The organism is Actinoplanes sp. NPDC026619, from assembly GCF_040638295.1.
Taxonomy (GTDB): Bacteria; Actinomycetota; Actinomycetes; order Mycobacteriales; family Micromonosporaceae; genus Actinoplanes.
In genome coordinates this window covers 114791-170114 of the sequence record NZ_JBEZYA010000020.1, presented here as the reverse complement: position 1 = coordinate 170114, position 55324 = coordinate 114791, and the positions used below count along the sequence as shown (strand labels likewise).

General features: G+C 71.8%; 56 protein-coding genes and 2 pseudogenes (2 of these 58 cut by a window edge). 23 read left to right on the top strand and 35 right to left on the bottom strand.

Features of this window, described 5'->3' with window-relative positions; all coding sequences use genetic code 11:
* Window positions 1–291, bottom strand: the 5' portion of a protein-coding gene (locus tag AB0E90_RS35675) for a MarR family transcriptional regulator (protein ID WP_360415797.1). It extends 162 nt beyond the left edge of the window; only the first 291 of its 453 coding nucleotides appear in the window; its start codon is at window positions 289–291; its stop codon lies off the left edge, out of view.
* A 103-nt stretch (window positions 292–394) separates the two neighbouring features.
* Between AB0E90_RS35675 and AB0E90_RS35670 the strand changes: the two genes are divergently transcribed.
* On the top strand, window positions 395–964 hold the full coding sequence (locus tag AB0E90_RS35670; protein WP_360415795.1) for a dihydrofolate reductase family protein: 570 nt from the start codon (window positions 395–397) through the stop codon (window positions 962–964).
* Window positions 965–1010: 46 nt separating this feature from the next.
* Here AB0E90_RS35670 and AB0E90_RS35665 read toward each other — a convergent pair whose 3' ends face one another.
* Genes AB0E90_RS35665 through AB0E90_RS35650 form a run of 4 tightly spaced genes read right to left on the bottom strand, consistent with a single transcriptional unit; the run spans window position 1011 to window position 4214 of the window.
* Window positions 1011–1757 (bottom strand): ABC transporter permease subunit, encoded by a 747-nt coding sequence (locus AB0E90_RS35665; protein ID WP_360415793.1) that lies wholly within the window; start codon window positions 1755–1757, stop codon window positions 1011–1013.
* Window positions 1754–2716 carry an ABC transporter substrate-binding protein gene (locus tag AB0E90_RS35660; protein WP_360415791.1) on the bottom strand — a complete coding sequence of 321 codons (963 nt, stop codon included), beginning with the start codon at window positions 2714–2716 and terminating at the stop codon, window positions 1754–1756. The genes AB0E90_RS35665 and AB0E90_RS35660 overlap by 4 nt, the downstream gene beginning before the upstream one ends.
* Window positions 2713–3456, bottom strand: a complete 744-nt coding sequence (locus AB0E90_RS35655) for an ABC transporter permease subunit (protein ID WP_360415789.1) — start codon at window positions 3454–3456, stop codon at window positions 2713–2715. The genes AB0E90_RS35660 and AB0E90_RS35655 overlap by 4 nt, the downstream gene beginning before the upstream one ends.
* 2 nt (window positions 3457–3458) lie before the next feature.
* The gene (locus AB0E90_RS35650; RefSeq protein ID WP_360415787.1) at window positions 3459–4214 is read right to left on the bottom strand and encodes an ABC transporter ATP-binding protein; all 756 of its coding nucleotides are present in this window, start codon (window positions 4212–4214) and stop codon (window positions 3459–3461) included.
* Between the two features lie 98 nt (window positions 4215–4312).
* Between AB0E90_RS35650 and AB0E90_RS35645 the strand changes: the two genes are divergently transcribed.
* Window positions 4313–4774 carry a VOC family protein gene (locus AB0E90_RS35645; protein WP_360415785.1) on the top strand — a complete coding sequence of 154 codons (462 nt, stop codon included), beginning with the start codon at window positions 4313–4315 and terminating at the stop codon, window positions 4772–4774.
* 42 nt (window positions 4775–4816) lie between these two features.
* Here AB0E90_RS35645 and AB0E90_RS35640 read toward each other — a convergent pair whose 3' ends face one another.
* The 4 genes from AB0E90_RS35640 to AB0E90_RS35625 form a co-directional block, all read right to left on the bottom strand.
* Complete coding sequence (locus tag AB0E90_RS35640; protein WP_360415783.1) at window positions 4817–4957, bottom strand: hypothetical protein; 141 nt, start codon at window positions 4955–4957, stop codon at window positions 4817–4819.
* A 317-nt stretch (window positions 4958–5274) separates the two neighbouring features.
* Window positions 5275–6162, bottom strand: coding sequence for an RNA polymerase sigma factor SigJ (sigJ, locus tag AB0E90_RS35635; RefSeq protein WP_360415781.1), 888 nt, complete (start codon window positions 6160–6162; stop codon window positions 5275–5277).
* Window positions 6111–6557, bottom strand: coding sequence for a carboxymuconolactone decarboxylase family protein (locus AB0E90_RS35630; protein ID WP_360415779.1), 447 nt, complete (start codon window positions 6555–6557; stop codon window positions 6111–6113). Before AB0E90_RS35630 ends, sigJ begins: the two co-directional genes overlap by 52 nt.
* Window positions 6558–6612: 55 nt before the next feature.
* The gene (locus AB0E90_RS35625) at window positions 6613–7188 is read right to left on the bottom strand and encodes a redoxin domain-containing protein (RefSeq protein ID WP_360415777.1); all 576 of its coding nucleotides are present in this window, start codon (window positions 7186–7188) and stop codon (window positions 6613–6615) included.
* Window positions 7189–7274: 86 nt separating this feature from the next.
* On the opposite strand from AB0E90_RS35625, the gene AB0E90_RS35620 reads away from it, so the two are divergent.
* Window positions 7275–8090 carry a nuclear transport factor 2 family protein gene (locus AB0E90_RS35620; protein WP_360415775.1) on the top strand — a complete coding sequence of 272 codons (816 nt, stop codon included), beginning with the start codon at window positions 7275–7277 and terminating at the stop codon, window positions 8088–8090.
* Here the strand turns inward: AB0E90_RS35620 and AB0E90_RS35615 are convergent.
* From AB0E90_RS35615 to AB0E90_RS35605, 3 genes are all read right to left on the bottom strand, one after another.
* A complete protein-coding gene (locus AB0E90_RS35615; RefSeq protein ID WP_360415773.1) occupies window positions 8079–8795 on the bottom strand; it encodes an SDR family oxidoreductase in 717 nt (238 codons plus the stop codon). The two genes, AB0E90_RS35620 and AB0E90_RS35615, sit on opposite strands and share 12 nt — an antisense overlap.
* Window positions 8792–10144 (bottom strand): NAD(P)/FAD-dependent oxidoreductase, encoded by a 1353-nt coding sequence (locus tag AB0E90_RS35610; protein ID WP_360415771.1) that lies wholly within the window; start codon window positions 10142–10144, stop codon window positions 8792–8794. Before AB0E90_RS35610 ends, AB0E90_RS35615 begins: the two co-directional genes overlap by 4 nt.
* A 78-nt stretch (window positions 10145–10222) precedes the next feature.
* On the bottom strand, window positions 10223–11629 hold the full coding sequence (locus AB0E90_RS35605) for a diguanylate cyclase (RefSeq protein ID WP_360415769.1): 1407 nt from the start codon (window positions 11627–11629) through the stop codon (window positions 10223–10225).
* A gap of 93 nt (window positions 11630–11722) precedes the next feature.
* On the opposite strand from AB0E90_RS35605, the gene AB0E90_RS35600 reads away from it, so the two are divergent.
* Entirely contained in the window at window positions 11723–13945 is a 2223-nt protein-coding gene (locus AB0E90_RS35600; protein WP_360415767.1) for a bifunctional diguanylate cyclase/phosphodiesterase, read from the top strand.
* A 22-nt stretch (window positions 13946–13967) separates the two neighbouring features.
* Here the strand turns inward: AB0E90_RS35600 and AB0E90_RS35595 are convergent, their stop codons facing one another.
* Window positions 13968–15509 (bottom strand): M4 family metallopeptidase, encoded by a 1542-nt coding sequence (locus AB0E90_RS35595; RefSeq protein ID WP_360415765.1) that lies wholly within the window; start codon window positions 15507–15509, stop codon window positions 13968–13970.
* A gap of 140 nt (window positions 15510–15649) precedes the next feature.
* Between AB0E90_RS35595 and AB0E90_RS35590 the strand changes: the two genes are divergently transcribed.
* From AB0E90_RS35590 to AB0E90_RS35560, 7 genes and pseudogenes are all read left to right on the top strand, one after another.
* Window positions 15650–16870: a DUF3500 domain-containing protein gene (locus AB0E90_RS35590; RefSeq protein ID WP_360415763.1), complete on the top strand. Its 1221-nt coding sequence runs from the start codon at window positions 15650–15652 to the stop codon at window positions 16868–16870.
* Window positions 16867–18150: a HupE/UreJ family protein gene (locus AB0E90_RS35585; RefSeq protein ID WP_360415761.1), complete on the top strand. Its 1284-nt coding sequence runs from the start codon at window positions 16867–16869 to the stop codon at window positions 18148–18150. Before AB0E90_RS35590 ends, AB0E90_RS35585 begins: the two co-directional genes overlap by 4 nt.
* A gap of 253 nt (window positions 18151–18403) precedes the next feature.
* Complete coding sequence (locus AB0E90_RS35580; RefSeq protein WP_360415759.1) at window positions 18404–19189, top strand: SDR family NAD(P)-dependent oxidoreductase; 786 nt, start codon at window positions 18404–18406, stop codon at window positions 19187–19189.
* Window positions 19186–20178 (top strand): aldo/keto reductase, encoded by a 993-nt coding sequence (locus tag AB0E90_RS35575; RefSeq protein ID WP_360415757.1) that lies wholly within the window; start codon window positions 19186–19188, stop codon window positions 20176–20178. Before AB0E90_RS35580 ends, AB0E90_RS35575 begins: the two co-directional genes overlap by 4 nt.
* Window positions 20175–21176: pseudogene (locus AB0E90_RS35570) on the top strand (rhodanese-like domain-containing protein); the annotation flags it as partial. The gene AB0E90_RS35575 and the pseudogene AB0E90_RS35570, both read left to right, overlap by 4 nt.
* 422 nt (window positions 21177–21598) lie before the next feature.
* A complete protein-coding gene (locus AB0E90_RS35565) occupies window positions 21599–21817 on the top strand; it encodes a pentapeptide repeat-containing protein (protein WP_360415883.1) in 219 nt (72 codons plus the stop codon).
* Window positions 21814–23016 carry an acyl-CoA dehydrogenase family protein gene (locus AB0E90_RS35560; RefSeq protein ID WP_360415755.1) on the top strand — a complete coding sequence of 401 codons (1203 nt, stop codon included), beginning with the start codon at window positions 21814–21816 and terminating at the stop codon, window positions 23014–23016. The genes AB0E90_RS35565 and AB0E90_RS35560 overlap by 4 nt, the downstream gene beginning before the upstream one ends.
* A 128-nt stretch (window positions 23017–23144) precedes the next feature.
* On the opposite strand, the gene AB0E90_RS35555 is transcribed toward AB0E90_RS35560, so the two are convergent.
* Complete coding sequence (locus AB0E90_RS35555) at window positions 23145–25358, bottom strand: DUF6055 domain-containing protein (protein ID WP_360415753.1); 2214 nt, start codon at window positions 25356–25358, stop codon at window positions 23145–23147.
* Between the two features lie 188 nt (window positions 25359–25546).
* Window positions 25547–25858, bottom strand: a complete 312-nt coding sequence (locus AB0E90_RS35550; protein WP_360415751.1) for an STAS domain-containing protein — start codon at window positions 25856–25858, stop codon at window positions 25547–25549.
* A 150-nt stretch (window positions 25859–26008) separates the two neighbouring features.
* Here AB0E90_RS35550 and AB0E90_RS35545 point away from each other — a divergent pair, with 150 nt between their 5' ends.
* From AB0E90_RS35545 to AB0E90_RS35535, 3 genes are read left to right on the top strand one after another with little or no spacing between them, the layout of a single operon-like run.
* A complete protein-coding gene (locus AB0E90_RS35545) occupies window positions 26009–26686 on the top strand; it encodes a response regulator transcription factor (RefSeq protein WP_360415749.1) in 678 nt (225 codons plus the stop codon).
* Window positions 26683–28035, top strand: coding sequence for a HAMP domain-containing sensor histidine kinase (locus tag AB0E90_RS35540; RefSeq protein ID WP_360415747.1), 1353 nt, complete (start codon window positions 26683–26685; stop codon window positions 28033–28035). Before AB0E90_RS35545 ends, AB0E90_RS35540 begins: the two co-directional genes overlap by 4 nt.
* The gene (locus AB0E90_RS35535) at window positions 28032–28586 is read left to right on the top strand and encodes a GerMN domain-containing protein (protein WP_360415745.1); all 555 of its coding nucleotides are present in this window, start codon (window positions 28032–28034) and stop codon (window positions 28584–28586) included. The genes AB0E90_RS35540 and AB0E90_RS35535 overlap by 4 nt, the downstream gene beginning before the upstream one ends.
* Here AB0E90_RS35535 and AB0E90_RS35530 read toward each other — a convergent pair.
* From AB0E90_RS35530 to AB0E90_RS35495, 8 genes are all read right to left on the bottom strand, one after another.
* Complete coding sequence (locus AB0E90_RS35530) at window positions 28562–28960, bottom strand: STAS domain-containing protein (protein WP_360415743.1); 399 nt, start codon at window positions 28958–28960, stop codon at window positions 28562–28564. The two genes, AB0E90_RS35535 and AB0E90_RS35530, sit on opposite strands and share 25 nt — an antisense overlap.
* Before the next feature lie 101 nt (window positions 28961–29061).
* Entirely contained in the window at window positions 29062–29568 is a 507-nt protein-coding gene (locus AB0E90_RS35525; RefSeq protein ID WP_360415741.1) for a BON domain-containing protein, read from the bottom strand.
* A 102-nt stretch (window positions 29569–29670) separates the two neighbouring features.
* Window positions 29671–31005, bottom strand: a complete 1335-nt coding sequence (locus AB0E90_RS35520; protein WP_360415739.1) for a hypothetical protein — start codon at window positions 31003–31005, stop codon at window positions 29671–29673.
* Window positions 31002–31937: a branched-chain amino acid ABC transporter permease gene (locus AB0E90_RS35515; protein ID WP_360415737.1), complete on the bottom strand. Its 936-nt coding sequence runs from the start codon at window positions 31935–31937 to the stop codon at window positions 31002–31004. The genes AB0E90_RS35520 and AB0E90_RS35515 overlap by 4 nt, the downstream gene beginning before the upstream one ends.
* A complete protein-coding gene (locus AB0E90_RS35510) occupies window positions 31934–32776 on the bottom strand; it encodes a branched-chain amino acid ABC transporter permease (protein ID WP_360415735.1) in 843 nt (280 codons plus the stop codon). The genes AB0E90_RS35515 and AB0E90_RS35510 overlap by 4 nt, the downstream gene beginning before the upstream one ends.
* Window positions 32776–33432, bottom strand: coding sequence for an ABC transporter ATP-binding protein (locus tag AB0E90_RS35505; protein WP_360415733.1), 657 nt, complete (start codon window positions 33430–33432; stop codon window positions 32776–32778). The genes AB0E90_RS35510 and AB0E90_RS35505 overlap by 1 nt, the downstream gene beginning before the upstream one ends.
* Window positions 33429–34193 (bottom strand): ABC transporter ATP-binding protein, encoded by a 765-nt coding sequence (locus AB0E90_RS35500; protein WP_360415731.1) that lies wholly within the window; start codon window positions 34191–34193, stop codon window positions 33429–33431. Before AB0E90_RS35500 ends, AB0E90_RS35505 begins: the two co-directional genes overlap by 4 nt.
* A 4-nt stretch (window positions 34194–34197) precedes the next feature.
* A complete protein-coding gene (locus tag AB0E90_RS35495) occupies window positions 34198–35373 on the bottom strand; it encodes an ABC transporter substrate-binding protein (RefSeq protein WP_360415729.1) in 1176 nt (391 codons plus the stop codon).
* A gap of 117 nt (window positions 35374–35490) precedes the next feature.
* Between AB0E90_RS35495 and AB0E90_RS35490 the strand changes: the two genes are divergently transcribed.
* A complete protein-coding gene (locus tag AB0E90_RS35490) occupies window positions 35491–36321 on the top strand; it encodes a PaaX family transcriptional regulator C-terminal domain-containing protein (protein ID WP_360415727.1) in 831 nt (276 codons plus the stop codon).
* Here AB0E90_RS35490 and AB0E90_RS35485 read toward each other — a convergent pair.
* On the bottom strand, window positions 36268–36702 hold the full coding sequence (locus AB0E90_RS35485; RefSeq protein WP_360415725.1) for a universal stress protein: 435 nt from the start codon (window positions 36700–36702) through the stop codon (window positions 36268–36270). The genes AB0E90_RS35490 and AB0E90_RS35485 overlap by 54 nt on opposite strands.
* A gap of 323 nt (window positions 36703–37025) precedes the next feature.
* Between AB0E90_RS35485 and AB0E90_RS35480 the strand changes: the two genes are divergently transcribed.
* Together AB0E90_RS35480 and AB0E90_RS35475 are read left to right on the top strand one after the other, a co-directional pair.
* Entirely contained in the window at window positions 37026–37685 is a 660-nt protein-coding gene (locus AB0E90_RS35480) for a response regulator transcription factor (protein ID WP_360415723.1), read from the top strand.
* On the top strand, window positions 37678–38814 hold the full coding sequence (locus AB0E90_RS35475) for a histidine kinase (RefSeq protein WP_360415721.1): 1137 nt from the start codon (window positions 37678–37680) through the stop codon (window positions 38812–38814). Before AB0E90_RS35480 ends, AB0E90_RS35475 begins: the two co-directional genes overlap by 8 nt.
* Before the next feature lie 214 nt (window positions 38815–39028).
* Here AB0E90_RS35475 and AB0E90_RS35470 read toward each other — a convergent pair whose 3' ends face one another.
* From AB0E90_RS35470 to AB0E90_RS35440, 7 genes and pseudogenes are all read right to left on the bottom strand, one after another.
* Window positions 39029–39847: an SDR family oxidoreductase gene (locus AB0E90_RS35470; RefSeq protein WP_360415719.1), complete on the bottom strand. Its 819-nt coding sequence runs from the start codon at window positions 39845–39847 to the stop codon at window positions 39029–39031.
* Window positions 39844–41100 (bottom strand): FAD-dependent oxidoreductase, encoded by a 1257-nt coding sequence (locus AB0E90_RS35465; protein ID WP_360415717.1) that lies wholly within the window; start codon window positions 41098–41100, stop codon window positions 39844–39846. Before AB0E90_RS35465 ends, AB0E90_RS35470 begins: the two co-directional genes overlap by 4 nt.
* Window positions 41097–41294, bottom strand: coding sequence for a ferredoxin (locus tag AB0E90_RS35460; RefSeq protein WP_360415715.1), 198 nt, complete (start codon window positions 41292–41294; stop codon window positions 41097–41099). The genes AB0E90_RS35465 and AB0E90_RS35460 overlap by 4 nt, the downstream gene beginning before the upstream one ends.
* A gap of 5 nt (window positions 41295–41299) precedes the next feature.
* The gene (locus tag AB0E90_RS35455; protein WP_360415713.1) at window positions 41300–42502 is read right to left on the bottom strand and encodes a cytochrome P450; all 1203 of its coding nucleotides are present in this window, start codon (window positions 42500–42502) and stop codon (window positions 41300–41302) included.
* A 56-nt stretch (window positions 42503–42558) separates the two neighbouring features.
* A complete protein-coding gene (locus tag AB0E90_RS35450; protein WP_360415711.1) occupies window positions 42559–43194 on the bottom strand; it encodes a response regulator transcription factor in 636 nt (211 codons plus the stop codon).
* Between the two features lie 4 nt (window positions 43195–43198).
* Window positions 43199–44761 (bottom strand): annotated as a pseudogene (locus tag AB0E90_RS35445) (MMPL family transporter); the annotation flags it as partial.
* Between the two features lie 27 nt (window positions 44762–44788).
* The gene (locus tag AB0E90_RS35440) at window positions 44789–45202 is read right to left on the bottom strand and encodes a hypothetical protein (protein WP_360415709.1); all 414 of its coding nucleotides are present in this window, start codon (window positions 45200–45202) and stop codon (window positions 44789–44791) included.
* A 183-nt stretch (window positions 45203–45385) separates the two neighbouring features.
* Between AB0E90_RS35440 and AB0E90_RS35435 the strand changes: the two genes are divergently transcribed.
* Window positions 45386–46474 (top strand): FAD-dependent oxidoreductase, encoded by a 1089-nt coding sequence (locus AB0E90_RS35435; protein ID WP_360415707.1) that lies wholly within the window; start codon window positions 45386–45388, stop codon window positions 46472–46474.
* Here AB0E90_RS35435 and AB0E90_RS35430 read toward each other — a convergent pair.
* On the bottom strand, window positions 46461–47396 hold the full coding sequence (locus AB0E90_RS35430; RefSeq protein WP_360415705.1) for a redoxin family protein: 936 nt from the start codon (window positions 47394–47396) through the stop codon (window positions 46461–46463). The two genes, AB0E90_RS35435 and AB0E90_RS35430, sit on opposite strands and share 14 nt — an antisense overlap.
* A 224-nt stretch (window positions 47397–47620) precedes the next feature.
* On the opposite strand from AB0E90_RS35430, the gene AB0E90_RS35425 reads away from it, so the two are divergent.
* Window positions 47621–48208, top strand: coding sequence for a hypothetical protein (locus AB0E90_RS35425; protein ID WP_360415703.1), 588 nt, complete (start codon window positions 47621–47623; stop codon window positions 48206–48208).
* Here AB0E90_RS35425 and AB0E90_RS35420 read toward each other — a convergent pair.
* The gene (locus AB0E90_RS35420) at window positions 48205–49023 is read right to left on the bottom strand and encodes a MurR/RpiR family transcriptional regulator (protein ID WP_360415701.1); all 819 of its coding nucleotides are present in this window, start codon (window positions 49021–49023) and stop codon (window positions 48205–48207) included. The two genes, AB0E90_RS35425 and AB0E90_RS35420, sit on opposite strands and share 4 nt — an antisense overlap.
* 58 nt (window positions 49024–49081) lie before the next feature.
* On the opposite strand from AB0E90_RS35420, the gene AB0E90_RS35415 reads away from it, so the two are divergent.
* On the top strand, window positions 49082–50086 hold the full coding sequence (locus AB0E90_RS35415) for an ornithine cyclodeaminase family protein (protein WP_360415699.1): 1005 nt from the start codon (window positions 49082–49084) through the stop codon (window positions 50084–50086).
* Window positions 50083–51660, top strand: coding sequence for an aromatic amino acid lyase (locus AB0E90_RS35410; protein ID WP_360415697.1), 1578 nt, complete (start codon window positions 50083–50085; stop codon window positions 51658–51660). Before AB0E90_RS35415 ends, AB0E90_RS35410 begins: the two co-directional genes overlap by 4 nt.
* Here AB0E90_RS35410 and AB0E90_RS35405 read toward each other — a convergent pair.
* Window positions 51657–52649 carry a LacI family DNA-binding transcriptional regulator gene (locus tag AB0E90_RS35405; RefSeq protein ID WP_360415695.1) on the bottom strand — a complete coding sequence of 331 codons (993 nt, stop codon included), beginning with the start codon at window positions 52647–52649 and terminating at the stop codon, window positions 51657–51659. The genes AB0E90_RS35410 and AB0E90_RS35405 overlap by 4 nt on opposite strands.
* A 103-nt stretch (window positions 52650–52752) precedes the next feature.
* On the opposite strand from AB0E90_RS35405, the gene AB0E90_RS35400 reads away from it, so the two are divergent.
* The gene (locus tag AB0E90_RS35400) at window positions 52753–53637 is read left to right on the top strand and encodes an amidohydrolase (protein WP_360415693.1); all 885 of its coding nucleotides are present in this window, start codon (window positions 52753–52755) and stop codon (window positions 53635–53637) included.
* Window positions 53634–54137: a cysteine dioxygenase family protein gene (locus AB0E90_RS35395; protein WP_360415691.1), complete on the top strand. Its 504-nt coding sequence runs from the start codon at window positions 53634–53636 to the stop codon at window positions 54135–54137. Before AB0E90_RS35400 ends, AB0E90_RS35395 begins: the two co-directional genes overlap by 4 nt.
* A 4-nt stretch (window positions 54138–54141) precedes the next feature.
* Here AB0E90_RS35395 and AB0E90_RS35390 read toward each other — a convergent pair whose 3' ends face one another.
* Window positions 54142–55324 carry the 3' portion of an aromatic amino acid ammonia-lyase gene (locus AB0E90_RS35390; RefSeq protein ID WP_360415690.1) on the bottom strand. 218 nt of this gene lie beyond the right edge of the window, so the window shows 1183 of its 1401 coding nt (coding positions 219–1401); its start codon lies off the right edge, out of view — the gene reads right to left on this strand; the stop codon is at window positions 54142–54144.

The following is a 55324-nucleotide window of genomic DNA, read 5'->3' as shown; positions in this document are numbered from 1 at the left end:
CCGGCCGTCGTCGAGGGTCAGCCGGCCTTGTTCCAGCAGCGCCTCCGCCTCGGCGCCCAGGTCGTCCTCGGGCCGTAGGTAGGAGCTCATCGCCGCTTTGAGCTCGGGGATGGTCATCGCGCTGCCGTCCGGGTTGAGGTCGTTCGGCGAGAGGTTGCGCAGCAGCCAGAACTGGGGCTGGGTGAGACCCAGCTCGGCCTGCCGGGCGCGGGTGAACGCGATGAGCGACTCGTAGGCGACTCCGGTCCAGTAGGCGGCCGGCTGCGTGGCAAGGTCAGCGTCGGAGTTCATGGCGGCAAGCTAGAACTTCAAGTTCGGTCTAGGTCAAGACCGATGAGTTCGCGGTCGGCGCCGGGTCTACACGATCGGGCCGGTTGGACGGAGGGGTTGTTTCATGCGGAAGCTCATCTACTGGGTGCACACGTCGGTCGACGGGTTCGTCGACGGGCCGAACGGGGAGTTCGACTGGCCGGTCATGGGGCCGGAGCTGTCGGCCTACTCCGACGGGCTCAACCGGCGGGTCGACACGCTGCTCTACGGGCGGCCGGTGTGGGAGATGATGGTCGGGTTCTGGCCGGACGCCGACGCCGACGCGGGCGCCGAAGATTCGCACGTCAGCACGTTCGCGCCGTTCTGGCGGGCCACTCCGAAGATCGTGTTCTCGCGCAGCTACCCGGGTGACGAGTGGGCGAGCCGGGTCGTCCGGGACGATCTGGCGGCCGAGGTCAGCGCGCTCAAGGAGCAGCCCGGCGCGGACCTGCTGCTGACCGGCGGTGCGGGCCTGGCGGCGGCGCTGACCGAGCTGGGCCTGATCGACGAGCACCACATCGCCGTACACCCGGTGGTCCTCGGGGGTGGCCGGAAGGTCTTCGCCGAGCCCAAGCAGCGCCTCAACCTGGGCGTCACCGATTCTCGCCTGCTCGACGGCCGGATCGTCGTGACCAGCTACCACCTGGTGAAGTGAGCCGGCATCGGCGTCCGGCACGGGGGCGGACGCCGATGCCGGCCGGTCAGGCTGCTGTTCCGGCCCGCCCGCGGGACAGGTGGCGCTCGGTCAGCTGGAGGGCGGCGTTGACCGCGACGGCGCCGAGGCAGACGGCCAGGATCACCGCGTCCAGTTCGGGGCCTCGCAGGTTGGCGATCAGGGCGGCGATCAGGTGGCCGGCGCCGTCGACCGAGACCATCAGTTCGGCCAGCAGGACGCCCAGCAGGGACAGGGCGGCGCCGATGCGCAGGGCGCCGACCACATCCGGAATGGTCGCGGGCAGGACCACCATGGTCAGGACGCGGGTTCGGCCGGCGCCCATCGCGCGCGTCGCGGTTATCAGGGTTTCGTCGACGCGGGACGACGCGGCCATCGTGCCGAGCACCACCGGGACCATTCCGTGAATGGCGCCGAATGCCACCTCTGAGCGGAAACCGAGGCCGAACCACAGGACGAACAATGGGTAGAACGGGACCAGGGGCAGCGTGTAGAGAACCGAGAAGATGTCGCGGGCCGGCGGCATCAGGCGGCCGGTGCGGCCCAGCGCCAGCCCGAGCACGACGCCCAGCAGCGCGGTGATCGCGAACGCGCCGAGGAAGCGGATCGTCGTCACGCCCAGGCCGGCGAGGGTGTCGGCCCGGGTCAGGTAGGCGGCGCCGGAGGTCAGGACGCGCGACGGCGGCGCCAGGTAGTCGCCGGAGCGGACCAGCGTCCGGCACAGCAATTCCCAGGCCGCCAGCAGCAGCGCGATGGTGATCCAGCGCAGTTTCACTTCGCGGCGAAACCCGGGTCGTAGTAATCGGCCTCGGCGGGCACCTTCTTCGCGAGATTCAAGGTCGGCAGGCTTTCGGCGTACGACTTGAGGCCGTTGACATTGATTTTGCCGTTTGCGGTGAAGTCCTTGGCCAGCTCGTCGAAGGTCTGCACGGCGACCTCCTGCTTCATGGCCAGTTTGGCGACCGAGAGTTGCACGGCGCTGTCCTTGTTGGCCTGCAGGTAGGTGATGGCTTCGGCGTACGCCTGGGTCAGCTTGGTCGCCAGGTCCCTGTTGGCGCTCAGGTATTTGCCGGAGGCGGCGAGGGTGCCGAATTGGCTGTCGGTGGTCAGGTCGGCGATCCGGATCGCGGTGACCGGAGTGCCGGCGGCCTGCAGGGTGTAGGCGAATTCGACCGGCAGGATGATCGCGTCCACATCGCCTTTGCCGAGCGCCGCGGTGTTGGCCGACGGCGCGCCGAGCGGAACCGGGGTAATGCCCTTGGCGCCGGTCTGCTTTGCAATAAGTTTGACCGTGAAATCGGTCAGTGAACCGAACTTCGAGATGCCGACCTTCTTGCCACCCAGATCGGTGATGGCGCGGATCGGCGAGCGGTCCTTGACGATCACCGCCATCGGGGTGGTGGCCGCCGTGCCGTAGAAGGCTTTCAGGTCGACGCCGTTCGCGGACGCGGCGACCACGTCGAGGCCGGTGGCCTCGCCCACGTCGATGGTGCCGCCGGCGATCGCCTTGACCAGGTCGGAGCCGGCCGAGAAGTCGACGATCTGCACCTTGAGACCGTGTTTGGTGAACAGGTCCTGCGCCTCGGCGATGCGGGCCGGCAGGGCGTGGGTGAAGTCCTGGCCCTGCACGATCCCGAGGCGGATGGTCCCGCTCTCCTCCTTGGGAGAGGAAGGTGAGCCGCAGGCGGTCAGCAGGAGGGCGGCGAGCAGGAGCGGTGCGATCTTCCGGTTCATCGGCGGAGCGTCCTTTCCAGCGTCGTGGCGAAGAGGGTGAAGACGGTGTTGACGACGATCGTCAGGGCCACGGCCAGGACGACCCAGGCGAACAGGTCGGCGCTGCGGTAGCCCTGGCTGCTGGCGGCCAGTTGGTAACCGACCCCGTCGGCGCCGGCGATGAACTCGGCCGCGATCACCGTGACCAGGGCCAGGCCGAGGCCGATGCGCAGGCCGGAGAGGATGCCGGGCAGCGCCGACGGGACGACCACCGCGCGGATCACGCGCGCGCCGGTGGCGCCCATCGATTGCATCGCCGCGACGAGTGCCGGGTCGATCTGCTGCACGGCCCGGATGGTGGCGATGGCGATCGGGAAGAAGGCGTAGAGGCCGCCGAGCACGACCTTCGACGAGGTGCCGAGGCCGAGGGTGGCGGCCAGGACCGGGTAGAGGATCACCAGCGGGACGGCGGCGGTCGTGGCCAGCAGCGGCTCGTAGGCTTCGCGCAGCTTCCGCCGGCGGCCGAGCAGGACACCGAGCGGGACGGCCGCCAGGGCCGCGAGGGCAAATCCGGCGAAGGCCCGCGCGGTCGTGACGGCCATCGCCGCGGCCCAGGTCCCCGGGTCCACGGCGGACAGCGCCGAACCGACCTCGCCGATCGGCGGTAAAATCAGCGGCGCCACCGCCTGCCGCGCGGTCAGGAGCCACCAGGCGAGCAGCGTCCCGGCCACGACGACGAGGTAGGACGTGGCCCGGCGCATCGCTATTGCCGAGCCGGCCCGGAAGTGAACAGCAATTCGCTCAGGCGGGCGTGCAGCCGGTGGAAGTCGTCCGAGGTCACGGCCGGTCGTGGCCGGTCCACTGTGATGATCTCTTTGACCACGGCCGGGCGCGGGCTGAGCACCACGATGCGGTCGGAGAGGGCGGCCGCCTCCTGAAGGCTGTGCGTCACGAAGACCACCGTCTTGCCCTCCTCCTCGAGCAGGCGCAGCAGCTCGGCGCCCAACTGGAGGCGGGTCTGCTCGTCGAGGGCGGCGAACGGCTCGTCCAGCAGCAGGATGCCGGCGTCGCAGGCGAGCGCGCGGGCGATCGCGACCCGCTGGCGCATGCCGCCGGACAGTTCGGCGGGGACGCGGTCGGCCATGTCGGCCAGGCCGACCTTGGCCAGCAGCGCGAGGGCCTGTTCGCGGCGCCGGGCACGCGGGACGCCCCGCAACTCCAGGGGCACCTCGACGTTGCGGCGGGCCGATCGCCAGGGAAAGAGGGCGAGGTCCTGGAAGACGTACGCAATCTTGGCCGGCAGCGGACCACGCACCTGTTCGCCGTCGATCCGGATCTCGCCGCCCGCCGGGCGCTGGAGGCCGCCGAGCGCTCGCAGCACGCTGCTCTTGCCGCATCCGGACGGCCCGATGAGGCTGACGAACTCGCCCGGCCGGACGTCGAAGGTGACCTTCTCGGCGGCGAGCAGATCGCCGTAGCGCAGTTCCAGATCGGCGACAGAGATCCCCGTGGTTCTCACCTCGCAAGAGTCGTTTTCAACCTACGACTCATGAACGTCGATGTAAAGAATCGAGATTGCGGACGGAAAGTGACCGCAAGGCATGCCAGGGTGGCGGGATGAGCCGACACATTCAGGTCACTTTCGATGCCCACGACCCGGCTGCGCTGTCGACGTTCTGGCGCGACGCGCTCGGCTACGTCCATCCCGGCCCGCCCGGCGTGACGCTGGCGCCCGGCGACGACCCGCTCGCGGCGTGGGACGAGTTCCTCGATCGGATGAACGTGCCCAAGGAACAGCGCAACAACCAGTCCGCCGTCGAGGATCCCGACGGCACCGGCCCGCGAGTCTTCTTCCAGCGGGTGCCCGAGGACAAGGTCGCAAAGAACCGAGTTCATCTTGACGTACGGGCGGCGCCGGGCCTGCAGGGCGACGAGCGGATGGATGCCCTCGAAGCCGAGTGCGAGCGCCTCGTGGCGGTGGGCGCGAAGCGGCTGAGTCGCAGCGAGCCCGCGCCCCCGCTCAGCCTCGGCTTCATCGTGATGGCCGACCCCGAGGGCAACGAGTTCTGCCTGGACTGAATTGCCGAGGGCCGGCGCTGAGACGCCGGCCCTCGCACCACCTCAGGAACAGGTGGGCTCGCCGGACTGGGCCGGCACGCTCACCGCGGTCCACGCGGCCTTGACCGTGCTGAACTCGGTGCAGCTGCCCGGGTACAGCGTCTTGGCCGTCTCCCGGTTGGTGCCGGTGCCGTTGCCCCACACGCTGGTCGGTGCCCGAGTAGGTCGCGTTGCCGGTCGCGTTCTGGCACTTGAGCGAGGTCTGCGTGGACGACTGCATCAGGTAGCTCGAACCCGACTTGGTCGTGTCGATCGAGACCGCACCGTAGACCCAGCCGGTGCCGGTGCCGGAGCCGGTCACGCCGGTGACGTGCTCCTGCGTGCTCAGCACCTGGCCGGTGAGCGCGTCCACGTTGACCGTCAGCCGGCTGACGCCGTCCGCGCCGGTGCCGTTGACGGTGGTGCTCCAGGCCAGGCGGGCGGCACGTGTCCATGCTCTTCGAAATAGGGGAAACCCTTGCCTACTCGCGAGTAGCAGAATCGGTCCGTTCCGGAAACAAACGTGTTACCAAGATTTTGTCCGGATTTGCCATGACATAGAGGCTGTTGATGACCCCGTCGGCGGCATCGAGCAGCAGCACGTGACGGGATCGCTCGGACTCCATGAGCAGCGCGGGAGCGCCGTTGAGCTGCAGTTCCTCGATGTGGAGGAACTCCGCCCGGGAGTAGATGCCGCCGAAGAAACGGGCCACCTTGGCGGGCGTGCGGAGCGGGCGGATCGCGGCGCGCACCCGGCCGCCACCGTCCGACCAGGAGACGACGTCGGCGTGCAACAGGCTGCGCAGGGTGGCCAGGTCACCCTCGCGGGCCGCGGCCAGGAAGCTCTTCAGCAGTCGCTCGTGCTCCTGGGGTGCGGGCTTGAACCGTACCCGGCCGGTCTGCAGTGCCTCCTGCGCGCGATGGTGCAGCTGGCGGCAGTCCGCCGGGGTTCGCTCGATGATCTCCGCGATCTCCTCGAAGGGGAGGTCGAAGGCGGCGCGAAGGACGTAGACCGCCCGCTGCGGCGGGGTGAGCTGCTCCATCAGATGGAGCACGGCGTAGGAGACGTCGACCGTCTCGGTCGGGGCCGGCTCCGGCAGCCACTCCCCCACGTAGCTCTCCCGGCGGGCCTGCCGGGCGCGCAGCTGATCGACGGCGAGCCGCGCCACCACCCGGGTCAGGTAGCGGCGCGGCTGCTCGATCCGCTCGCGATCCACGGCCGCCCACCGCAGATAGGCCTCCTGCAGCACGTCGTCCGCGTCGTGCAGGCTGCCCGTCATCCGATAGGCGAGGCCGAGCAGCATCGGCCGATGCTTGATCAGCTCAGCGGCGGCGGCTGCGTCCGGGTGGAGATCACGATCCGGTTCCACACGTTGATCGTGCCAATAACCAGGATGAGATTGGCGACCTCCTCCTCCGACCACTGCTCGACCGCCTCGTTCCACACGTCATCGGGCACGCCGCCGTCACCGATCCGGGTGACGGCGTCGGTGAGCGCGAGCGCGGCGCGCTCCTTCGGGGTGAAGAAGTCCTCCGCCTCCCGCCAGGCCGCGACGGCGAACAGGCGCCGCTGGTTCTCGCCGTCGGCGAGGGCCTCGGTCGTGTGCATGTCGATGCAGAACGCGCAGCCGTTGAGCACCGACGCCCGGATCTTGATCAGGTGCAGGACGATCGGGTCGACCGTGGACCGGCCGTACTTCTCCAGCTGGGCGACGGCCGCGTAACCGGCGGGCACCAGCTCCGCCAGCGAGATTCGTTGTGTCATGCGAGCACGACGGATTTCGGCCGCCGCCCCGTGACAACGGTGGCGGTGACGGTGGTCACCGGGGGCGGCGGTCCCAGCCGTGGAAGGGGGCGCGGTCGCCGGACTCCCAGGCCTCGCGCAGGCCCGGGGTGCTCAGGTCCCAGTCGGGGCGGCTCTCGCGCATCGCGTCGCGCAGGTCGCGCCACAGGTCGTAGACTGAGGGCCGGCCCCAGAACCAGTAACCGTTGTAGATGCTGTGCACGACCAGGCCCGGCCGGAGCACCAGGGTGTGCGGGATCATCGGGTTGTTGTCCGGGTCGGTGTACTCCTGGATGTCCAGGTCCTGCTGGACGGTGCGGCCGGGGTCGGAGAGGAACGGCCACGAGGCGCCGACCGACGCGCGGAACTCCTGCAACGTGTGGTGCTCGTCGGTCGCGATCGTCACGATCCGGGTGTAGGCCACCGCGATCTTCGGCTGGAGCGCGGCCAGCTCCAGATGCTGCTGGTGCTCCTTGGGGCAGTAGTGCCCGCGGGCCAGCGTCAGGATCAGCGGGTCGCCGCCCTGCAACTCACTGAGGCTGCGGACCGTGCCGGTGTGGTCGGGAAGCGCGTAGTCCGGGAAGACGGCGCCGGGGACGATGTCGGAACGCATGCCCGACAGCCAAGCACCCGCCCGTGGTGAAGGCCAGGGTGTCTCCCTGGTGCGATCGATCCACTGCGGGCGGCATGGTGGGCGGCATGCCGTGGTTCCCGGATTTTGCCGCCGCGGCGGAGCTGATGCGCCGGGAGACCCGCGCGGCCGAGCAGGCCGACCCGGTCGGGCAATACCTGACCGCGCTCAACGACGGCGACGCGCACGCCCTCGAGGATGTGTGGCCGGGCCAGGTGGTGATCTTCGATCCCAAGGCCGGTGAGGTCCGTGGCCACCGGGAGCTGCGGAAGTTCCTGCGGACCAGCCGGGACCTGCTGGCCCGGCGCCGGGCCAGCACCGAGATCGTGGCCGCCACGACGGCCGGCGGCCGGGCCGTGGTGGAGCTGATGGCGCAGCTCGACGACGGGGTGCGGTGGCCGGTGGCGGTGGTGGCCGAGTCGCCCGACGACCGGACCGTGGTGTTCCGCACCTACTTCAGCCGGCACCCGCTCGACGGCCGGTCCCACCTGCGGCCGGCCATCCTCGAACCGGCGCCGCTCGTCCCGGGTGACGTGGCCGGCCGGTTCCAGGAGGCGGTGGCGGCGGGGGACGTCGCCGGCACGGTCCGGCTGTTCGCGCCGGACGGCTACCTGCGGGACCCGCTCGACGGCACCTATCGGGGCGCCGCCGACCTGGACGCGTACTTCTGCCGGATCTTCGCGGCCGGCGGGCCCGGCATCGAGACGTGCGTGGTGACCGACGACGGGGTGCGGTGCGCGCTCGAGCAGACCTTCGTCCGCTGGGGCGGCCGGGAGCTGCCGCCGCAGGCCGGGCTGGTCGTGCACGAGCGCGACACGACCGGGCTGCTCGCGGCGGTCCGGGTCTACGACGACTTCCAACTACCGGCCGAGCTAACCCGGTAGGAACTGCTGACCCCCGTCGATGTCGTAGACGGCGCCGGTCAGCGCGGTGTTGCTCATCAGGTGCAGGGCGAGCGCGGCCACGTCGGCCGGGCCGACCACCCGGCCGATCGGCAGGGTGGCGCGCAGCTGTTCGCGGCGTTGTTCCAGGCCGTCGCCGAGCAGGGCGGCCGACAGCGGGGTGTCGACGAAACCGGCGGCGATCAGGTTGATCCGGATCGGCGCGATCTCCAGGGACAGGTTGGCGACCAGGGCGGGCAGCGCCGCCGTCATCGCGGCGGTCACGGCCAGGCCGGGCGAGGGGCGGCGGGCGCCGGTCCCGCCGATGAAGATCAGCGTGCCGCCCGGCCGGACCCTGCCGACGGCCGCGCGGGCGACGCGCAGCACCAGCGCGACGTGGTCGCTCAGATGGTGCGCCGCCTCGGCGATGTCCATGTCGGCGAGCAGGCCGTAATAGGGCCGGCCGGCGGTGACCAGCACGTGGTCGACCGGGCCGGGCAACTCGGCGAAGTACGCCTCGAGCCGCTCGGCGTCGTGGGCGTCGAACGCCGCGGTGGCGCTCGCGTGCACCTCGGCGGCGGCCCGCTCCAGGCGCCCGGAATCGCGCCCGACCAGCAGCACGGCCGCGCCTTCGGACGCCGTGAGACGAGCGGTCTCGAGGCCGATGCCGGCGCTGCCGCCAATCACCACGACGGTCTGATCCTTCATTTCGCGCCTTTCGAGATCTGCGCGTCGAGATCGCGCAACGCCTGGAAGATGGCCTCGGAGAAGGTCGGGAACGGCTGGATCACGTCGATCAGCACCGACAGCGGGATGCGGGCCCGCACCGCCGCGGTCACCTGCTGCAGCCATTCGCCCGCCTCCGGCCCGAGCGCGTAACCGCCGATCAGCCGTTCCCCGTCGGAGACCAAGGTCAAAAATCCAGGACGAGAGTCATAACTACGGGTGTACGTCGAGGTCCGCGGCACACCAGCAAGCGCGATCGTCGAGGTGTACGGCCCATCCGCCTCGCCGACCGCGGCGGCCTGCGGATCGCTGAAGATCACCCGCGGGACCGCCTCGTAGTGCGCCTCGCGCGGCCGGCCGAGCAGGTTGGACGCCACGATCCGGCCCTGATATTCGCCGACGTGGGTCAGCAGCCACAGGCCGGTGACGTCGCCGATCGCCGAGAGACCGGAGCCGGCCGACATCCGGGCGTCGACCGCGATCCCGCGCGGGTTGGCCTCGATGCCGACCGTCTCCAGGCCGATGTCGGCGACCCGCGGGCGGCGGCCGGTCGCGACGAGAAGACGGTCGCCGGTGACCGTGGTGCCGTCGGCGAGCTCCAGCGCGTACACCTCATCGGAGAAGGTGGCCTGGACCGGCGCCTGGCCGAGCCGAAGCTCGATGCCATCGGCCCGCAGGGCCTCGGCGACGCCCTCGGAGAGGGCCGGCGCCTCGCGGGAGAGCAACCGCTCGCCCCGTTCGACCAGCGTGACCCGCGCGCCCAGCCGGGTCAGCGCCTGCGCCATCTCGACGCCGATCGGGCCGCCGCCGAGCACCAGCAACCGCTCCGGGATCTCCTTGACCCCGGTGACCTCGCGGTCGGTCCAGAGGCCGGGCAGCTCCCGCAGGCCGGGGATGGGCGGGATGGCCGGGTCGGAGCCGGTGGCGATGACAAGGTGCCCGGCGCTGTACCTCTTGTCGTCGACGACGACCGTTCCGGGACCGGCCAGCCGGCCGTGGCCGCGGATCACCTCGATGCCCACGCTCTCGGCCCACTTGACCGCGCCGGAGTCGTCGTAACCGGAGACCTCGAAATCGCGCCAGGCGAGGACCTCCTGGACGTCGAGCGGGCCGGTGACCGCCTCGCGTGCGCCCGGCACCTGCTTGGCGGCGGACAGCGCCTCGCCCGGTCGCAGCAGGGTCTTCGAGGGGATGCAGCCGAAGTAGGAGCACTCGCCGCCCAGCAGATAGCGCTCGACGATGGCAACCCGCAGGCCACCGGCGGCAATGGCCGCGGCACAGTGCTCCCCGGGCGCGCCGCCGCCCAGGACGATCACATCGAAGTTGTCCATGCCGTTCAACTTGCCGCTTTTCCGGCGGCTTCGCCCCAGGGAGTCCCACTGGCCTTTGCTCCTGGTCGCCCGCGGGAGTTACACGCCGGCCGGCACCGCGTCGCTGGTGAGGCGGGCCCGGCCGGCGCCCTTGCTCGCGTAGAGCAGCAGGTCGGCGCGGTGCAGCAACTCCTCGGGACTCTCCTGGCCGTCCCACTGGGCCAGCCCGGCGGAGAACGACTGCCCGTGCGGGGTGGCCGCCATCAGCCGCTCGACGACACCGGCCGCCTCGGCCGGCGTGTGCGCGGTGAGCAGCAGGCCGAACTCCTCGCCGCCGTAACGGGCCAGCAGGTCGCCCTCGCGGAGGTTCATCAGCCAGGCGATCGCCGACCGGCTGAGCAGCTCGTCGCCGGCCTGGTGACCGTGGGTGTCGTTGTACCGCTTGAAGTGGTCGAGGTCGATCAGGCCGACGGTCAGCGTGTCGCCGGTGGCCGCGCACTCGGCCATCGCCGCGTGCAGCCGCTCGTCCCACCGCCGGCGATTGGCCAGCCCGGTCAGGGCGTCGTGGTTCGCCAGCCGCTCCAGCCGGCGCGCCTGCTTCTCGACCCGGCTGACCAGACCGGCCATCCGCACCGTGACGAGCAGGAACAGCACGACACAGCCGATCGAGGGCGCCGCCCATTCCTGGGCGATCCGGCCGGTCACGCCGAGATAGATGCTCACGGCCGGCGCCAGCAGGATGGCGACGGTGAGCAGGGCGAGCCGCGGCCGGACGAACGACGGCGGGTTGGCCGGCGGGACGGTGAGCCGGCGCATCGAGGGGTGCACCGCCGCCGTCGCGCCCAGCACGTTGGCGAGCATGTAGGCGACGCCGGCCGCGCCGCCCTGATAGGGCCCCGACGAGGTGTCGGCGATGAGCAGGAAGTCACCCAGCGCGGTGGTGAGGAGCCCGGCGATCAGCAGCCGGAAACTGCCGGTCCGGGCGCCCGGCGTGGTGATCAGCAACGAGGCCAGCACGAACAGGGCGATGTCGCCGACCGCCATCAGCAGCCCCACGACCAGGTGGAGCGGATCCTCGATCGACAGGTCGCCGCCGAGGAACAGCCAGCCGAGCAGGCCGAGACTCGCCGCGACGATGCCGCCGTCGACCAGTGCGGTCCGGTCGTCGGTGCGGGCGCGCCCGCGGATGAGACCGGCCAGCGCCACGCACATCAGCGGATAGCCGGCCACCGACAGCGACCCGCTGATCGCCGACCAGGGTTCCGCGGTGGTCAGCTGGTCGATGACCGAGTTGGCCGCCCAGACCGCGAGGCCCGCGACGAACGTGTACCAGGTCCAGACCTGCTGCGGGCGGTAGCGGCGGACGGCATGCAGCACCACCGCGACGCACGCCACGCCGACCAGGCCGAAGCCGGCGGCATGCCACCAGCCCACGGCCGGCAGCAGGGAATAGGCGATCGTCGCGGCGGTACCGACACCCAGACAGGTCCGCCAACTGATTGACACGAGGGGCCATCGGCGGCGCCGGCAACGGGCTGAGCGTTTGAGGAACACATCCCACTGCCTCAAGTACGGGCCGGCGTGCGCGATAGGCAGGCGGTGAAACGCACACACCTGGCCGATCGAATCGTCCTGACCGCGGCCGGCGGACTGCTGCTGGCCGCGCTGCTCGGCGTGCTCGGCCTGGTGCTCCCGATCCCGGTGTGGTCGCTGTGGCCGGTGGCGGCCTTCGCGCTGGCCGCCGGGGTGGCCGGCTGTGCCGTGGCCGCCGCTACCGCCAGCGGGCCGGGGCGGGCGTTCTGGCAGCGCATCGCCTTCGCCACCGTCCTGCTCGACGTGGCCGTGATCGTCCATGCGGTCGACGCCGTGCGGCAGCCCGGCCGGGTGCTGGCGATGACCACCCGCGGCGAGGTGTTGTACATGGCCGCGATCGGCCTCGCCGTGGTGGCCCTGCTTCTCCTGCCGGGCCGGCGCCGCGGCCGGCGGACCGCCGCCGCGCTGTGGCTCGACGTCGCCGTCGTGGTCGTCGCCGCCGTCGTGGTTCTGAAGGAAATGCTGGCGGTCCTGCCGTTCCAGCTCACCGGCGGCCGGCCGGCGACGGCGTTCCAGCTGATGACCGCGGCCACCGCCCTCGCGGCCGTCCTGGCCGTGATCAAGGTGGGGATGAGCGGCTCCGGCCCGGTGGCCGGCCGCGCCCTGTGGATCCTCAGCCCGGTCGGGTTGCTGGGCCCGCTGGCCACGGTGCTCGCGCCGGCCCTGCGGCCGTGGCCGCACCTGAGCCCGATCGCCTTCAACATGCTCATCTTCGCGATGATCCTCACGCTCGCCACCCGGGCGCAGACCCGCGCGAACCTTGCCGCGCCCACCCCGCCACCATCGGACGACACCGTGCGCCGCCGGCCCATCAGCCTGGTGCCGTATGCCGCCGTCGCGGTCACCGCGGTGATGCTCGTCGGCGTGACCGTGCGCGACGGATATCTGCCGGCCGGGCTCGCGACCGGCGCCATCGTGCTGATCCTGCTGGTCGTCGTGCGCCAGCACGCGGCCCTGCTGGACAACGGGGTGCTCCTCGACCGGCTCGTCGACCAGGTCCGGCACGACGATCTGACCGGCCTGTCCAACCGGCGTGGCTTCACCGGCACACTCGCCGACCGCCGCGCGCCGGCCGTCGTCGCGGTCTGCGACCTGGACAACTTCGCCGCGATCAACGACCGGCTCGGCGACGCCACCGGTGATGCCGTCCTGCGCGAGGCCGCGCACCGGATCACCCTGACCGTGGGCGGTTCGGCGACCGTCGCCCGGCTGCTCGGCGACGAGTTCGGCGTGCTGCTGTCGGTCGAGGACGGCGCTCAGCTCGCCGAGGCCCTGCGCGACGCGTTCCACGCCCCGCTCTCCGTCGACGGGCACGACCTGCTGGTCACCGTCTCGGTCGGGTTCGCCACCGGCGCCGGCGACGCCATCCCCGATCTGCTGCGCCGGGCCGAACTGGCGTTGCAGGCCGCCAAGCGGGTCGGCGCCGGCCGCTGCCTGGAGCACACGGCCGGCCTCGACGCCACCGTCCAGCACGACGCCCAGCTCGCCGCCGACCTGCGCCGTGGCCTCGAAGACGGCGAGTTCCGGCTCGCCTACCAGCCGATCGTCGAGCTGCCGACGGGCGCGATGCGCGCGGTGGAGGCCCTGGTGCGGTGGCGGATGTCGCCGGCCGAGTTCATCCCGGTGGCCGAGCAGACCGGCCTGATCATCGACCTGGGCGCGTGGATCCTCGACACCGCCTGCGCCGACGCGGCCGCCTGGTATCACCGCTACGGCGCCGACGCACCCGCCGTCAGCGTCAACGTCTCCGCGCGGCAGCTGCTCGACCCCGACCTGCCGGCACTGGTCGCCGCGACGATGCACCGGCACGGCCTCCCGGCCGACCGGCTGATTTTGGAGATCACCGAGACCGCGGTCTTCGCCGGCGGGCCGGCCCTGGCCACCGTCGGGGCGCTGCGGGATCTCGGGGTCGGCATCGCTCTCGATGACTTCGGCACCGGCCACTCGTCGCTCACCCTGCTGCGGACCTGCCCGGTCACGACGCTCAAGGTCGACAAGTCGTTCATCGACGACCTCAACGGCAGCCCGCAGCAGGAGGCCATCGCAGTGTCGCTGCGCGGCATCGCCGACACGCTCGGCCTGCGCGCCGTCGCCGAGGGCGTCGAGACGCAGGCCCAGGCCGAGCGGCTGCACGCCCTCGGCTACCGCTACGCCCAGGGCTTCTTCTTCGCCCGGCCGGCGCCGGCTTCCGATATCGAAAAAGCCCTCACCTCAGTTTCAACGAGATGAGGGCCTTCTCGATCGACTTACGTCATGAGCAGGTGGGCTCGCCGGACTGGGCCGGCACGCTCACCGCGGTCCACGCGGCCTTGACCGTGTTGAACTGCGTGCAGCTGCCCGGGAAGAGGGTCTTCGCGGCCTGCAGCGTCCACACCCGGTACTTCAGGTAGGACGACGACGAGGTCTTCAGCAGCATCGCGTTGTACATGATCTTGATGGCGTTCTGGATGCCCAGACCGGTGATCGTCGTGCTGTTGCACGTCGAGCTGGCCGGCTGCCCGTTGCCGCTGGTGCCCTGCGCGAGCAGGTAGAACCAGTGGTTGCCGGGACCGGCAGCCGCGTGCACCTCGCCGTTCGGGGTGCTGCTGGAGTAGCAGTTCGAGTCGCCCAGCGCCGACGGGTTGTACATGTTGCGGATCGGGCCGGAGCCGACCAGGTTGACCTCTTCACCCACCAGGTAGTCGGGGGCGTCGGCCGGCGAGTTGATGTACCACTCGGTCGCCGCGCCGAACGTGTCGGCCACGAACTCCTGAGTGCCCTTGGCCGAGATGCCGCCCGGGGTGTTGTCGTCGATGCCGTGACCCAGCTCGTGACCGACCACATCGGCCGAACCGATCCAGTTGCCGGCGGTGTTCTTGCCGATCTGCACCTGGGTGCCGTCGTAGTACGCGTTCTGCTGGTTCAGCCCGACCCGGATCGGCCACGCGCCGCCGGAGCCGTTCTGGCCGTTGCGGCCCAGCCACGACGACAGCATCGCGAACTGCTTCTCGGCCACGTAGAGCACGTCGACGCCGCCGGTCTCCCGGTTGGTGCCGACGCCGTTGCCCCACGCGTTGTCGGTGCCGGAGAACGTCGCGTTGCCGGTCGCGTTCTGCGCCTTGATCGTCGTGTGCGACGGGTCCTGCAGCAGGTAGGTCGAGCCGGACTGGGTGGTGCTGAGCGAGACCGAGCCGTAGACCCAGCCGTTGCCGGTGCCGGTCGCGTTCATGACGTGCTCAGACGTGCTGAGCACCGCGCCGGTGAGCGCGTCCACGTTGACCGTCAGCCGGCTGACGCCGTCCGCGCCGGTGCCGTTGACGGTGGAGCTCCAGGCCAGGCGGGCGGCCTTGCCCTCCTCGGCGACGACGACGAGCTTGGTGCCCTCCACGCCGGTCACCGACTTGAGCTGCGCCTTGGCGGTGGTCAGCGCCGCGGCGTCGGAGATCTTCGGGGTGACCGACAGCTCGCCGATCGCGCTGGTCTGGGCGACCGACGTGTACGTCGCCTTACCGGCGGCGTCGGTGACGACGACGAAGTCGCCACCCTTGACCGGCAGACCCTTGTAGGTCCGCTCGAACGGGACGTAGTTGACGCCGGCCGACGAGACGACGGTCTTGCGCTGGAACGTGTCCATGCTGCTCACGTGGAGGTACGAGGGCTTCGCGGCGACCAGGGCGTCGGCCCCGGCGGCGGCAGCGACCAGCGGCGACACGGCGGATTGCGCCGGCGGCTGAGCTGCGGCCGGCCCGGCGGTCAGCGCCGCGGTGACCGCGGTCGCGGTCCCGACAGCGATGGCCAGAGGGGTTCGGAACATCACGCGTACTCCTTAGGGGGTTCCCGGGTGGGACAGCGCAGACGTTATCGACAAGCTTCGATCTAAGTAATGGGGGAAACCCTCGTCGGACATCCCAATCAGGTCATCTACTCGCCAATAGGCCGATAGCGTGAGCAGTCGTGACCAGTCGACGTCCCATCATTGCCATCTCTGCGGTCCTGGCCCTCGGGCTCACAGCCTGCGGCTCGAGCGGCTCCGAGGACACCGCGTCGACCACGGCGGCCACCGTCAAGTCGTACGACAAGAGCGTGGCCGGCGTCGTCGAGGCGGCCGAGGCGTTTCTCGCCACTCTCGACGACACCGACAAGGCCTCGGCGCAGCTCGACCTCACCCAGGACAACGCGACCGCCTGGTCCAACCTGCCGTGCGGGTCGACCTGCCGGGTCGGGGTCGAGTTCAGCAACCTCGACGACGACGAGGTGGCCGCGGCCAAGAGCGTGCTGCTGACCGCGCTGGGCACCGGATCCGGCAGCGGCTACCAGCGGGTCACCGAGCTGTTGCTGGCTGACGACTATCTCGGCAGCGTGCAGGCGAGCAGCGGCACCAGCGGCGGCCCGGGCGGCGGCGGGATGCCGTCCGGCGGGGCGATGCCCTCAGGTGGCGGAATGCCTTCCGGCGGCGGGATGCCCTCGGGCGGCGGGATGCCCTCCGGCGGCGGCTCCGACGGTGGCGGCGGCCTCGGCGGCTACGGCTCCGGCAACTACTACCTGGCCTTCCTCGGCACGCCCAGCAGCACCGGCACCTGGCAGCTGCACTTCGGCGGACATCACCTGGCCGTCAACATGACCTACAAGGCCGGCGCGGTCGAGGGCGTCTCGCCGTTCTTCGTCGGCGTGGAGCCGACCAGCTGGACCGACTCCCTCAGCACCGCGCATGCGCCGCTGAAGGACATGCGGGCCGCCATGCTGGCCATGACCAGCAGCCTGTCGACCGCCGAGCAGACCAAGGCGAAGCTGTCCCAGTCGTTCACCGACGTGCTCCTCGGGCCGGACCAGGACGGCAAGTTCCCGGCGAAGAAGCAGGGCCTCGCGGTCAGCTCGCTGACCGCCGCACAGAAGAAGCTGGTGCTGGCCGCGGTCAAACCGTGGGTGGCCAATGCCGACGACGCCACCGCGACCGCCCTGCTGAGCACCTACGAGTCGGAGCTGGACAAGACCTACATCGGCTGGTCCGGCACGCTCGGGTTGACCAAGCACGCCGATTACGTCCGCATCGACGGGCCGAGCGTGTGGGTGGAGTTCGTCTGCCAGAACGGCGTCGTCCTGCAGAACCAGATCCACTACCACACCATTTACCGCGACCACACCCGCGACTACGGCGGCGAGTTCACGTTCTCATGATCCGCCGGCTGGCCCTCGCGGCCGCCGCACTGGTGGCGGCGTTCCTGCCCGGAGCGCCCGCCGCCGCCCATCCGATGCCGCATTCGACGGTCACGCTGGACGTGCACGACCGCTCCGTCTCGGCCGAGCTGCGGTTGCCCGCCGAGGATTTGGCACTGGCCGCCGGCTCTCCCCCCACCGCTGCATCGTCGCCGGCCGGCGGCGACGTGCGCCGTTATCTGCTTGCCCACTTCCGGCCGCGGACGATGGCCGGCGCGCCGTGGCGGGTCGCGATCGACCGGATCGAGGCGGCCGACGGCGAACAGACCGCCACCGGCCCGTACCGCGAGTGGGTGATCGGCGCTTCGCTCTCGCCGCCGCCCGGCGGGGACGTGCGGCACTTCCGGCTCGGCTACGACGCGATCGTGCACCAGGTCGTCACCCACACCGTGCTGGTCTCGGTCCGCCAGGACTGGGCGGCCGGCCGGGTCGAGGGCGACACCCAGGTCGGCGTGCTCACGGTCGACCGCCGCACGATGACGGTGCCCGGCCTGACCGTCGACCTCGGACCGGGCAGCGCCGGGCGCGGCTTCCTGGCGATGCTGCGGCTGGGTGGCACGCACATCGTGGAGGGCACCGACCACCTGCTGTTCCTGCTGGTCCTGTTGCTGCCGGCGGCCCTGCTCGCCACCGGCCGGCGTTGGCACGGGAGCGCCGGTGGCCGCCGGGCCGTCCGCCGCATCGGGGCGGTCACGCTCGCCTTCACCGCCGGGCATTCCGCCGCCCTGGCCGCCTCCGCGCTCGGCCACATCGAGCTGCCCGCGCGGCCGGTGGAGGCGTTCATCGCGGCCAGCATCCTGATCGGCGCGACGCACGCGATCCGGCCGCTGTTCCCCGGCCGGGAGGCCCTGGTCGCCGGCTTGTTCGGCCTCGGGCACGGCATGGCGTTCTCGTTCACCCTCGCCGAGCTGCACCTGTCCACCGGGCAACTGGCGCTGAGCCTGCTCGGTTTCAACCTCGGCATCGAACTGGTCCAGCTCCTGCTGGTGGCGATGGCGCTGCCCGCGATCGTGCTCGCGGCCCGGCTGCCGGCCCAGCCGGTGCTGCGTATCGGCGGCGCCACGGTGGCGGCCGTCGCCGCGGCCGGCTGGCTGGCCGATCGCCTGGGCCGGCCCAATCCGGTGGCACGTCTGGCCGACACGGCCGGTTCGCACACCGCCGTCGTGATGATCGCCCTGTTCGCCGCCGGCCTCGCCGGCACGATCGGGCGGCGGATGCGGAGTGCGGTCCCCACGGCGTAACAGAGGGGAAACCTTTGTAACGGCGTCGAGCATGGACAACCCGCAATTCCTATAGGCAAGATAGGTGGCATGCCGCGCAGCCGCCCGTTGATCACCCGCCGTGAGGTCGACCTCATGCGCGTGATCGCCGCTGCCTGTCGACCCTGACGCACCCCCTCTCCTGCCACCACCCGTCCGCATGGCCGCGGACCGCTGGTGCGCGCCCGCATGCCTTCCGGACACATGCCTTCCGGACCAAAGAAACGGACTCCACATGGGACACGAACTCGACGGAAAGCGCGCCATCGTCACCGGCGGCGGCACCGGCATCGGTTACGCCGTCGCTCTCGAACTAGCCCGGCAGGGCGCGCAGGTGGCGATCGCCGGCCGCCGCACCGAGGTGCTGGCCGCGGCGGCCACGAAGATCAAGGACGAGATCGGGGCCGACGTGCTGCCGGTCACCGCCGACACCGGCGACGACGAGTCGGTCAAGGCGCTTGCCGAGACCGTCAAGGCCGCGTTCGGCGGGGTGGACATCCTGGTCAACAACGCGGCGGAACAGCCGGCCCAGCACGGATCCAGCTACCTCGACGCCACCGACGACTGGTTCCAGCGCCAGATCAACGTCAAGGTCATCGGCTATCTGCGCACCATCCGCGCGGTCGCGCCGCTGCTCATCGAGAACGGCTGGGGCCGCATCATCAACATCAGCGGGACCGGCTCCCGGCAGACCGTCTCGGTCATCGGCTCGGTCCGCAACGCCGGCGTCACCGCCCTCACCAAGAACGTCGCCGACGAGCTCGGCAAGCACGGCATCAACGTCACGGTGGTGCCGGAACAGATCGCCGATTCCATCGAGCACTGGTTCCGCACCCGGGCCGCCGACGGATTCAACCTCAACTTCGACGTGTTCCCGACCGGCCTCGAGCTGTTCGTCGACCACGTCGTCCCGCTGCTGCGGCAGCGCGGCATCTTCCGGCGCGAGTACACCGGCCGCACCCTGCGCGACCATCTCGGCCTTCCCCGCCCGCTCTCTCGTTTTCAGGAGGCAGAACAGTGACGGTCGTGCCACGTCGCCGGCTCGGTGACCTCGAGGTCTCCGCGCTCGGCCTGGGTTTCATGAGCTTCGTCAACTCGGCCGGCGCCGACGAGGAGCGGGAGGCGACCGCGCTGGTCGGCGAGGCCATCGACCTCGGCATCAACTTCTTCGACACCGCCGACGTGTACGGGCCGGAAGTCAGCGAGATCCTGCTCGGCCGGGCGATCCGCGGCCGCCGGGACCAACTGGTCATCGCGACCAAGTTCGGCAACCGGCTGGACCGCTCCGGGCTGGACAGCCGGCCGTCGTACGCCCGGTCCGCGGTGGACGCTTCGCTGCGCCGGCTCGGCCTCGACCACATCGACCTCTACTACCAGCACCGGGCCGACCCGCAGGTGCCGATCGAGGAGACCGTCGGCACGCTCGCCGAGCTGGTCCAGCAGGGCAAGATCCGGCACATCGGCCTGTCCGAACCGGGCCCGCAGACCCTGCGCCGGGCCCACGCCGTGCACCCGATCACCGCGATCCAGAACGAATGGTCGCTGTTCAGCCGCCAGATCGAGGACGAGACGCTGGCCATCGCCCGGGAGCTCGGCATCGGCGTGGTGCCGTACTCGCCGCTCGGCCGGGGCTGGCTCACCGGCCGGGTGCACAGCCGCGCCGACCTGTCCGGTCGCCGGCTCACGCATCCGCGGTTCGCCGACGCGGTGTTCGAGATCAACCGGCGGCTGGCCGAGGAGGTCGCCGAGGTCGCGGCCGAGGTCGACGCCCAGCCCGGACAGGTGGCCCTCGCCTGGGTGCTGTCGCGCGGCGACGACGTCGTGCCGATCCCCGGCACCCGCCATGCGTCCTACCTCCGGCAGAACCTCGGCGCCCTCGACGTCGTGCTGACACCCGCGCAGATCGCCCGGCTCGAGTCGATCGCCGCGCGGGTGGCCGGCGAACGGGCGGTGCGGCCGCAGCACATCGGCGTCGAGACCCCGCTACAGAACGCGAAGGCGCCCGCATGAGCCGGCTGATCTCCGCGGCCGAGCTGCGCGCCGACCTGACCGACGGCGGGGAGATCGCCGTCGTCGACACCCGCGAGGGTTCCCGGTACGCCTCGGGACACCTCTCCGTCGCCGTACCCATCCCGGAAAGCTCTTTGGAGTTGGAAATCGGCACCCGGGTGCCGCGCCGGAATGTTCGCCTCGTGCTGACCGACGGCCTGGCCGCCGCCGGCCGCCTGGAAGCGCTCGGCTACACCGACGTGCGGGTGCTCGACGGGGGCACGCCGGCGTGGACGGCCGCCGGGAATGAGCTGATCACCGGCCTCAACTCGCTCAGCAAAGCCCTCGGCGAATTCGTCGAGCGAAACTACGACACGCCGCGCATCACCGTCGACCGGCTCAAGGAGAAGCTGGACGCGGGCGAGGACCTGATCGTGCTCGACACCCGCCCGCTGCCCGAATACCGGCACATCGCCATCCCCGGCGGCCGGCCCGCGCCCGGCGCCGAACTGCTCTACCGGGTCTTCGACCAGATCACCTCCGCGGACACCCAGATCGTGGTCAACTGCGCCGGCCGCACCCGGGCAATCATCGGCGCTCAGGCGCTGATCAACGCGGGCGTCACCAACCCGGTGGTGTCGCTGGAGAACGGCACGTCGGCCTGGCTGTTCGCCGGCTTCTCCCCGGTGGCAGGCTCCGCCGACCTGATCGACGCGCCCTCCCCCGCGGCTCTTTCCCGCGCCACGGCGGCCGCGGCGCAGATCCGGGAACGCTTCGGCGTGGTCGTCGGGCAACCGCCGCCCGCACCGGACCGGACCACCTATCTCCTCGACGTCCGGACCCCCGAGGAGTACGCGTCGGGCCACCTCCCCGGCTCGATCCCGGCGCCGGGCGGCCAGCTCGTGCAGGCAACCGACCTCTACGTCGGCACCCGCCACTCCCGGATCGTCCTGGTCGACTCGCCCGACCTGGTGCGCTCCTCGATCACCGCGTCCTGGCTGCGGCAGCTCGGCTGGGACGACGTCTTCGTGCACGCGCTCCCGCCGGCCCTCTCGGCGGCCGAACTCGATGCGACCCTGGTCGCCGGCGACCCGGTGACGGTGATCGACCTGCAGCCGCCGGCCGCCTACTTCGAGACCCGGCACCACATTCCCGGTTCGCTGGTGGCCCGGCGCTCGACCCTGCTGCGCAACCCGGCACTGCTCGGCGACGCGCTGCGTCGCGGCCCGGTCGTCCTGGTCTCGGACGACGGCCGCCTCGCCCGCCTGGCGGCAAGCGAACTCCCCGGCACGTCGGTCCTGACCGGCGGAATCGGCGCCTGGCTGGCGGCGGGCCTGCCTACCTCGACGGGTACGGACCAGGAAGCGCTCACCCCGGGCGACGCTCTGCCACCGCCGCCGGACCTCGACGCCCGCAAAACCGCCTTCGCCGAGTACGTGGCGTGGGGCGACGCCGTCACCGACCAGCTCGCCCGCGACGGCCTCATCTCGTTCCGCCTCTTCCCGCCACCACCCGCACCCGCCGCGCCGTCGCCCGCCTCGCCCGTGCCCGCCTCGCCCGTGCCCGCCTCGCCCGTGCCCGCCTCGCCCGTGCCCGCCTCGCCCGTGCCCGCCTCGTCCGTGCCCGCCTCGTCCGCCTCGCTCTGGGAGCTGAGCCATGACTGACACTCTTGCTGAACCGGTGACCGCCGGGTCGGCGCGACTGCGTGAGCTGATCGACACCATCGACGCCGACGTGGTCGAGCGCGACCAGGAGAAGCGCCCGCCGTTCGCCGAGTTCGAGCTGCTCAAGGCGGCGCGCATCGGCGCCCTGCGGCTGCCGGTGGCCGAGGGAGGCGGCGGCGCCACCGTCACCGAGCTCTTCGCCACCGTCATCGACCTGGCCGAGGCCGACCCGAACGTCGCACACAGCCTGCGCAACCACTACCAGTTCGTGGAGCAGTTGCTGCGCCGCCCGCGGGAGTCGAACGCGAAGTGGTTCGAGCACGTCCGGGCGGGAAGGCTGTTCGGCCTGGCCGCCACCGAGCTCGGCCGCAAGCAGGCCGGCCTGCGCAACCCCGGCTTCGAAACGGTCGTCGTCACCACCTCCGAGGGCCTGCGACTGACCGGCACGAAGTTCTACAGCACCGGAAACCTCTACGCCGACCTGCTCGTCGTAGCCGCCCAGGGCCCCGACGGCGAACCGGCCCGGCTGGTCGTCCCGGTCGACCGCCCCGGCGTGTTCATCGAGCGCGACTGGGACGGCATCGGCCAGCGGTTCACCGGCAGCGGCACCACCCGCTTCGAGAACACACCGGTCCACGAGGAGGACTTCGTCCAGAACGGCGCGTGGTACGGCGACGTGCCCTACCTGGCCACGTTCCCGCAGCTGATCCTGACCGCGATCATCGCCGGCATCGTCCGCCGGGCCGCCCGCGACGCCCGCGACCTGGTGCGCGCCAAGCAGCGCACGTTCTACCACGCGGCCGCCGACCAGCCGGTCGACGACCCGATCCTGCAGCAGAGCGTCGGCTACCTGGCCAGCCAGGCCTTCGTCGCCGAGGCGGCAGTGCTCACCGCGGCGGCCGCGCTGCAGCAGGCAACCGAGTCGCAGGGCGGACCGGACGAGGCCGACCTCGCCCTCCGCGCGTCGTTGCGAGCGGCCAAGGCCAAGGTGGTGGTGGACGAACAGGCGCTGCGGGCCGCGACCGAACTCTTCGACGTCGGCGGCGGCACCGCGGTCCGCCAGATCAACCACCTGGACCGCCACTGGCGCAACATCCGCACCCTGGCCTCGCACAACCCGCGAACCTACAAAGCAAAGGCCATCGGCGCGTACGAGATCAGCGGAACCCCCTTGCCCAACGGCGGCTTCTTCTAGGGCCGACCCAACCCCGGCCCAGTTCCAAGGAATGCGGCCCCTCCCGGCCTCGGGCCCGGCCCCGTTTCAAGGAAAGCGGCCTCTCCTGATCTCGAGAAGGGGCCGCCTTCCTGGAAATGGGCGGCCGGTCAGGTCGCGGAGCAGCTCAGGGTCGGCGTGCTTGTCGCGCCGTTGGCGAGGAAGCCGAACGTGGTCGACGCGCCGGCCGCCAGGGCGCCGTTCCAACTGACGTCGGTGGCGGTCGCCGCGGTGCCGGACGTCGTCACGTTCGCGCCCCAGGACTGGGTGATCTGCTGGCCGGAGGCCAGTTGCCAGCCGATCGTCCACGACTTCGTGCCCGCCGCGCCGGCGGTGACCGTGACCTCACCCTGGAAGCCGCCGGTCCAACTGCCCACGATCGACAGCCGCGCCGCGCACGCCCCGGTCGCCGGCGAGGTGGTTGCGGCCGGTGACGTCGTCGCGGTCACGGTGGGCGACGTGGTCGGCGAGGTGGTTGCGGCCGGTGACGTCGTCACGGTGGGCGACGTGGTCGGGGACGTGGTGGCGGTCGGGGTCGGGGTTGGCGTACTCGTGCCGCCGTCGGTGATCGCCAGGTCCGCGTCGGTGAAGCGCGAGTAGGCCGGGTTGAGGTCGGTCTCGCCCGCCTTGCCGTCGCAGCCGCGGTCCGGGTTGAACAGCAGGTAGGTGCCCGAGCTGCACGCCGACGCCAGCTCGGCATCGCCGCCGACCACGATCGAGCCGGACAGGTTGGCCCCGCCCTGGATCAGCGCGTTGTCCTTGACGACCGCGTTGCCGCTGATCGTGGCGCCGGAGTTGACCCAGGCCAGGCCCTCGATGCGGGCGTTGCCGGAGACCGTGCTGGTGCCGTAGACGGCCGCCCGCGGTCCCACATAGGCCGTCGAGGCCACCGTCGCGCTGTTGGACACCCAGCCGCCGCCGTTGGTGTGCCAGTGGCCGCCGCCGGTGGCGGCCGGCTTGGTGTAGCCCGGTTCGTAGCCGGACGGGACGGCGCCGGAGACGGTGAACTCGTACGGATAGCGGTAGTTCTTGGTGTATCCGTCGGAGTAGCCGTAGTGGTGCACCGACGACGGCGCGCCCAGCACGACCAGATAGACCTCACTCTCGCCGGACTGCAGCTGGAACGAGATCTGCCCGTCCGCGGTGGTCGAGACCGTGCCGTACCGCGGAGTGCCGTTCTTGACCGCGACGAAGCCGTAGCTCCAGCCGGACCCGGCGGCGCTGTTGACGTGGCCCTTGAAGTGCAGCCGGACCAGTGCGCCGTCGGTCGACGGGACCAGCTTGATCTTGTTGTAGCCGTAGTCGGACGGCGCGATCGCGTCCGGGACGGCGTAATGTCCGGCGGCCTGGTTGACCGCGTCCACGGGCACGCCGTTGTAGGCGTTGAGGAAGCCCGCGCCGTACACGTTGTTGATGAAGGTTTGGAAGTGGCTCTTGTTGCTGTAGTCGTAGGTGACCTGGTGCTGGGCGTAACCGGCAAGGTCGGCGTTAAGCTGATCTTGCGTGAAGCCCATGAGTCGCCGGTACGTCTCCAGTGGATGTTCGGTGGAGCGCGCCTCGTTCCACAGGCGGTTGAACATGCTGATCCCGCCGTGCTTGTCGACGAGGTACTGGATGAGCATCCAGGCGCCGTAGTGGTGCCGGCTCGACGAGTACGCCATGTTCTCGGTACGCAGGAACCGGGTGAGGTCACCGGCCCCGCCGTCCGGGTAGACCTGCATCGCCATGTATTCGGCGCTGGACTCCCAGAACGTGCCGGCCGAGGCGTCGGTGAAGCCGTACCCGGACTTGCCGAGGAAGGTCAGATTCTGGAACACGTGTCCCAGCTCGTGGGCGAGGCCCCACGACCCGGGCAGCGCGGCCGCCGGCGCGATGTTGATGACGCCGACCTTGCCGTCCGCGCTGCCGCCGGTGGCCCAGGCGTCCAGCTCGGTCCGGTTCCAGGTCTGCGTGACGATCACATCGATCTTGTACTGCGCGAGCGCGCCACTCTCCGGCGTGAACTGCATGGTGTTCACGTAGTAGGAGTAGAGGGATTCCAGCTGGGACAGGATGTTGTCCGGATCGAAGTTGTAGGGCGAGGCCGCCGTGGCCGGGCTCGTGCCCGACTTCTCACCCCACAGGAGCACGAAGTTGGCCGACTCCTTGCTGCGGTCCGAGCTCCACGGCACCTCGCCGGTGCTCTGCCAGGACGCGGGGATGTAAACGGTCTTGGTCGCGGCGAACGCCGTCCGGGCCAGGGTGGGTCCGAAACCGGCGACCAGGCCGAGCGCGACGATCGCGAGAACCGCCAGCAGGCGGCCCCTTTTTCGCTGGGGGGACATGTTGTCGTCCTTCGGGGGTGGGTGCGCCGCCGAGCGAGGCCGAACATGCCGAAGGAGTGCGAACGAGGGTGGTGCCGCAGCACCGACTCCCCACAAAGTCGAAAACCACCCACGCCCGGCCGACAGGTTCCGCCACACACGGCCGCGTGGACCTGGCCATCGTCGTTCCCCGAGTGAATCAAGTCAAGTTACGCCTGTCGATGCAGCTCTTCGATCTCGAAGACGCCGTCCAGGCGGGCCAGGCGCAGCACTCGCCGGACCCGGTCGGCGGGGGCACGCAGCACCAGCTGCCCGCCCGCGCTGATCATGGCGCGGTGCGCCCGGAGCAGGACCCCGATTCCGGCCGCGTCGGCCTGCGGGCTGTGCCGCAGGTCGACGACCAGCCGGCGGGGGCGGAGCGCCATCGCCTCGGAGATCAGTCGCTCCCACCGGGGGACGGCGGTCCCGTCGAGCGCCTCGGTGACGACGACCACCGCTTCCGGTATCTCCCGGTCCGGCACGGACACCCCTCCTGCGCGTATAAGGCCTGCTCGCAAGGTTCGGATCCCGATGTGGCGGCCGGTCCCCGGCACCATGACAGTTCCGTGACAGTGTCGGCGCGAAGGGCCATCCGGTTCGTCGTTCGGCCCCGTACCAGCCATGATGTGAAGGTGTCCGCGGTTCTGGTGATCGAAGACGACGACCGGATCAGGCTCTCCCTGGTGCTCGCGCTCGAGGACGAGGGCTATGCGGTGACCGGCGTGCCCACCGCCGAGGAGGGCCTGGACAGTCAGCGCCGTGCTCCCGCCGAGACCGTGCTCGTCGACCTGATGCTGCCCGGCATCGACGGCTTCGAGTGCATCCGGCAGTTGCGCCGCACCGACGACGTGCCGATCGTGGTGATCAGCGCCCGGGACGACACGCATGACATCGTCGCCGCACTGGAGGCCGGTGCCGACGATTACCTGGTCAAACCGGTCGCAGTCAAGGAACTGACTGCGCGGCTGCGGGCCCTGCGCCGCCGGGCCCGGACGGTCGCGCCCGACGACGTACCCGTGCTGCGCTTCGGTGATCTTGAAATTTTGCCGGAGGCAGGTGAGGTGCGCCGGCGTGGGGCGCCGGTGGCGGTCACCCGGACCGAGTTCCAGCTGCTCTGCGAGCTGGCCGACCACCCGGGCCGGGTGCTCTCCCGGCAGCAACTGCTGCAGCGCGTCTGGGAGTACGACGGTGGCGACGAGCGCCTGGTCGACGTGCATGTGGGCCGGTTGCGCCAGAAGATCGAGGACGATTCGAGCTCGCCCCGGCACCTCGTCACCGTCCGCGGGCTCGGTTACAAGCTGCAGCGATGATGCGCCTCGGGCTGCGGTCACGGGTGATCACCGGCTTCGCCGCCGGCGCGCTCGCGCTCTCGGCCACGATGGCGTTCGCGTCATACGAGATCATCCGGCACTCCCTGCTCGGCGAGCGGGAGGCGACCGCGGTCCGGGCCGCCTATTACGACGCCGCGGTGATGCGGGCCGGCCTGGTCACGACCTCCGACCCGGACCTGGTCGCCCTGCTCCGATCGCTCGACACCGGCGAGAGCCGGCGGGCGCTGCTGCACCGCTCCGGGGAATGGTTCGCCCGCAATGCCGACGCCGGCACCACCGACGCCGTGCCCGCCGCGTTGCAGGAACGCGCCCAGTCGGGGCGGGCCGCCGTGCAGCGGGTGCGGGTCGGCGGCGCCCCCGGCATGGTCATCGCGGTGCCGATCTCCGCCGACACGGTGTTCTACGAGGTCGACTCGCTCGCCGAGCTGGACCACACGCTGAAGGTGCTGACCATCGTGCTCACCGCGGTCGCCATCGTCACGGCACTGGCCGGCGCCGGCCTCGGGTGGTACGCCAGCCGTTACGTGCTGCGCCCGCTGGTGCGCGTGGCCGAGGCGGCGCAGAACATCGCCACCGGCAACTCCGGCGCCCGGCTGGACCCGGCGCAGGAACCCGACCTGGGCCGGCTGGCGTCCTCGTTCAACCACATGGTCGACGAGCTGTCCGCCCGGGTCGAGCGCGACCGCCGGTTCGCGGCCGACGTCAGCCACGAGCTGCGCTCACCGCTGCAGACCCTGTCCGCCGCGGCCAGCGTCCTCACCCGGCGGCGCGATCAGCTCGACGAGCGCACCGCGCTCGCGGCCGGCCTGATCGCCGACGAGACCGCCCGGTTCCAGCAGTTGGTCAACGACCTGATCATGCTGGCCCGCAGTGACCAGCCGGCCGAGCGGACCGCGGTCGACGTCGCCGAGCTCGCCCGGTCGGTCTGCCGGGAACACGGACTGCCGAGCAGCCTCGTGACGGCGGACGGCGATCCGCTCTGGAACGTCGACCGCCGCCGCTTCGCGCAGATGCTCGGGAACCTCCTCGACAACGCGGCCGCCTACGGTGGTGGCGCCACCGCGGTGCGGCTGGCGATCGACGACGAGTTCGGCAGCATCGAGGTCGACGACGAGGGCCCCGGGGTGAGCCCCGAGGACAAGACCGTCATCTTCGACCGCTTCGTCCGCGGCCGCGCCGCCGGGACCCGGGGCGCCTCGGACGGCACCGGACTGGGCCTGGCCCTGGTCGCCCAGCATGCCACCGCGCACGGCGGGACCGCGCAGGTCCTGGACCGCCCGGGCGGCGGCGCCCGCTTCCGGATCGAACTGCCGGGGTGCCGGCCATGAAGACGCGCTTGCTCGCCGCCGTTGTCGTGGCGATGCTGGTGGGTGGCTGCGGCGTGCCGGTCGACGACGAGCCGGAGGACCTGCGCAACCCCGGTCTCTCGTACGGCTCGAGCGGACCGGCCCCGGATCGCCTCGGCGCCGCTGTCGAACGTCTCTACCTGGTCCGCGACGGCCTGCTGTCGAGAGTGGTGCGCCGCATGCCGACGGCTCGCACCCCGCAGCAGATGCTCCAGGACCTGCTGGCCGGGCCGACCGCGGCGGAACACGAGGACGGCCTGACCAGCGCCCTGAGCACGATGCACATCGACGGGATGACGCTGTTGCAACGGCGGGCCACGATCGCGATCGGCGGCACGGCCGGGCCGGGCGTCCGCAACGACGAGATGCTGGCGTACGCGCAGATCGTCTGCACGCTGACGAGCCAGGGAGCCGAGGTGGGCACGGTCTCGTTCACCACCGGCGGCCGTCCGCTCGGCGTGCCGCGGGGCGACGGCTCGCTCTCCGACGGCCCGCTGACCATCGCCGACTACGCAGTCTTGCTGGGCTCCTGAACAAGGCTGGAGTCCTCGACAAGGATGGCGACGGCTTCGTCCGGGCTGTCGAACGCCGGGAACACCGTGTCCAGCCGCATCGTGTGCAGCACGGTCTGCACGAACCGGGACTGGGCCGCCAGCGCCAGCGTCCCGTGCCGCCGGTGGGCCGCATTCCGCGCCCGGACCAGCGTGCCGAGCCCGGTCGAGTCGATGGTCTGCACCTGAGCGAGGTCGACCACCACCAGCGGCCGTGCCAGCACCGCCTGTTCCAGTGCGTCGCGCAACTCGGCGACCACGTCCAGGCCGATGTCCTGTGCGACCCGCACGATCGCCACCGCCGGCGTCAGCGCGAGTGTTACTCCCCCATCCGCGACCTGCGGAACGACTGTCATGTTCGCTCCTCGTTATGCACCTTGGCGAGGTGACCCGTCGCCCACGAGACGACCAGCCTGCCGGACGCATGTGGCAGCGAATCCGCAGCAACATGACGTTTTCATGACGGCCACCAGCGTCGCGCACACAGCGCACCGGCGGTCACGACCAGCACGGCGACAGCCAGCGGCCCGGCCGGCACGCCGGCCACCAACGCCAGCCACGGAACCGTCAGCCACAGCCAGACCAGCAGCGACAACATGACCGGGCGCGGAAACGCGAACCGCCCCCGGTGGCCCGGCGCCGGCAACAGAGCGGCGACCACCGCGCCGAACTCGTCGGCCTGCTCCGGTTCGCCGTCACCGGCCGGCGCCCGCAGGGCATTGCAGAGATCGTGCGATCCGCTGACGGACCGGACGGCGGCGGCCGCCGCGTCCCGGGCCGCCCGAGAACTCACCACGCCATCCAGCACGACGACGTCGTTCTGGACATCGACCCGGATCGGCTCGCGCCGCGTCAGCTCGCCGGCGCCCAGCTCGAGGACGACCGCAAGAGCCAACCGGACCTCACCGGACGCCACGACCGGGTCCTGCCGGCGCTGCCGCGCAAGGAACTCGTCATCAGCCATCGGCTGCACGCCGCGCCCTCCCCTTCGCCTCGACCGGATCGACCACAGCCCATCGATCCTGGTCGGCAGAGTTGGCAATGCTTCCGCGATTTCATGACGGTTTCATGACAGCCACGCCCATCGATGGCTGACGAACGGGCCGGGGTGGAAGTTGACGAAGGCCGGGGCGTCGTTCAGGGACAGGGCCAGCGCGGCCTTCTGCAGCGCCTGGGTGGTCGCGGTGGCATCCCAGCGGCCGGTGACGGCGCGGTGCTCGGCCGCCTGGATCGCGGCGATGAACTCGGACGGGACGAAGGCGCAGTGGCCCCGGCGGGCCACGAACGACTGGCGGAGCAGGGGGCCGGAGGCCTGCTGGGCGTAGCGGTTCTCGTATTCGACCGGGGCCAGCTGGTCGTAAAGGGTGTGCATCGTCAGCGTCGGGACGTCGAGGTTGCCGGTCAGGGTTGAGGTTCGGGTCAGTGAGGCCACGGCGGAGCGGTCGGCCTGGACCGAGGCATGCCGGGTCAGGTCGGTCAGGTCCGCATGCAGGGACAGGCCGGCGGATCGGTAGAGGGCCTCGACCGTCGTGCGGTAGGGCGAGTGGGACAGGAGCGCCGCGTAGTTCACGCCGGCGTTCCAGGAGGCGTTGCCGCCGGCGCTCAGCTCGATGAAGTAGCGCGACGGCATCACGAACGGCAGCGTCGCGACCAGCCATTCGTACTGGGCCTGCGCGATTCCCTCGGCGGAGACCGGGGGCGTGGCCTGCGAGGCGGACCAGGTCGGCATGTTCAGCAGGGCCGTGCCCAGCGCGACCCGCGCGCGACCGGCCGCCGTGGCCTGGGCGGCGGTGGCCAGGGACGAAAGCTGACCTGCGGCCGCGGCGCCGTCGGCGGGGCTCGCGTAGCCGACCAGCGGAATGGTCGCGGTGGGAGCGAGCAGGCGGGACAGGGCGTACTCGCCGTCCAGCTGGTAGTTGTTCAGGTCAACTCCGCCGCCCAGCAGGCCGCAGGTGGAGACCGCGGCGTCCAGGCGGTGGTGGTGGCCGGCGCGTTCCGCTTCCTGGGTGCTGATCAGGCCGCCCATGGAGACGCCGAGCGCGATGGTCAGCCGAGGCCGGCCGATGAGCGCGACCACCGCGTCCAGCGTGGCGAACTGGTCCCGGGCGGCGCTGGCGAGGGCCCATAGCGAGCCATGAGGGTCGTAGGAAGAGCCGGCCAGGGCATAGCCGCGGTCCAAAAGCGCCTGCTTGGTAGCCGGGTCCGGCGCGTCGGCCGCGGTCAGCGATCCGAACCCGTGGCTGAACAGCAGCAACGTGCCGTTCCAGGACGCCGGGACGTCGGCGATCCACGTCGCGCCGTCGGCGAGCGTTCCGGAATAGGCAGCGGTGGCGGCGCGGGCCGGGGCGGCCGGGAGCAGCACGAGCAGAAGCGCGGTGATCAGGGCGGACAGACGTTTCATGAGGACCTCCGCAAGGTGGGGACGATTCCCTTGGGGACGAACAGGACCACGGCGATCAGGAGGAGCGCGTAGACGGCGTACGACAGGACGCTCGGCGCGTAGCTGGGCATGCCGGGCTGGGTGGCCAGCGTCGTGAGCAGCTGGACCACGACGGTGATCAGCGTGGCCCCGAGCAGGGCGCCGGCAATGCTGCCGAGACCCCCGACGACCGCCATCACGACGTACTCGACCGAAAGCAACACCGGGAAAGAACCCGGCGCGAGGTAGCCGAGAAAGAAGGAGTAGATGCCGCCGGCCAGGCCGGCGAAGGCCGCCGAGACCCCGAAGACCAGCAGCCGGTACGCGCCGACCGGCACCCCGCTCGCCTCGGCCGCCGCCTCGCCGGTGGCCAGCGCGCGAAGCCCGCGACCGACCCGGGAGCGCACGAGGCGGTAGGCGATCAGGCTGACCAGCGCGATGAGGACCAGGACGACGTACGCGTAGTGGATGTCCTCGTCGAGTTCGAAGCCGCCGATCGACAGGTAGGGCAGCCCCTGCAGGCCGACCGCGCCGCCCGCCCAGTCCGCGTCGCCCAGCACCGACAGCAGGATCAGCTGCAGGGCGAGGGTCGCGAAGGCCAGCTGGTGGCCGCGCAGGCGCAGGATGGGCACGCCGACCAGGACGGCGGCCGCGGCCGCGGCGAGCGGTGCGGCCAGCAGGGCGAGCAGCGGCGGCGTGTGGTGCAGGGCGAGAAGACCGCAGGTGTACGCGCCGATCGCGGTGAACGCCGCCTGGCCCAATGAGACCTGCCCGGCGTAGCCCATCAGCAGCGACAGGCCGACCACCGTCATCGCCGACAGCCCGAGCAGGACGAACGTGGTCAGCTGGCCGGGGGTGAGGATCAGCGGCACCGCGGCCACGATCAGGGCGCCGCCGAGGTAGGCCCACTTCATGCCGCCTCCAGCACTTCGCGCCGGCCGGCTCGGGCGACCAGGACCACGAGCATGAAGATCAAGGCCACCTCCGACTGGTACGCCGTGGAGAGGTAACCGCCGACCAGGGCCTGCACGACGCCCAGCAGCAGGCCACCGGCCAGGGTGAGGCCGGGGCGGGTCAGGTTGCCGAGGATGGCGGCGGAGAAACCGCTGACCACCAGCGCGACGTCGCTGTCGAACGACACCTGCTGCACCGGGGTGATCAGGACACCGGCCAGGCCGCCGAGCGCGCCGCCCAGGGCGAACGCGAACAGGCCCATCCGCAGCACGTTGATGCCGACGATCCGGGCCGCGTAGGGGTCGGCAGCGGTGGCGGTCAGCGCCCGGCCCAGGTCGGTGCGGGCGAACAGCAGGGCGGTCGCGCCGAGCACGACCGCGGTCACCGCGATGATGAGCAGGTAGTGCTTCTGGATGCCGTCGATCGAGCCGGGCACACCGGCGAACGACCTCGGCTGGTCGCCCCAGAGGAGGATCTCCACGGCGTACGCGAAAACGCCCAGCCCGAGGGTGATGATGAGGCCCGCCTGCGGAGTGGTTCCGGGTTTTCCGGTCGCGACGGCGCCCGCGATCAGGCCGGTCAGGGCGGCGACCAGCACCGCCAGGGCTTCGGCGAGGCCGTGCGGCAGGCCGGCGGCGAGGAGCGTGGTGACGGTGAGGGCGGCCAGTACGGCGAAGCTGCCCTGGGCGAAGTTGACCACGCGGGTGACGCGGTAGATGACGACCAGGCCGCTGCCGGTGAGTGCGTAGGCGCAGCCGATGCCGACGCCGGTGACCAGGTACTGCAGGAGTTCGCCCATCAGCCTTCCTCCAGGCCGAGGTAGGCGGTGGCGACCTCGGGGCTGCCGGCCAGTTCGGCGGACGGACCCTCGGCGACGATCCGGCCGGCCTCCAGCACGTACGCCCGGGTGCAGAGGTCCAGGGCGAGCCGGGCGTTCTGCTCGATGAGCAGCACCGCGAGGCCGCCGGCGTGCCGTTCGCGCAGGTTCGCGGCGAGATGCTCGACCACCAGCGGGGCCAGGCCCAGCGACATCTCGTCGATGACCAGCACGTCCGGGCCGGCCATCAGCGCCCGGCCGAGCGCGACCATCTGCTGCTGGCCGCCGGAGAGCCGGCCGGCCGGCCGTTTCCGCAGCGGGGTGAGTTCCGGCAGCAGTTCGTAGACGAGCCCGGTGTCCCGATCGGAGTTACGCCAGGCCCCCAGGCGCAGATTGTCGTCGACGGACAGTGGCGCGAACAGGTGGCGGCCCTCCGGCACGAGCGCGAGCCGGCCGCTGGTCGTGACGGTTCCGCTCGCCGGGCGCAGGATCCCGAAGAGCGTGTTGACCAGGGTGGACTTGCCGGCGCCGTTGGGGCCGATCAGCGCCACCATCTCGCTTGTGCCGACGGTGAGGGTCACGCCGTCGAGGGCGGTGGCCACGCCGTACCGGACGGTCAGGTCGTCGATTTTGATCATTGCGGGCCGCCCAGATAGGCGGCGATCACGGCCGGGTTCGCGCGGACGGTTTTGAAGGGGCCGCTCGCGATGACCCGGCCGAGGTCGAGGACGGTCACCCGGTCGGCGAGGCGGGCCACGAAAGCGACGTCGTGCTCGACCAGCAGGATGGACAGGCCCTCGCCGCGCAGTTGCTCGATCAGCTCGGCCAGGGCCGACCGCTCCGGCCCGCGCAGGCCCGACGCCGGCTCGTCCAGCAGCAGCAGCTTCGGGCGGCCGCACAGGGCCCGGGCCACCTGCAGCGCCCGCTGCTGCCCCAGCGGGAGGGCGTCGGCCGGGCGGTCCGCCCACTCGGCCAGGCCGGTGCGGGTCAGCGCCCGGGCCGCGTCGTCCCGGATCGGCGCCTCCTCGCGACGGTGCCGGGGCAGGCGCAGCACGGCGGCGAGCGGGCCGGCCCGGGTGACCGCGTGCGCGCCGACCATCACGTTCTCGGCCACCGTCATGTTCGGGAACACCGGCGAGTCCTGGAACGCGATCGCGATGCCGCGCCGGGCCCGCCGGTGCGGGGCCAGCCGGTCGATGCGCTCGCCGGCGTAACCGATCGTGCCGGCGGTCGCGATCAGCTGGCCGCCGATCAGCTTGAACAGGGTGGACTTGCCGGCGCCGTTCGGGCCGATCACGGCGTGCGTCTCCCCCGCGCGAACGTCGAGGTCGACGTCGCGCAGGGCGTAGACGCCGCCGAACCGCCGGGTGGCGCCGGTGACGGTCAGCAGGGCCGGCACGCCGTCACCCACCGGCGACCGCGGCCAGCTTGCCCTTGGCCCAGTCGGTGGCCTGGAACGCGCCGCCCTTCACCACGTTGATCGAGATGTAGTCGGCGGTCAGTCCGGAGTGGTCGCTCGCGGAGTAGTGATAGGTGCCGTTCGGGGTGGTCAGGGTCAGGCCCTCGAAGGCGGTGCGGATCTTCTCGGGATCGGTGCCGCCGGCCTTCTTGATCGCCTCGGCGAGCAGCTTGAAGCCGGTGTAGCCGTCCGCGGCGAACTGCGGCGGCGGGTAGCCCTGCTGGGTGGTGAACGGCTTGGCCAGCTCGTCGATCGCGGTCTTCTGCGCACCGGCCGGCAACGCGTCGCCGACCACCGCGATCGAGCTGGCCACGAAGACGCCCTCGGCGGCGGCCCCGGTCGGTTTGAGCCAGAGCGTGCTGGCCTGGGCCCCGGTGAACATCAGCGGGAGGCCGGCGCCGGCGGTGGCGTACTGCTTGGCGAACGCGACGGCGGGTGCGCCGGTCGCCCAGATCGTCAGCGCCTGCGCGCCGGATCGCTTGAGGTTGTTGATGATCGCGCCGAACTCGGTGGTGGAGGTCTGGAACTCCTCGCCGGCAACCATCGTGATGCCGTACTGCGCGGCCTTGGCTTCCATGCCCTTGGCCCCGGAATTGGCGTACGAGCTGCGACTGTCGTGGGCCTGGGCGACCTTGCTGATCTTCTGCGACTGGTAGTACTGCAAGATCCGGTCCGCGTACGTCGCGGAGGTGGCCGGCACGACGAAGACGTACGGATGGATGGGGTTGATCTGCTCGTCGGCCGGGGTGAGCGAGATGTAGGGGATCTTGGCCCGGTCGACCTGCGGGATCGTGGCCAGCGCGGAGTTGGAGAACGGCGAGCCGATGACCGCGACCACGCCGTTGCCCTTGAGGTCGTTGAAGCTCAGCACGGACTGCTCGGGCTGGCTCTTGTCGTCGCGCACGATCAGCTCGACCCGGTTGCCGAGCAGGCCGCCGGCGTCGTTGAGCTGCTGGACGGCCAGCTCGACGGACTTGGCGTCCTCGCTGCCGAGCGGGGCGTAGTTGCCGGTCAGCGAGACGATCAGGCCGATCTTGGTGGTCTCGGCATCGTCCGATGTGCTGCAGGCGGCGGGAAACATCAGCAGGGGTGCGGCCAGAGCCGCGAGGAGACGTCGCATGAGTACCTCCGTGTACTCGGGACGGGTGCCGCAAAGTTAGGCGCAAAATTTACGCTGGTCAATAAACTGCCCGACATCGCAGCACATGACGCCAACACCGCCGGTAATCTGCGCAATGTGCCACCGAAGTCCGCCTCGGCGATCATGCTGACCTTCCTGGGCGATCACGTCCTCGGCCGGGACGTGTGCGTCTACTCCGGAAGCGTCATCGACGTGCTCGCCCGCGCCGGCGTCTCGGCCGAGGCGACCCGCTCCACGCTGACCCGGATGACCGGGCGCGGGCTGCTGCGCCGGCAGCGGCACGGCCGGCGCATGCACTTCGGGCTCACCCCGCTCTCCACCCGCATCCTCACCGACGGATCGGCGCGGCTGTGGCGGACCGGCGCGGTCAACGACGACTGGGACGGCACCTGGACGCTGCTCGCCTTCTCGCTGCCCGGCGAACGGCAGCGCGAACGGCACGACCTGCGCGCCGCCCTCGCCTGGGCCGGTTTCGGCTCGGTCCAGGGCGGACTCTGGATCGCCCCCGGCCACCCCGACATCGGCCCACTGGCCGGCGCCCACATCCGGGTCTTCCACGCCCGGGCCGACGCGTCCACCGACGTCACCGAGATGATCGCGGGCGCGTACGACCTGGCCGCGCTGGCCGCCCGCTACACCGGATTCCGGTCGCACTGGGCGCCGTTCGACGCTGATGCGGCCGACCCGCTGGCCGCCAAGCTGCACCTGGTCACCGACTGGCTGCAGATCATCCGCCGCGACCCCCGCCTGCCGGTGCGGCACCTGCCGCCCTCCTGGCCCGCGGCGGCGGCCCAGGAGCTGTTCTTCCGCCTCAACGGCGCGCTGGCCCCGGCCGCGGCCTCGATCGCGGCCGGCCTGCTGGAGACGGTGCCGTCAGGGGACGACGGTGACCGGCCAGCGGCCGCAGCGGACCAGCTTGATGCCTAGCGAGCCGGCGATCCGGTGCAGCGTCTGGGTGGACTGGCCGACGATCACCGCGTCGGCCCGGACCTGCTTGGCCACCTCGAGCAGCTCGGTGTAGGGCTCACCGGTGCGGATGACCAGGCTGGCGTCGATGTTCAGCAGCGGGACCTGGCGCTCGAACGTCGAGCGCAGCTCGCGCTCGACGGTGTCCTGCGTCGCGATGATGGTGGCGGTGGCGCTGCCGCCGGTGTCGGCCAGCGGCAGCAGCGGCGACGGCAGCCCGCGCACATAGACGGCGACGAGCCGGCAGCGCTGCCGGCGGGCGAGGCCCACGGCGTACGCCCCCGCGCGCATCGAGGACGTCGAGCCGTCGACACCGACCACGATCGCGCGCGGACCGTCCATGCCTACCCCATTTCGTCACGCTTATCCGGACGGTATCGCCACGGTAACCGTTCAGCAATAGGTCCATGCGCACTGAGAAAATTTGCCCACCGCGCACCTCGGGCATGAGTCCGGATCGAGCGGGTAACCGGGCATCATGACCAGCCGATTCGCGCAATGGACCCTGGACGAGGGTTTCACGGTCCTGGCCGACCCGGAGGGCAACGAGTTCTGCGTCCTGCGCCACCGCTAGGACGGCGCCGTTTTCCGGTACCGCGGCCGCGGTACACACAATCACCGCGAGTGGCGGACGCGGCGGCGGCCGTGCCCCGGAGAATGAGCGAGTGACGATTCGTGTGCTGCTCGCTGACGATCAGGCGCTGCTGCGGGCCACCTTCCGACTGCTGCTGGACGCTGAGCCGGACATCGAGGTGGTCGGCGAGGCGGGCAGCGGCGACGAGGCGGTGGCGCTCGCCCGCGGCACGCGTGCCGATCTGGTTCTGATGGACATCCGCATGCCGGGGGTGGACGGCATCGAGGCCACCCGGCGGATCACCGGCGACGACGATTTAGCCGGGGTCCGGGTGCTGGTGCTCACCACGTTCGAGACCGAGGAGTTCGTGGTGGCGGCGCTGCGGGCCGGGGCCAGCGGTTTCCTCGGCAAAGGGGTCGACCCGGGCGACCTGCTGCAGGCGATCCGGACAGTCGCGGCGGGTGAGTCGCTGCTGTCGCCGGCCGCGACCACGACGCTGATCGGCCGGTTCCTCAGCCGGTCCGACCCGGCCACCGTCGCCGTGTCGGCGGCGCTCGGCGAGCTGACCGCGCGGGAGAAGGAGATCACCGCGCTGGTCGCCGCCGGGCTGTCCAACGACGAGATCGGCGAGCGGCTGTTCATCAGCCCGGCCACCGCGAAGACGCACGTCAACCGGGCGATGATGAAGACCGGCGCGCGCGACCGGGCCCAGCTGGTGGTCTTCGCCTACGAGAACGGCCTGCGTGGCTGAGCGGGGGCGGGCCGCCTGGCGGATCTGGGCGCCGCCGCTGCTCGCGATCCTGATCATGATGGCGGCGGTGGCCTATCGGGACGGCCATTTCTGGCGTACGCCGACCAGCGCCCAACTGATTCTCATCCTGCACGGCGCGCTGGCGCTGCTCTTCCGGTTGCGCTTCCCGGTGGCGGTGACGATCGTGGCGGTGGCCGCCGGGGCCGCCCTGCCGCTGGTCGCCGGGCACCTCGTGCTGGTCGACGTGCCGGCGGTCGTCGCGCTCTACACCCTCGCGACATTGCGCGGCCGCCGGACCGCGTGGACGGCCGGCATCGTGGCGGCGGTGGCACTCACCGCGGCGATCGCGCCCTGGCAGGCCGGCGGGCTGCTGGACGTCGCCAACCTGGTGCCGGCCAACTACGCCGCCCTCGCCGTGGCGGCCGGTGAAGGCACCCGCAACCGGCGGCAACTGCTGGCCGAGGCGCACGAGCGGGCCGCGCTCGCCGAGCGCACCCGCGAGGAGGAGGCCCACCGCCGGGTGCGCGCGGAGCGCATCCGCATCGCCCGCGACCTGCACGACGTGGTCGCCCACCACATCACCCTGGTCAACGCCCAGGCCGGGGTGGCGCACCACCTGATGCGGTCACATCCGGAGCAGGCGGTGGCCGCGCTGGCCGGCATCCGCGACACCAGCCGCGCCGCGCTGGACGAGCTGCGCGCGACGGTCGGCCTGCTCCGCCAGGACGACGATCCGCCGCCGAGCCGCCAGCCGACGCCCACCTTCGCCGACCTGGACGACCTCGTCGACGGCTTCCGCCGGTCCGGCTTCGCCGTCGAGGTGACTACCACCGGGTCGGCCCGGCCGCTCGCCGGCGCCGCCGACGTGGCCGCCTACCGGATCGTGCAGGAGGCGCTCACCAACGCGAGCAAGCACGGCACCGACCGGCACGCCGAGGTGCGCGTCGAATGGACCGGGAACGAGCTGACGATCGCCGTCGCCAACCCGGCCCGGCCGGGGCACGCCGGCCCCGGCACCGGGCACGGCCTGATCGGCATGCACGAGCGGGCCGAGTCGGCGGACGGCTCGGTCACCTCCGGCCCACGCCCGGACGGCACCTACGAGGTGCGCGTGACGTTGCCCGGCTGAGCCTGCCCACTCAACCAATTGGCCCGGCCGAGCCGGCCGGCTCACGACGTGCCTGGCCGAGCGGGCCGACACACGACGCGCCCAGCGAGCGGGCCGGCCTCAAGACGTGCCCGGCCGAACTGGCCGGCACACGACGCGCCCGGCGAGCGGGCCGGCACACGACGCGCCCGGCCGAGCCGGCCCGCTCACAACGTGCCCGGCCGAACTGGTCCGCTCACGAAGTGCCCGGCTGGGCGTGCCAGCGCAACCAGGCCGCCTGGCCGCCGTCCACCAGGATGTCGGTGCCGGTGATGTAGCGGGCGCCGGTCAGGAACGCCGCCACCTCGGCGATCTCGGCGGGCGTTCCGGTGCGGCCCGCCCCGCACGCGTCGAGCATCGCCATCATGTGGCTGCCGGAGACCGATTCCGCCTCGGATCTCGCCATCGCGGTGGAGATCACGCCGGGGCTGATCGTGTTGATCCGGGCGCCGCGCCGGTTCCAGGCGAGCGCCGCCGCTTGCACCCGCACCTGGTTGCCGCGCTTGGCCAGGATGTAGGCCTGGACCGGATCTGGGCCGGCCGCGCGCACCACGGCGAGCGACAGCAGGTCAGCGGCCGGCGTGGTGGCCAGTGCCAGCTCGTCGGCGCGGCTGAGCGTGGCGTAGTGGCCGGCCATGCTGGCAACGCAGACCAGCGATGTGCCCGGCCCGGCGACTGCCTCGAACGCGTCGATGACGTGCGCGGTGCCGGCCAGGTCGACCGCCATGATCTTCTCGACGGTGGAGGTGGCCGCGGAGACCCCGGCGGTGTGCACCACCGCGGCGATGGGACCCTCGGCCGCGGCGGCGTCGGCCAGTTTAACCGTCGAGGAAGCGTCGGCCACGTCGGTGAGCTGGCCCGTCGCGGCGTAGCCCTCGGCGCGCAGGGCGGCCACCGCCCGGTCGAGGGCGTCCGGGAACGCGTCGGCCAGGATGACGGTGCGGCCGCTGCCGATCCGCCGGGCCACCGCCAGGCCCATGCCACCGGCCCCGGTGACGACGACGATCTCGTTCATGCCAGCTCCTTACGGGCGGCGATGGCCTGCCGCCACTCTCGGATCGTCCGGGGTGAGATGCCGATGGCGAGCACGCCGACCAGGCGGCCGTCGCGGTGATAGGCGGCCAGGAAACGCCGCTCTTCGAGCGAGCCCTCGACGATCTCGACGCGGTCGTGGCCACGCAGGTAGCCGTAGGCCTGGATCTTCAAGTCGTACTGGTCGGACCAGAAGTACGGCACCGGGGCGAACGGCGCCGGGTCGGACGACAGCAGGTTGCGGGCGGCGGCCATGCCCTGCTCGGCGGCGTTGGTGCGGTGTTCGATACGCATCGACTCGCCGCCGAACAGCGGGTTCGGCCAACGGACCACGTCGCCGGCGCCGTAGATGCCGGGCGCGGCCGCGAGGAATTCGTCGCAGACCAGGCCGTCATCGACGGAAAGGCCGCCGTCGAGCCACTCGGTGTTGGGCCGCGAGCCGATCGCCACCAGCACGTCGTCCGCCTCGACCAGCTCACCGCCGGCCAGCCGCACGCCGCCGGGACAGACCTCGGCGACCGCGACCCCGGTGCGCAGGTCGACGCCGTGCTCGCGGTGCACCTCGGACAGCACCCGGCCGACGTCGGCGCCGACGGCGTGGGCCAGCGGCACCGGCGCCGGTTCGAGCAGCACGACCTCGCAGCCCAGGCCGCGGGCGACGGCGGCCGCCTCGGCGCCCAGGAACCCGGCGCCGACCACGGCCAGCCGCCGGCCCGGACCCAGCCGGCGGCGCAGCGCAAGAACGTCATCGACGGTGCGCAGCACATGGGCCGCCGTCCCGGGCAGCCGCCGCGGACGAACGCCGGTAGCCACGATCAGCCCGTCGAACGAAACCGGCCCGCCACCGGACAGCCCACCCAGCAGACCCGAGCCCGGCACACCCAAGCCCGAGCCCGGCGAGCCCGCGCCCAGCGAGCCCGCGCCCAGCGAGCCCGCGCCCAGAGCCGGGACCCCGCCGGCCAGGTGAACCAGCCGCCCGTTGACGTCCAGCCCGGTGGCGGTGACGCCGAGACGCAGGTCGAGATCCAGCGCTCGGATCTGGTCCGCACTGCGCAGCGTCAACCGGTCCGGTTCCCACTGCGAGGACAGGATCTGCTTGGAGAGCGGCGGACGATCGTACGGCTGCTCGATCTCCTTGCCGATCAGCGTGATCGTGCCGCCGAAGCCGGACCGGCGCAGGGTTTCGGCAGCGGCGAGACCGGCCGCCGAAGCGCCCACGATGACGATCCGATTCACGGCTCCACCAGGCGGATCGCGGCCGCCGGGCACACCGCCGCCGCCTCCCGGACCGCGTCCTGCTGCGACGGCTCCGGGGCCGGGTCGAGCACGATCGCGACGCCGTCCTCCTCGCGCTGGTCGAAGACGTCCGGGGCGACCATCGCGCACTGCCCGGCGGCGACGCACTTGGGCTCGTCGAACTCGATGCGCATGCCGATCACCACGTGACCGGCAGCGACTTGAGGCCGTAGGCGACGCCTTCCATCGCGAACTCGACCTCCTCGAACGGCACCGCCAGCGCGAGCGTGGGGATGCGTCGGTAGAGGGTGCCGTAGGCGACCTGCAGCTCGACCCGGGCCAGCGACTGGCCGAGGCACTGGTGCGCGCCGTAGCCGAAGGCATGGTGCTGGCGGGCGGCCCGGCGCAGGTCGAGCCGGTCCGGCGAGGGGAACTCGGCCGGGTCGTAGTTCGCGCCGGCCAGCTCGAAGACCACACCGTCGCCGGCCCTGATGACCGTGCCGTGCAGCTCGATGTCCTCGACCGCGATGCGCCGGATCCCGGAGTGCACGATGGTCAGGTAGCGCAGGATCTCCTCGGTTGCGTTCGCCACGAACTTCGGGTCGTCGCTGTTCTCGCGCAGCAAGGCCAGCTGATCCGGGTTGTGCAGCAGCGCCAGCGTGCCGAGCGAGATCATGCTGGCGCTGGTCTCGTGCCCGGCGATGAGGATGGCGCCACCCATCGTGACCGCCTCGGCGAAGGTCATCTCCCCCGCTTCGACCCGCGCGCCCATCTCGGAGAGCACGTCGTCGGCCGGTTCGTCGATCTTCTTCGTCAGCAGGGCGCCGAGGTATTCGCCGATCCCCCGGCCCGCCGCGGCTGCGTCCGACGGATCGGCGTCGTGACTGATCGCCCGGTGGCTGGCTTCCTGGAAGAACTTGTGGTCGGCATAGGGCACGCCGAGGATCTGGGTGATCACCAGCGTGGGCACCGGCAGGCCGATCGTCTGCACCAGATCGGTGGGATGCGGTCCGGCGAGAAGGTCGTCCACCAGGGAGTCGATGATCTCCTGGATCCGGGGCCGCAACGCCTCCACCCGTTTGACCATGAAAGGCCCGTTCACCGTACGACGGAGCCGGGTGTGCTCCGGCGGATCGGTATTGGTGATCACCGCCGGGATGTGCGGGGCGGCGGCCGCCCGGCCCGGGGTCATGTGCGGATATCCGGCCCGCTTCTCGTCGATGCTCAGCCGGGCATCGTTGAGCAGGGCCCGCTGGTCGGCGTGCCGGGTGATGAACCACGGCGTGGAGCCGTCCCAGATCGTCACCTTGCCGACCGGGCCCATCGTGCGCACGGCGGCGGCCGGCGCGAAGGGGCAGGACGGTTCCCGGGTCATCGGGTAGTACGGCGCGTCATCGGACATGGACCCATGCAAACAAAGCAACCTGACACGAACCGGACAGCCGATTGTGGCCCGGGTCACACCATGGAGTAGCCGAACCCCCGCCTCGTATGGATGAGCGGCGGCCCGGCCTCGTCGATCTTCTGCCGGAGCCGGGAGATCAGCCGCTCGATCGCGTTCACCTCGCGCGGCTCGTTCCAGACGTGCCAGGCCAGCTGCTCCTTGGTCAGCACCCGGCCGGCGTTGACCAGCAGGTGCCGCAGCAGCCGGAACTCGGCCGCGGTCACCTCGATGCGCCGGCCGCCGCGCCACACCCGGCAGGCCTTCTCGTCGAGCAGCAGATCGCCGCGCCGCAGCAGGTCGCCGCGGGCCCGCTCGCGCAGCAGCACCTCGACCCGGGCGAGCAGCTCGGCCACCCGGCACGGCTTGGTGACGTAGTCCTCGATGTCGGTGCCGAGCTCGGGCACGAGCCGGCCGAGCGACTCGCAGGAGGCGACGCACAGCACCGGCGGCCGGTGCAGAACCGGCCGCCGGTGGGCGATCTCCTGAAGATCGGGGAGGTCGGAGTCGACGATCACGAGATCGACCGGCTGCTGACCGAGCGCCACCATCGCGTCCGCCCCGGTGGCGACCGCCTCGACCAGATATCCGGACGACTGCAGCGGATCGACCAGCTCATCGCGGAGGCCGGCGGCCAGCAGGCGGTGGCGCACCGCGTCAGCCTACGACAGTTTTCACCGGCTCCGATTCAAAACCTTCGATCGATTTGGTACGCCCCGGGAAGTACCAGTTGGCCCGGCCAAACAGCGTCATGAGCGCCGGGATGAGGGTCATTCGCACCACGAACGCGTCCACCAGGACCGCGATGGCCAGGCCGATGCCGATCATCGAGACGATCCGTTCGCCGCTGAACCCGAACGAGGCGAAGACGAACAGCATGATGGTGGCGGCGGCCACGATGACCCGGGCGGTCTCGGCGAGCCCGATCCGCACCGACCGGCGGTTGTCGTGGGTCTCATTCCACTCCTCGTGCATGCGGCTGACCAGGAAGACCTGGTAGTCCATCGACAGGCCGAACATCACGCCCATCACCAGAACCGGGACCAGGTAGTTGACCGGCGCGCCGGTGCCGACGCCGAGCAGCCGCGAACCCCACCCGAACTGGAAGATCGCGGTGACCGCGCCGAGGCCCACGAAGATCGTCGCGAGGTTGCTGATCGCGCCGGCCAGCGGCACGAGCAGGCTGCGGAAGGCGATCGCGAGCAGCAGGAAGCCGAGCAGGGCGATCAGGCCGAGGTAGAGCGGGAGCTTGCCGAGCAGCGCGTCGGCCAGGTCGATGCTGCTCGCGGTGGCGCCACCGACGTACACCCGCAGGCCGGAGGCCGGGATGACGTTCGTGCGCAGCTCCTTGACCAGGTCGGCGGTCTGTTCGGTCTGGGCGCTGGTGCGGGGCACGACGGTGGCGACCGCGATGCCGTTGCGGGTGTAGGAGGAGACCGAGGCGACGCTGCCGAGCGTGGGCAACTCGCGCACCAGCGCGGCGAAGGAGGCGGCGTCCGGGTTCTCCGCGACCAGGAGCAGGGTGGCGTCGGCGCCCGCGCCGAAGCCCTCGGTCATCAGCTCGTAGTAGGCGCGCGAGGACGATCCGGCCGGGTCGCTGCTGGCGTCCGCGTCACCGACCCGCAGGCTCAGCACCGGGGCGGCCAGGACCACGACGACCAGCAGGGCGCCGGCGGCCGAGCGCAGCGGCGCGCGCTGCACCAGCGCGGCCCAGCGGGCGCCGCGCCGCGGCCGGTGGGCGACCGGCCGGCGGGGCAGGACGCGCCGGCCGAGGATGCCGAGCAGCGCGGGCAGCAGGGTGATCGCGGCGGCGACGGTGAACAGCACGGTCACCGCGGCGGCCTGGGCCATGCCGGTGAGGATGCCGAGCTGCACGACGTACATGCCGAGGAGCGCGACGATGACGGTGAGGCCGGCGAAGACCACGGCCCGGCCCGAGGTGGTGAGGGCACGGACGAGGGCGGCCGGCACCGGCTCGCCGTCGGCCAGCGCCGCGCGGTAGCGGTTGACGATGAACAGGGCGTAGTCGATGCCGACGCCGAGGCCGATCAGGGCGCCCATGGTGAGGCTGGTCGCGGCCAGCGTGACCACGTGCGCGGCGAGGATCACCACCAGCAGCGAGGCGGCCACGCCGACCACCCCCGTGATGATCGGCAGCGCCGCCGCCCAGGCCGAGCGGAACACCAGGAACAGGATCACCAGGGCGGCGAGCAGGCCGACCGCCTCGGCGCCGTGCGAGCCGCCCGGCTACTCGGTGAAGGCGGGTCCGCCGAGCTCGACGCCGGCGGTCCGGGCCGCGGCCTCGGCGGCCGCGGGGTCGGCGCCGGCTTTCAGGGTGACGGTGGCGTACGCGACGCCGTTGTTGGTTACCGGTTTGCTCACCGCGACGACGCCCGCCGCGGCGGCGACCTGGTCGAGCATCGCGGTGACGCCCGCCGTGCCGGCCCGCCAGACGACGGTGCCGGACTCGGTCCCGGCGCCGGATCCGGAGCGGGCCAGCAGGCTGTAGGCGGTGCCGGACTCGCTGCCCGGCATGCCGGGGTCGTCGGAGAACGCGGTGCCGACGCCCAGGACCAGGGCGGCGAGGGTGACGAGGGCGGCGATCCAGCCGCCGAGGACGGCGTAGCGCCACCGGAAGCAGGCGCGGGCAAGTGATGTCACGGCGGGACCTTTCAGCGAAGAACGGGGCCTTCACCAGGGTCGTCGTGGCGGTCGGCGGCGTCGTCAACCGTGCGCGGTGGTCGGCGTACCGCAGGTGCGGTAGTAGGCATTTTTCCTATAGGTTATGTAGGGTTGGCTACACGCTGCGTGAACATCTGCGACCCTCGTATGGTGGGAGGCAACATGCTGGACGTGGTGGTGATCGGCGGCGGGGCCATGGGCTCCGCGGCCGCTTGGCGGCTGGCCGCGCGGGGCCGGCCGGTCGCTCTGCTCGAACGGTTCGCGCCCGGGCACACCCGGGGCGCCTCGCACGGCGCGTCCCGGATCTTCCGGCTGGTCTACTCCGACCCCGGCTATATCGCCCTCGCCCAGCGCGCGCTGCCCCTCTGGCGCGACCTCGAGGAGGCCAGCGGCACCGCGGTGCTCGACATCACCGGCGGCGTCGACCACGGCAACCAGGCCGTGCTCGCGGCGCTGTCCGAGGCGCTGGAGGCGGCCGGCGCGCCCGGCAAGTGGCTGGCCGCCGAGGAGGCCGCCGACCAGTGGCCGGGGCTGCGCTTCACCGACCGGGTGTTCTTCCATCCGAGCAGCGGCCGGGTGCACGCCGACCGATCGGTGGCCGCGCTGCAGCAGTCCGCGGCCGGGCTCGGCGCCGAGATCCACCACGAGACGCCGGTCGAGGCGATCACGGTCCGCGGCGACGACCACGTGGAGGTCGTGACCGCCGGCCGCACCTGGCACGCCCGGCGGGTGGTCGTCGCGGTCGGCGCCTGGTCGGCCAAGCTGCTCGACGGGCTGGCGCCGCTGCCGCCGCTGCGGGTCACCGAGGAACAGCCTGCCCACTTCCCGGCCCGCGACGACGCGATCGCCTGGCCGAGCTTCATCCACCACCTCGGCGACGATGTGTACGGCCTGGCCACGCCGGGTGAGGGGGTCAAGGTCGGCCGGCACGGCGGCGGCCCGGTCGTCGACCCCGATGCCCGCGACTTCGCGCCGCTCGGCGACACCGCCCGGCGGCTGCGTGATTACGTGCGCGAGTGGGTGCCGGGCGTCGACGCCGACCGGCCCGCCCCGATCAGTTGCACCTACACCAGCACGCCGACGATGGACTTCGTGCTGGACCGGGTCGGCCCGGTCGTCGTCGCGGCCGGCTTCTCCGGGCACGGCTTCAAGTTCACCCCGGCGATCGGCGAGGTCCTGGCCGACCTGGCCATCGACGGCCGCCCCGCCCCGGCCCGCTTCGCGCTGAACGGAAAGCTCAGCCGAACGTAAACGCGTAGGCCCGCGCACCCGGCTCCAGGAAAGTGATCTCCAGGGTGCGCTCGCGGACCTCGTCGCGGGCCCGGATCAGCTGGTAGAGACGGCCGGCGCCGAGCACGCCGTTGCCCTGTTCGTCGACATCCTCACCGTGCGCGGGACCGGGCGCCTCGCCGTCGACGAACACCCGGAACGGAATCGGCCCACGGTCGCCGGCCGACAGCACCAGGTGCGCGTCGCGGGCGAGGAAGCGAAAACCGATGCTCCCGCCCGCCTCGTCGAGATCCACTTTCTCCCGGCCGACGGTCCACGCGCCCGACAAGGCCCAGTCGTTGACATTCAGAAAACCCGGCGGGGTGTACGCGTGGGAGCCGTCCCGAACGCCACCCGGTGACGCGAACCGTTCGCCGCGCGAGGTGCCCAGGTAGGTCTCCGGCGTGCGTAAATTATCCCAGTCGGCCGGCGCCTCGACGCCCAGCGCACGCACCGCGACCGGGTCCCGCCGCAGGCCGAGGAGCCGCTGGATCTTCTGTTCGGACTGCTCGTAGCGCCCCTCACCGAAGTGGGAGTCGCGGATGGAGCCGTCCCGGTCGGCGAAGTAGAGCGCCGGCCAGAAGTGGTTGTCGAAGGCCGACCAGATCGCGTAGTCGTTGTCGACCGCGACCGGGTAGTCGATCTCCCGCTCCTTCAGCGCCCCGGTCACCCCGGCCACGTCGTGCTCGAAGCCGAACTCCGGCGTGTGCACGCCGATCACCACGAGGCCGTCGGCGCGATAGGCCCGCGCCCAGGCCCGCACATAGGGCTCCTGCCGCAGCCAGTTGATGCACGTCAGCGTCCAGAAATTGATCAGCACGACCCGGCCACGCAGAGCTTCGGGGCTCAACGGCTTGGAGTTGAGCCACGCGGCGGCGCCGGAGAGCGACGGCAGTTGCGCCATGGCCCTCACCCTCCTCTTGCGACCGGCGCAGCACAAGAACGCGTGACTTCGCCCGCTACTTCGTGCCCGGCCGGTTTCGGTCTTCGGGGACCCGATGCTCACCGTCGCGGCCGCCATCGGCGTGCTCGGATGCGCTGTCCTCCTGCTCATCCCGGCCGTCCGTGATCTACGACGGCACGAAGGGAGGAGCACAGAAGGTCACGAGATCAATACCGTACCTACTCATGAAGACGCAGTTGACGGCCCTGACACTGGCCGCCGCGACGCTCGGGATCCTGGCCGGCTGCACCCCTGACGACACGAAGGCCGGACCGGCAACCGTCCCGGCCGGCGCCGAGGTAACCGCGACTCCCACCGACTCCACTTCCGCGGACTCCTCTTCCGACGGCGCGACGACCACCGCCACGCCGAAGTCGAGCCGGACGACGACGAGCCCGGCGAAGAGCAAGACCACCCAGCCGGCGCCGAAGAAGTCGACCGCATCGGGCCCGACGATCTCCTTCCAGCTCGTGCAGAAGCCGAAGTGCCCCGAGGGCACCGCGGTGTTCCGCGCCCCCGCCGTCCCGGCCATCATCAAGTGGAAGATCACCGGAGCGGACAGCGCCGCCCTGAGCGTCGACGACCCGACGAACACCCCCGGCACGTACGGCCCGGAGCCCCTCTCCGGCACCGAGACCTTCCAGTTCACCTGCGCCGGCGACGTCGGCACGGTCGAGAAGCACACCTACGCGATCTGGAGCGTGGGCGGCGGCACCCAGCACAAGAAGACCATCATCGCCACCGCCAAGATCCTCGACAACGGCAAGAGCTAGGGCTGGATCCAGCGGTCGACCAGGGACTCGTGGGCTTCCAGGCGCTGCTGGGTGCGCTCCGGGGCGGTGCGGGCGATCGCGTCGAGCAGGCTGATCGCGAGCACCACCACGGCGGCGTGGGAGTCGAAGACCAGTTCGGTGCCGACCGGGGCGACCAGCAGCACGTCGGCGTCGTCGGCGAACGGGGCCAGGGCGGTGTCGGTCACGACGACCGTGGCCAGGCCGAGTGAGCGGGCCAGCCGGATCGCGGCGACCGTGCCGGCCGGGTAGCGGGGCATCGCGAAGGCCAGCAGCGCGCCGTCGCCCTGCTGGCGCACCTGGAGAACGGTGTCGTCGACGGTGCTCGCGTCGGTGCACACCTGCACCGACGGAATCAGCCGTCGGGCGAAATATCCGAAGTAGTCGGCCAGGGCGGCGGAGGCGCGCAGCCCGATCACGCCCAGCGGGGCGGCTCCGGCGAGCAGAGTCACCGCCTGCTTGAACGGCTCGCCGGCCACGGATCGCCGCAGACTCTCCAGATTGGCCAGCTCCTGGTCGACGAAGGAGGTCTCCCGGCCGCTCACCGGAACCGGGGAAGAGGACAGCACCGCGTCGCGCAGCGCGGCCCGGAACTCGGGGAAGCCGGCGAACCCGAGCGCGGTGGCCAGCCGGGTCACCGTCGGCTGGCTGACCCCGGCCAGCTCGGCGATCTCGATCGTGGACTTGAACGCGACGTCCGGGAACAGGCCGAGCATCCGCTGCACGATCTGCCGCTGGGTCGGCGAGAGCCGATGCTGCTGGGCCAGGGCGAGCAGCCAGTCCTCCGCGCGCGCCATCGAGCCCCTTCCGGCCGATCTGAATAACTTGAAACACCTAGGCTATAGGGTGCATGTCATGATTCAGCTGCGCTTCCTCTCCGGGGGCGACGTCGACGGCCTCGGCATCACGAGCGCCGAGGTCATCGCCGCCGTCGAGGGAGTCGTCGACGCGCACGGCCGCGGTCACACCGTCTTCGAGCCGCGCACCCACCTGGTGCCGGACAACGGCGGCGCCGGCCACTTCAACATCCTGCGCGGCCATGTCTCCACGCTCGGCGAGCACGGGCTGAGCGGCGTCAAAGTCGTCGGCGACTTCGTGCCGAACTACCAGAAGGGCCTGCCCAGCGAGCTGGCGCTGATGACCGTCTACGACCCGACGACCGGCGTGCCGCTCGCCATCATGGACGCCACGCTGATCACCGAGGTGCGCACCGGCGCGATGACCGCGGTCGGCGCCAAATACCTCGCCCGCCCCGACTCACGGGTCCTCGGCCACGTCGGCGCGCGCGGCACCGCGTTCGCCAACGTCACCATGCTGGACAGCCTGTTCCCGCTCGAGGAGATCCGGGTGACCAGCCGCCGGCCCGAGTCACGCGAGGCGTTCGCGGCCCGGCTGCGCGAGGTCACCGGCACTCCGGTGCGCGCGGTCGCCACCGCGGACGAGGCGTTCGAGGCGGCCGACATCCTGGTCGAGGCTTCGCGATTGGAAATTCCCACACCACTATTGCGTACGGCTTCCGTCAAACCCGGCGCCTTCGTGGTCCCGTACGGCACCGTCAGTGCAGTGGAACTTGATCTTCTCGATGTGATGGACAAGGTGGTCGTCGACGACTGGCGCGAGTCACGCTCGGGCCGGTTCGGCGCCCTGCGCGCGCACGTCGACACCGGCCGGCTGTCCGAGCAGACCCTGCACGCCCAGATCGGCGAGATCGTCACCGGCGCCAAACCGGGCCGCGAACACCCGGACGAGCGCATCCTCTTCTGGCACCGCGGCCTGTCCATCCTCGACGTCGCCCTGGCCCACCTGATCCTGACCCGAGCCGAGGCGGCCGGCGCCGGCACGATGCTCCGCTACCGATGACCCCACCCACACCCATCGATGCCTTGGTGGTCGCGAGCGCCGAGCAGCTCGACCGGTCGATGATCGAGCGTGTTGCCCACCGCCGGACCCGGATCGTCCTCGCCCCCGGCCTGCTCGCCGCCCTGACCGCGAGCCGCCGCGCCACTCTCGGCGACCTCGGCGGCGATCGGCCGGTCTACGGCGTGAACACCGGCATGGGCGCGATGGCCGGCGTCCGCCTGGATCCCGCGGCGCAGGCCCGCCAGCAGAACACCCTGATGGTCGGGCGCGCCGTCGGCTCCGCCCCGTGGCTGCGCCGCGATCAGGCCCGCGCGCTGCTCGCCGCCCGCCTGCGCACCTTCCTGCACCCGGCCGCCGGCGTCTCCCCCGACCTCTGCCGGCACCTGATCGCCCTGCTGGACGCGGACGTGATCCCGGCGATCCCGCTGCGCGGCGGCGCCGCCGGCGAGATCATCCCGCTCGCCCACGCGGGCGCCGTCCTGCTCGGCGCCGGCCAGGTCCTCGACGCGGACGGCAACGCGGTCGACACCGCCCCCGAGCTGGCCGCCGCCGGCCTCGAACCCCGGCCGTTCGAGGCGAAGGAGGGCGTCGCCTTCCTGGAAGGCGTGCCCGGCCTCACCGGCCTCGCCACGCTCGCGGCGGCCGCCGTCCGCGTGCTCCTGCGCCAGATCGTGGTCGGCTCGGCGGCTTCGCACGCGGTGATCCGCGCCAGCCACGACCCGATGCACCCAGCCCTGGCCGACAGCGAGGAACTCGCCGCCGTCCTCAAGACCCAGCGAGCCCTGCTCGGCGACGACCCACCAACCGGAGCGTCGCAGGCGCCGGGCACGCCAGCCGGAGCGTTGCAGACGCCGGGCTCACCGACCAGGGCGTTGCAGGCGCCGGTGTCGTTCCGGGTCACCGCGCCGGCGCTGGCCGCGGCCTTGCGGGCGGTCGCGGCGGTCGAGGCGTCGGCCGATCGGGCGTTGAACGCGGTGACCGACTCGCCCGCTCACCTCGACGGCCGGTTCGTCGGCACCGCCGGCTTTGCCGGCACCGATCTCGCCACGACGCTGAGCGCGCTGACCACGGCGCTCATCCACCTCGCCGAGCTGGGCGTGGCTCGCCTGCACCGGCTGCTGGATCCGGCGGTGACCGGGCTGCCCCGGCAGCTCTCGGACTCCCCCGGCCTGCACGCCGGCATGGTTACCGTGCACAAGCGGGCGGTCGGCGTCACCCACCGGCTGCGCCGCTTCGCCACGCCGGCCCTGATCGGCACGATGGAGACGTCGCTGGGCCAGGAGGACGTGCAGAGTTTCGGCTTCGAGGCGGCCGAATGCCTCGGCGAGGCGGTGGCCGGCCTGCGCGACGTGCTCGCGTGTGAACTCCTGGCCGTGCACCAGGCCGGACAGCTCGGCGGCCCGCCCGAAGGCCTGGCCGCCGGCGCGCTGACCGCACTCGACGAGGTCGCGGCCGCACTGCCGCCCGGCACCGCCGACCGCCCGTTCGGTCGCGACCTGGACCGCATCGTCCAGCTGCTCGAGAACGGCTGGGCCGGCCGTGTCCGCCTCCCGCGAACGACCGGCCCCGGCTAACCGCTGCCGGGTGGGGCGGTTGAGCCTCGGACGATCAGTTCCGGGCGGAACATCGGCACCTGGGCGACCGCGCCCGCCAGCTGGCTGACCGCGGCCTCGACGATGGCGTCCTCGTCCCAGGCCATCGTGGTCAGGGCGGGGTCGACCAGGGCGGCGAGCTGGTGGTCGTCGTAGCCGACCACCGACAGGTCGCCGGGCAGCCGCAGGCCGGTGTCGCGGGCGGCGCGGTAGACCGCGAACGCGAGTGAGTCGCTCAGGCAGAACACCGCGGTCGGCCGGTCCGCGCGGGCCAGCAGCGCCGTCGCTGCCTCGACGGCGTCGGCGGTGGCGGCCGGCGCGGAGATCTCGACCAGCTCGATCCCGAGGTCGCCGGCCAGCGCGGCCGCCAGCACCTGCGCCGGCCGGCCGGGGGTGGACGGCAGGGCGGGCGCGAGCAGGCCGATGCGCCGGTGGCCGAGGGTGGCGAGGTGGGCGAGGGCGGTCTGCACGCCGTAGCGGTTGTCGAACAGGACGCTGCCGGTGCCGGGGCGGGTGGTGAGGGCGTCGCCGATCGCGACCACCGCGATCTCCGGGCCGAGCAGCCGCCAGTAGTCGGCGGTGGGGTCGACCGGGGAGACGAGCGCGCCGTCGACGCGCTGGGCCGCGAACTGTTCCACGATCAGGCGCTCCTGCGCGGGGTCGGCGTCGGCGTCGGCGATCGTCGCGTACCGCCCCTGCCGGCGCAGCGCCCGGGTGAGCAGCACCGAGAGGTCCTGCTGCCAGAGGTCGCGCAGGGACCCGCTGACCCCGACCGAGCCGGTGCGGCCGCTGGCCAGCGCCCGGGCGATCGGATCGACGGTGTAACCGAGGTCGGCGGCGATCTGCCGGACCCGCTCGATGGTGGCCGGCGAGCCGCGCACGCCGCGCAGGGCGTAGGAGGTGGCGGCGAGCGAAAGCCCCGCGGCGTCCGCGAGGTCCTGCAACGTGCGTCGCTTTTCCACCCCCGACACCGGCCGAGAGTAACAGCCCAGTGCCTGAGAATGCCTTGCAGCCGTAACACGGAAGCGCTTCACTCAATGCATCTTGTGAAGCGCTTCACCGAAGGGATCCGGCGTGATCGACTGCCACCAGCACCTGTGGCCCCCGCGCTTCCTGGACGCTCTGCGCCGCCGCCGCACGTTCCCCTACCTGCGCGGCTGGACGCTGCACCTGCCCGGCGAGCCGCCCTTCGAGGTCGACCCGGCCGCCCACGATCTCGCGAAACGCCGCCGTCGGGAGCCCGGCACGGCGCTCGTCTCGCTGTCCAGCCCGCTCGGCATCGAGCACCTGCCCGCGCACGAGGGCGCCGAGCTCATCGACGTCTGGCACGAGAGCGCCCTCGAGCTCGGCGAGCCCTTCCGGGTGTGGGCAGCCGCTTCGGTCTCCGAGCCCGACCCCGACGGGCTGGCCAAGGTGCTGCGCGAGGAGCGGATCGCCGGTCTGCAACTGCCCGCGACCGCCCTGACCGGCACGGCCGCGATCGCCCGGCTGCGACCGTTGCTCGACGAGGCCGAGCGTGTCGGCAAACCCGTACTCATCCATCCCGGCCCGGCGCCCGCCGAGGCCGAACCGGATCTCCCGGCCTGGTGGCCCGCTCTGGTCCCCTATGTGGCGCAGTTGCATCAGTCCTGGCTGGCCTGGCACCTCGCCGGTCGCCGGCAGCACCCGCGGCTGCGGATCGCCTTCGTGGCGCTGGCCGGTCTCGCCCCGCTGCACCACGAGCGGCTCGCGGCCCGCGGCGGCACGCTCGGCGCGCTCGACCCGAACGTCTTCTACGAGACCTCGTCCTACGGCACCCGGGCGATCGACGCGATGGTGCGGGTGGTCGGCGTCGACCCGATCGTGCACGGCTCCGACCGGCCCTACGCCGAGTCGTGCGACCCCGGCCTCGGCGATGCGTTCGCGCACGCCATGTTCACCGCCAACCCGCGGCATCTGTTGACTGGAGAGCCCCGATGATCACGGTCGATAACGAACTGCCCGTTCTCCCCGGGCGCGTGCTGAGCACCACCGAGCTGAAGCGCTGGGTGACCGAGCTGGCCGCGCGCGCCGAGCTGTGGGCGCCGCTGGTGCGGCACGACACCGGCAAGCGGCATTACGCGTCGCTCTACCGCGACAGCGACATCGACGTCTGGGTGCTGTGCTGGAACACCCAGGACGACACCGGCTGGCACGACCACGACACCTCCTCGGGGGCGGTCGCGGTGACCCGGGGCTCGGTGTCCGAGGCGACCCCGCGGATGGGCGGTGAGCCGGCGGTGCGGGTGGTCAAGGCCGGCCGGGCGTTCGCGTTCGGCCCCGACCACATCCACCGGATGGCCGGCGCGGTCGACGGCTCGGTCTCGCTGCACGCCTACTCGCCCCCGCTGTGGCGGATGGGGCAGTACTCGATCAGCGCGAACGGCATCCTGCGCCGCAAGGCGCTCAGCTATGCGGACGAGCTACGACCGCTCGACTAAAGGGCTACGACCGCTCGATTGACGCCAGCTCGGGCAGCAGCGCCGCCGCCCGGGAAAGATCTTCGCCGAGCGGCCGGTCCGCCATGTCTTCTTTCAAAACAGACGCGGCCAACTCGTACGCCTCCCGGGCCCCGCCGTCGACGAGCCGGCCGGGCGCCATCCGTAACGCCCGCACCGCCGCGACCAGCTCGGCGGCGAGCATCGTCGGCGCGAGCTGGGTCATCGACCGCAGGGAGCGCGCGCCCTGAGTGGCGAAGCTGGCGTGCTCCTCCAGGCCGAGCGAGATGGTCAGCGTGCCGGCCGCGACCGCCTGCATGCCGACCCGGATCTCGGTGAGCAGGTCCTGCACCACGTATTCGCTGATCATCAGGCCGGAGCTGCCGGCCGGGCCGTCGGCCAGGAACGCGCGCAGGCCGGTCAGGTCGGGGCGCATCAGCAGGCCGAGCCGCGCCGACGACAGCGACAGCACCGGCAGGAACGTGTTGCGCACCGCGTCCAGGTGCGAGGCGAGCGTCGCGGTGTGGAACTGCCCGTGATGGTGCACGCCGTCGGCCAGCACGAGCGGGTTCTCCACCGCCGCGTTCAGCTCGGCGCCGAGCACGTCGCGCAACTGGCGGGCGGACTGCAGCGCCGGCGCGGTCACCTGCGGCATCACTCGCAGCCCGAACGGGTCCTGGATGCGCACCGGCGTGACGGATCCGGCCACCAGCGCGCGCAGCGCCCCCGCCACCTCGGCCTGGCAAGGGTGCGCGCGGGCTTCGTGGACCACCGTGTCGTACGCCGACGGGTTGCCCCGCAGCGCGAGAAAGCTGAGCGCCCCGACCACGATGGAAGCGCGCAACAGCCCGGCCACCCGGTCGAGGGCGAGCGCCGAGATCGCCACGGTGAGCGCGCTCGAACTGATCAGCGGCAGCGCGTCGGTGGCGTCGATGGTGGTGACCGGGCCGCGGCCGGAGCGCCACGGGCGCTCGCCGGCCAGGGTCAGCCCCAGCTCGGCGAGGGAGGCCAGATCGCCGGTGCCGATCGCGCCCCACGAGTGCAGGGTCGGCACCGCTCCGGCGTACACCGCCTCGGCCAGCGCCTCCGCCACCCGGCGTGAGATGCCCGATCCGCCGGCCAGGATCTGATTGAGCCGGACGGTCATCGCGGCCCGCGCCGTCTCGTCGTCCTCGACCGGCCCGACGGCC

Excerpts from the sequence above, each read along its gene's own strand:
- AB0E90_RS35520 (WP_360415739.1), bottom strand. The coding sequence starts at position 31,005 with ATGAAACGTCTGTCCGCCCTGATCACCGCGCTTCTGCTCGTGCTGCTC.
- AB0E90_RS35655 (WP_360415789.1), bottom strand. The coding sequence starts at position 3,456 with ATGCGCCGGGCCACGTCCTACCTCGTCGTCGTGGCCGGGACGCTGCTC.
- AB0E90_RS35430 (WP_360415705.1), bottom strand. The coding sequence starts at position 47,396 with ATGGCGCAACTGCCGTCGCTCTCCGGCGCCGCCGCGTGGCTCAACTCC.
- AB0E90_RS35410 (WP_360415697.1), top strand. The coding sequence starts at position 50,083 with ATGACCCCACCCACACCCATCGATGCCTTGGTGGTCGCGAGCGCCGAG.
- AB0E90_RS35460 (WP_360415715.1), bottom strand. The coding sequence starts at position 41,294 with ATGCGCATCGAGTTCGACGAGCCCAAGTGCGTCGCCGCCGGGCAGTGC.
- AB0E90_RS35620 (WP_360415775.1), top strand. The coding sequence starts at position 7,275 with ATGCCGTGGTTCCCGGATTTTGCCGCCGCGGCGGAGCTGATGCGCCGG.
- AB0E90_RS35425 (WP_360415703.1), top strand. The coding sequence starts at position 47,621 with ATGAAGACGCAGTTGACGGCCCTGACACTGGCCGCCGCGACGCTCGGG.
- AB0E90_RS35615 (WP_360415773.1), bottom strand. The coding sequence starts at position 8,795 with ATGAAGGATCAGACCGTCGTGGTGATTGGCGGCAGCGCCGGCATCGGC.
- AB0E90_RS35530 (WP_360415743.1), bottom strand. The coding sequence starts at position 28,960 with ATGACAGTCGTTCCGCAGGTCGCGGATGGGGGAGTAACACTCGCGCTG.
- AB0E90_RS35540 (WP_360415747.1), top strand. The coding sequence starts at position 26,683 with ATGATGCGCCTCGGGCTGCGGTCACGGGTGATCACCGGCTTCGCCGCC.
- AB0E90_RS35420 (WP_360415701.1), bottom strand. The coding sequence starts at position 49,023 with ATGGCGCGCGCGGAGGACTGGCTGCTCGCCCTGGCCCAGCAGCATCGG.
- AB0E90_RS35495 (WP_360415729.1), bottom strand. The coding sequence starts at position 35,373 with ATGCGACGTCTCCTCGCGGCTCTGGCCGCACCCCTGCTGATGTTTCCC.
- AB0E90_RS35660 (WP_360415791.1), bottom strand. The coding sequence starts at position 2,716 with ATGAACCGGAAGATCGCACCGCTCCTGCTCGCCGCCCTCCTGCTGACC.
- AB0E90_RS35395 (WP_360415691.1), top strand. The coding sequence starts at position 53,634 with ATGATCACGGTCGATAACGAACTGCCCGTTCTCCCCGGGCGCGTGCTG.
- AB0E90_RS35510 (WP_360415735.1), bottom strand. The coding sequence starts at position 32,776 with ATGGGCGAACTCCTGCAGTACCTGGTCACCGGCGTCGGCATCGGCTGC.
- AB0E90_RS35535 (WP_360415745.1), top strand. The coding sequence starts at position 28,032 with ATGAAGACGCGCTTGCTCGCCGCCGTTGTCGTGGCGATGCTGGTGGGT.
- AB0E90_RS35470 (WP_360415719.1), bottom strand. The coding sequence starts at position 39,847 with ATGAACGAGATCGTCGTCGTCACCGGGGCCGGTGGCATGGGCCTGGCG.
- AB0E90_RS35555 (WP_360415753.1), bottom strand. The coding sequence starts at position 25,358 with ATGTCCCCCCAGCGAAAAAGGGGCCGCCTGCTGGCGGTTCTCGCGATC.
- AB0E90_RS35525 (WP_360415741.1), bottom strand. The coding sequence starts at position 29,568 with ATGGCTGATGACGAGTTCCTTGCGCGGCAGCGCCGGCAGGACCCGGTC.
- AB0E90_RS35455 (WP_360415713.1), bottom strand. The coding sequence starts at position 42,502 with ATGTCCGATGACGCGCCGTACTACCCGATGACCCGGGAACCGTCCTGC.
- AB0E90_RS35585 (WP_360415761.1), top strand. The coding sequence starts at position 16,867 with ATGATCCGCCGGCTGGCCCTCGCGGCCGCCGCACTGGTGGCGGCGTTC.
- AB0E90_RS35630 (WP_360415779.1), bottom strand. The coding sequence starts at position 6,557 with ATGACACAACGAATCTCGCTGGCGGAGCTGGTGCCCGCCGGTTACGCG.
- AB0E90_RS35435 (WP_360415707.1), top strand. The coding sequence starts at position 45,386 with ATGCTGGACGTGGTGGTGATCGGCGGCGGGGCCATGGGCTCCGCGGCC.
- AB0E90_RS35505 (WP_360415733.1), bottom strand. The coding sequence starts at position 33,432 with ATGATCAAAATCGACGACCTGACCGTCCGGTACGGCGTGGCCACCGCC.
- AB0E90_RS35415 (WP_360415699.1), top strand. The coding sequence starts at position 49,082 with ATGATTCAGCTGCGCTTCCTCTCCGGGGGCGACGTCGACGGCCTCGGC.
- AB0E90_RS35670 (WP_360415795.1), top strand. The coding sequence starts at position 395 with ATGCGGAAGCTCATCTACTGGGTGCACACGTCGGTCGACGGGTTCGTC.
- AB0E90_RS35485 (WP_360415725.1), bottom strand. The coding sequence starts at position 36,702 with ATGGACGGTCCGCGCGCGATCGTGGTCGGTGTCGACGGCTCGACGTCC.
- AB0E90_RS35580 (WP_360415759.1), top strand. The coding sequence starts at position 18,404 with ATGGGACACGAACTCGACGGAAAGCGCGCCATCGTCACCGGCGGCGGC.
- AB0E90_RS35625 (WP_360415777.1), bottom strand. The coding sequence starts at position 7,188 with ATGCGTTCCGACATCGTCCCCGGCGCCGTCTTCCCGGACTACGCGCTT.
- AB0E90_RS35515 (WP_360415737.1), bottom strand. The coding sequence starts at position 31,937 with ATGAAGTGGGCCTACCTCGGCGGCGCCCTGATCGTGGCCGCGGTGCCG.
- AB0E90_RS35610 (WP_360415771.1), bottom strand. The coding sequence starts at position 10,144 with ATGGACAACTTCGATGTGATCGTCCTGGGCGGCGGCGCGCCCGGGGAG.
- AB0E90_RS35560 (WP_360415755.1), top strand. The coding sequence starts at position 21,814 with ATGACTGACACTCTTGCTGAACCGGTGACCGCCGGGTCGGCGCGACTG.
- AB0E90_RS35595 (WP_360415765.1), bottom strand. The coding sequence starts at position 15,509 with ATGTTCCGAACCCCTCTGGCCATCGCTGTCGGGACCGCGACCGCGGTC.
- AB0E90_RS35645 (WP_360415785.1), top strand. The coding sequence starts at position 4,313 with ATGAGCCGACACATTCAGGTCACTTTCGATGCCCACGACCCGGCTGCG.